A 50155-nucleotide genomic window follows, 5' to 3' on the forward strand; every position below is an offset into this window, starting at 1 on the left:
CCTTAACATGAAATGGATACTTGACCCCGCTATGCTTTCCAAGCGTAAGAATGTCCTGCTCATCGAGCAGAAACGGATCGAACGATTCCTCCACCCGGTGCTCCTGCCTTGTAAAAAGCCGTTCGTTATCAATTTCGTATATCTTGGACGGTACTGCTTCTGCCTTCCGGTCCCGGCGCAGATCCTCTTCAAGCGTAGGATACATGTCGTTTACGATATAATAGCCATTCGTGTTAAAGTCCTCTTTCGACCCGTAACCAAGCATGCGTGTTTTGTATTTACCGGCTTGTACCGTAGAAATGAACTGCTCTCTTGAAAATGGCTTTCCCTCAAGATCGTTGTTAAATAAATACTGGCGAAACTCCGGACCTGTTTTTTCAATCAAATAACGCATCCTCCCGAGAACCGGGAAGTTTTTTAAAATAGCATGCTGCCTCTGCCGGCGGTCCTTAACGTACATCCAAAGCACCAGGCCTGCCGGCACTAGAACGATAAAAGCAATTAACAGCCCCAAAAGAACAATAATAGCTGTTTCCATCTCCAAACGCCCTCCTTTCATTTCCTCTCACCTTTTTCAGGCAATCGTTCCACGTTCATTTGAAAACTGCAGGTATTCTTCATTATCTATGATTTTTTTCAGCGTTCCTACTGTCATCCGGACTTCTTCATACGTATTGTACAACGCTACCGGTGCAATCCGGATGTAGGACGGTGCCCGAAAATCAGGTACGATGCCCTCAGCTTTCAATGCCTTGCAGATGCCGGCGGCGTATTCATGTTTAAAAAGCACATGTCCGCCTCTCAAAGCGGGATCCCGTGGGCTTACCACCTTCAGGCCGCTGCCAATACCGGAGTCAACCAGATCGATCATATAACCGGTTAACTGCAGGGACTTTTCCCGGATTCGCTCGATTCCTGCTTCTCTAAACATTTCCAGAGAGCCGATCAGCGGGGCCATACTCAGCACATGCGGGGTACCAATTTCGTAGGCTCCGGCTGATTCTTCCGGCTCAAGGGTATGCTTCATATCAAACTGCACAGCTTTTTTTGAACTGAACCAGCCTGCAAGACCCGGCGACTCCCCAAAATGTTTTTCATGAACGTACAGTCCTGCAACAGCTCCCGGCCCTCCGTTCTAATGCTTATAATTGCACCAAACGGCAAAATTGACACCCCATGCGTGAAGCTCATGCGGTATTGACCCCACCGAGTGACAAAGATCAAGGCCGACCAGAATACCGCGGGCATGGGCTTCTTTAGTTAACCGCTCCATATCAAGCACCTGGCCGCTCCGGTACAATACGCCCGGAAGAAACAATAGAGCGGTATCGTCATTCATCCTATCAATAATCTCATCTTCATCAAGCATCCCGTCCCGGCTCGGCGCCTGAACCAGCGCTTCTTCCCCCAGACCGCGCAAATGGAGCTGGCTTTTTAATGCGTAAATATCGGTGGGAAAAGCCGCATCATCCGCGAGTATTTTGTACCGTTTGGCGGTAGGCTGGTAAAAGGTAGCAAGCATCTGATGAATATTTACGGTCGTCGAACCGGTAACAATCACCTCCGCCTCTTTTGCCCCGAGCAGCGGAGCCGAAGCTTGTGCCAGCTTTTCCGACAGGTAATACCAGGGATGGCTTCCGTTTGTCCATCCCTCAATGCCCAGGTGCTTCCACATGTCCATGATTTCCTGTACGCTTTTTCTGCCCGCTCCGACAGCAGTCCGAGCGAGTTTCCATCCAAATAAATCGTCTCACCCATATAGAATTCCCGGCGGTATTTCCGTAGTTCATCATTGTCGTCCAGTTTTTCCGCATAAGCCTTTGTATGTAAGCTTTCTATATTCATAGAACCCCTTCTTTTTGTATAAATATTATTTTTAGCTTCCATTTTATATATGATTCCCCCGGCAGGTGAAACATTAACTGCTCTTTGCACCATACTAACAGAAATATTTTGCATCTCTCTTTGGCACAGGCACTAGGTTGCTATTTTTACAGTTACAGCTTATAATCATTCTCGGACTATAAGTGTATACGCCGTCGCTGCCTTTCCGGCAGCGATGATTTTTATATGAAGACGTATCAACCGGGAAAGGAGGAACTGTATGACCTGGGATATGCTGACAGTGATAGGCACCATCGCGTTTTCCATCAGCGGAGCAGTTGTCGCTATGGAGGAGGACCTTGATATATTTGGGGTGTTGTTTTTAGGATTTATCACAGCGTTTGGAGGAGGAGCGATTCGAAACATTCTGATCGGGGTTCCCGTGTCGGAGCTTTGGAGCCAGGGGCTGTTTTTCCAGGTTTCCTTTTTTTCTATTCTGCTGTTTGTATTGTTTCCAAATATTTTAATGAAGCACTGGCACAGCTGGGGGGCGTTTTTTGATGCCATCGGCCTTGCTTCTTTTGCAATGCAGGGGGCCCTCTTTGCAGTGGAAATGGGGCATCCGCTCAGCGCTGTCATCGTGGCAGCGGTACTCACAGGCAGCGGCGGCGGACTGATCCGTGACGTGCTCGCCAACCGAAAACCGATGGTGCTTCACTCCGAGGTCTACGCCCTGTGGGCACTGGTCGGCGGCTTATTTATCGGTATGGGCTGGGTTACCGGCGGCTTCGGCCTGTTCCTTCTGTTCATTCTGCTCGTTTCCGGCCGTGTATGCTCCTACCGCTTTCAATGGAAGCTTCCCCACCGGACGATTCCCTCCATGTAAATTTCTCCCGCCAGTCTCCGGCGGGTTTTTTTATGTTCAACATACCGTAAAAATGAAGCCTTCGTAAAATTATAAAAAAAGACTGCTCTTCGATGAGCAGCCTTCAAAGCTTCGTCCTATACTGTTTTTCTACCTCTTTTCTTTCCGTAAATGCTTGTGGCAAGCTCAGGTGCTTTCTGGAACAAATATACTCCGACGAGAGCCGAAAGAAGAATAAAAATACTGCTGAAGGTCCGCAGCGTGCCTGTAGCAAGTGCCGCAATAATGATGGAGAATTCCCCGCGCTGGGTCAAAGATAAGCCTGCGCGCAGAGCTACCTTGGATGACAGGCCGTACAGCTTCCCACCTGCAAATCCGACAATTATTTTCGCAGCCACTGACCAGAAAAGCAGCACGAGAAGCATCGGGATCATCGGCACCCCTTCTCCGACCTCAATCGTAGTGCCGAAATAAACAAAAAACATTGGGAGCAGCAGATCCCGGAAGCGCACGACCAGGCCTTCGAGCACGTCGCTCCGTTTCACTTCAGCCAGAATAATTCCAGCCAGAAAAGCTCCCAGCACCTCGGATAAATTCAGGTACAAAGCAATACCGCCGTACGTAAGCGCAATACCAAAAACGAAGAGGAGAAAAAAATCCTCATCCATATAGCGGTCCACAAGTGAACGCAATTTTCGGAAAACAAATATTCCGAGCAGGACTGCTCCTGCGACCAATATAATAATTTGAACGAACGTCCATCCGAGCGTGCCTACAGTAACTCCACTGCCTACGGTCATGCTGACAAGCACCGCCACGAGGACCGGGGCAAATAAATCCTCAAAAATGAGGAGCCCGAGTATAAATTCAGACTCGGGGTTTGCCATCCGTTTAGAGTTTTCAAGCATTTTAGCTGTGATCGAAGAGCTTGTCGCGTAGGTGACCCCGCCTATGATTAAGGCCTCGAGCCATCCAAGCCCAAACGCCAGCGTAATACCTGCGGTAACCCCGAAGCTGAGTACAATATCCAACATCCCGGCCCGGAAAACCTTTGTTGCGACATGCATGAGCTGCCGGACCGGAAACTCCATCCCCAGCATAAAAAACAGCAGGACAATACCAATTTCACCCGCAAAATACAGCAGGTGAGAATCTGCCAGCCAGCTGCTGACGACAATTCCGATTAATAGATAGATGATGACATCGGGGAACCGCATTTTAAAAGACATCCAACCCCCAATAAAAAGTACGAGCAGCATCAATCCCGCAGCAAGCAGATCAGGCATTTCCGGCATAAGAATTATCCTTTCGCCTTACAAACTTCTTCAAAGCGCCCAATAATATCTTTTTTTCCGACAACGAGCAGAGTGTCCCCGGCCTGAATGATAAAATCATCCTCCGGCTTCGGAAGAATATCGTTATCCCTCATGATGCCGACAATAGAAACTCCTTCCGGTATTGATGTCTGGGCTTCTTCCACTGAACGCACATCCATCTTAGAGCCTTTTTTCACCTTGATCCAGTCGACAAGCATTTTCTTTCTTAACAGGCGAAAACGCTCAAAGCTTTCTTCGTCTACCGGTTCATCGTGAATCCCAAGCAGACGGGCACCCAGCTCCTTCGCTTCATCAGATGTGAATATGGTTGAAAAAAGCGCTTCGTCGTCTTCTTCGTCTTCCACAAAATAAATTTCTCTCTTGCCGCTATGGTGTACGATCATGACCGTGGTAATACCGTCGCGGTTTTCAAACGCTACCCGTTTTCCTACCCCCGGCAGGTCATGTTCTCTGATTCTCATTTGTCATTCCTCCTGTGAGTCTTTTCGTTACCCGTCAAAACGGTGCATCCAGCTATTAAACGCCTCCACGAACTTTTTTGCGTGCTGCGTGATTTTTTCATCCTCAAGCGTATCCAGCTCTTTATTCATTTTTCCTGTCACTCCCGCCACCAGCATTTTCGGCCCCGGCATTACATAGGCCTCAGCAGCTGTAAGCGTCTGCCGGACCTGATACTGGGATAAAGCTGTGCCGCCGCTCCCGGGAGTTGCTCCGGCAATCGCAAAAGCACGGTGGGTCAGAGCGGAGTGCGCAGGCGGACTGGACGCCCAGTCCAGGGCATTTTTTACAACACCGGGCATTCCGTTATTGTATTCGGGGGTTACGATAATGACCCCGTCCGCACGCATCATTGCGCGTTTTAATTCTACCACGGCTTCGGGGGTTCCTGCTTCTTCCACATCGGCATGATAAAGCGGAATGTGATGCAAAAATGCTTCTTCAACCTCCCAGTGCTCCGGAAACTCTGCTTTCATTAAATCCAGCAGCTTCCGGTTATAGGATTCCTTCCGCAGACTCCCACATATCACTGTTACATTCATCTGTTCCTCTGTCATAAGGTTCACCGCCTTTACCTTCATCCTCTAGCCTCATTATACATTTTTTCTGCTCTTTTACCCTAGCAATCACACTTTTTTCTAAAAGTATTGAATCGTGCTTTGACTTCTATATATATTTATATTAGCATATGCTTATATAATAAATTCAGCAATTGCCTGATTAAATTAGTAAGAAACGGATGCCGCATCGTTTTCGGCCCGGCCTGGAGGTATGTATGAACACCCTGCTCGCAGTTGTTATTTTTCTTATCACGCTCGTATTGGTTATTTGGCAGCCGAAAAACTTAAATATTGGCTGGTCTGCCTGCGGAGGCGCTATTATCGCTCTTATCGCAGGCGTTGTCAGTTTTGGAGACGTCGAAACCGTTATTGGAATTGTATGGAATGCCACACTCGCCTTTGTTGCTATTATCATTATCAGTCTGATTCTCGACAGAATTGGATTTTTTGAATGGGCTGCTCTGCACATGGCAAAAATCGCCGGAGGAAGCGGCCTTCGGATGTTTATTTACATAATTCTGCTCGGAGCCGTCGTTGCTGCGCTTTTTGCCAATGACGGTGCTGCCCTTATACTGACGCCTATCGTTCTTGCGATGGTGAGAGCGCTTGAATTTAAGGAACGTATGATTCTCCCATTCATTATGGCCAGTGGTTTTATCGCAGACACCGCTTCCCTGCCCCTGATTATCAGTAATCTAGTAAACATCGTTTCTGCCGACTTTTTCGGCATCGGCTTCGTTGAATACGCGACCCGGATGATAATTCCAAACTTTTTCTCTATCGGGGCGAGTCTTCTTGTCCTCTACCTTTTTTTCCGCAAGGATCTTCCCGGGCGGTATGACGTCACAAAAGTAAAAAATCCAAAGGACGCGATCCAGGACATAAAAATGTTCCAGCTTTCATGGGTGGTGCTTGCGGTGCTGCTCGTCGGGTACTTTGTCAGCGAATTCGTAGCAGTTCCCGTCTCCGTCATAGCCGGTATCGTGGCGTTATTCTTCCTGCTGATGGCCCGCCGCAGTCCAACTGTTGAAACAGGCAAAGTATTAAAGGGAGCGCCGTGGGATATCGTTTTCTTTTCAGTGGGAATGTATGTCGTCGTTTACGGCCTTCAGAACGCCGGGCTTACCGAACAGCTCGCAGTTGTGATACAGGCAGCTGCTGATGAGGGTTTATTTGTCGGAACACTTTCGATGGGCTTCATCGCCGCTCTCTTATCTTCTGTCATGAATAACATGCCAACAGTGATGATTGATGCTTTGGCTATTTCAGAAACAGCTACTTCGGGAGCTGTACGTGAAGGGCTTATTTACGCCAATGTGATCGGCAGCGATCTCGGGCCGAAAATCACACCGATCGGCTCACTCGCTACCCTGCTTTGGCTTCATGTGCTGCGTCAGTTCGGCTTTCATATTTCCTGGGCTTATTACTTTAAAGTCGGTATCATTCTGACCATTCCAACGCTGTTTATTACTCTTATCGGCCTGTATGTATGGCTGTTAATCATTGGCGGCTGACCGCCAGGCAACAGGCATTTCCCGGGAAATATAAAGCCTTCTGCGCCCGGAATCTGAATACCTGCCAGGCTTCCTGAATGAATTAGTTGAATAACAGCAATATTGTTGTTACCCTTGGCAGAGTTGCAAATGATAATTATCCAGCGCCCGGCTCCGGCAGTTTACACTTACGGAGAGCAGGGAATGTATTCAGCAGTTTGCAGTGATAGAAAGAAAGGTATAGATATATTCTATACAGGTTTAAAAATTAAGGAGGCTCACTCTTGGAAATTACAAACGGTGCTAAAGCAGTACTCGAACCGCTGATGGAAGAAAACAACATGGACCACCTTCGCGTGGCAGTCGAAGAAATGGAAGAATCCTCTCAAATCGGTCTTGTTCTTCAGGATCCACAGGAGAGCGATCAGGTGCTAGAAGCAAACGGCATTAAAGTAGCAGTGGACAACCGCGTTACAGACTTAATGCAGGACGTTACGCTCGACACCCAGGAAAATGAAGACGGCGAAACACAGCTTGTCATGGCTGGTCTTCCTGAAGCTGAATAACAAGCGCCCCAAAAACAGTTCTGCTTAAACAGCAGAGCTGTTTTTTTGTTTTCGGAGCCGTTTTTTGTCGCTTTGGGCCGAAATTTCGGCTGGCTTCATTAATTATTTATAACCTGGACCGCTTATATCAGTTATTGACTGCGCTTTCAATGTTGGCACACTCCTTGCATATACGTAGAGTGCATCCTGCAAAATTATAAGGAGGGTTCATTCATGAAAGCAGCAGTAGTTAATGAATTTCATCAAAAACTGGAGATTAAAGATATTCCGGTGCCCGAGCTTGATTACGGAGAAGTGCTTGTCAAAATCCATTCATGCGGTGTCTGTCATACCGATTTGCATGCAGCTCACGGCGACTGGCCGGTTAAACCAAAGCTGCCTCTCGTGCCGGGACACGAGGGTGTAGGTACAGTGGAAAAGGTTGCAGATGGCGTCAAATCCATCAAAATCGGCGATCGCGTCGGCATTCCGTGGCTCTACTCTGCCTGCGGTGAATGCGAATTCTGCCTTTCGGGAAGAGAAACACTCTGCCAGCAGCAACTGAATGCCGGTTATTCTGTTGACGGAGCCTACGCAGAATATTGTAAAGCCCCCGCCCACTATGTGACGAAAATTCCGGACAGCCTGGACTTTGACACAGTGGCTCCACTTTTCTGCGCTGGGGTTACAACGTACAAAGCGCTCAAGGTATCTGAAGCCAAACCGGGTGACTGGGTCGCTATCTTTGGCATCGGCGGACTCGGGCACGTAGCCGTACAGTACGCAAAAGCCATGGCCTTAAATGTTGTAGCTGTCGACATACGGGACGACAAGTTGGAGCTTGCGAAAGAAATGGGAGCAGACATGACAATCAACAGCATGAACGAGGACCCCGGCAAGGTTCTGATGGAGAAATTAAACGGCGTAGAAGCAGCCATCAGTGTGGCTGTCAGCCCGAAAGCGTTTGAACAGGCCTACTCCACTGTTAAACGGGGCGGAAATTTAGTTATTGTGGGGCTTCCTGTCGGCGAGCTTCCGATTCCAATCTTTGATACGGTGTTAAACGCGGTAAACGTAAAAGGCTCTATTGTCGGCACACGTAAAGACCTGCAGGAGTGTCTTGAGCTTGCAGCCAATGGAAAGATCCGCCCGATTATTGAAACAAAGGAATTGGATGATATTAACGACGTATTTGAATCGTTGGAAAAAGGCGATATCAACGGCAGGATTGTACTCAAAATTCAGGACTAGATTCCTGGCAGCTTTACAGAACGCTTACACAAAGCATAACCCGGACGGGCTCCTCTTCCCGCCGGGTTTTGTTTGTTTTTCTGCTGGAATTTATTCATTCAGCCAGTAGCGCAGCTTTCTCGTATTCACTCCGAGCATTTCTGCTGCCTCCCGGCGGTTTCCACGGGTTAGCATTAAAGCGTGGTCAATAATATCCTGAATACTTTTCTTTTCTTCACTCCGTATATCTTCAACGGTGCTTTCAAGCGACAAATATTTTGTCTCTTCGAGCTCCTGCTTTTTCTGTCTGAGCCAGTCCCCTGATACAATTCGGTTCCTGTCAGCAGTTTTTCGGCTTGAGGGCCGCATGTTTAAATGGCGGCGCTCAATCCTTCCGTCTGATTCTGCGGCTGCCCGGATCAGCACGTTTGTAAGCTCCCGGATATTGCCCGGCCAGTGGTGAGCCTGTAGCGCATCCAAAGCTTCCAGACTGATCACTGTGTTTGCCGGTGCTTCTTTGCGGAGAATCGACTGGGCCACCTCAGGAATATCTTCTTTTCGTTCCCTCAGAGGCGGAATAGTCAGCCGGACGACCTCGAGACGGTACAGCAGGTCTTCACGAAATTCCCCTGTCTCTGCAGCAAGATGCAGGTCCTGGTTTGTGGCAGCGATGATACGGGCTTTTGTTTTAATCGGGCGTTCACCGCCCACCCGGTAAAGCTCTCTCGTTTCAAGCACCCGCAACAGCTTCACCTGCGTTGAAAGGGAGGCTTCTCCAATTTCATCAAGCAAGAGCGTCCCTTCCGAGGCCAATTCGAAATACCCCTTCCGTGTTTTATTCGCCCCGGTAAAGGCTCCTGCTTCATGACCGAACAACTCACTTTCGAGCATCTGCTCCGGCAGTGCTCCACAGTTCACACCGAGAAATAAGCGCTTCCCCGGCCCGGCCAGCTCATGAATGAATCGGGCGGCTACTTCTTTTCCTGTACCCGTTTCCCCGTCTATTAAAATTGTTAAAGGCTTGGGCGCAAAGCGCCCAGCCAGTCGCACCACTTCTTTCATTGCTTCGCTTTCTCCGATTATCAAGCCGCTTCTTGCGGCTGCCTGTTCAATTTGTCCTGACGCTTCCGGGTCTGACTGCGGCTGCTTTATTTTCTCTTCAATAATGCTGATATCTTCAAACGGCTTTTCAATATAGTCCTCCGCCCCCAGCTTAACTGCTTCCACAGCTGTATCAATTGTGCTGTATCCTGTCATGACAATACAGCGGCAGGAAGGCTGCGCCTGCTTCAGATCCTCTAGCAGCCTCAACCCATTTGTATCAGGGAGCTTTAAATCAATAAAAGCCAGTTCATACAAATGATTCTGGCTGCGAAGTCGCTCATATTCCTTTCCATCATGGGCAAGATCAATATGATGGCCCTGTTCTACAAGCAGATAACGAAAAAACGTGCCGATATCATAGTCATCGTCAATGACTAATATTTTCATACTCATCTCCTCCTCTATGAACCGGCAGCTTCAATTGAAAGGCACTTCCTTTTCCCTCTTCGCTTAGAAACGTCAGCCGGCCCCCGTTTTTCTCTGCAAGATCTTTACTTACCGACAGACCAAGGCCGGTCCCGTTCTGTTTTCTTTTCGTGGTGAAAAAGGGTTCAAACACTGACGATTTCTGACTCTGGGCGATTCCGCATCCGTTGTCTTCCACCTCAAGCACAACGCTTGAATGCACAACACTGGTTTTAATTTGAATCTTTTTATCTCCCTCTCCGCTTTCCTTTAACGCGTCTTTTGCATTTAAGAGCAGGTTGATAACCACCTGACCGACCTGATGAGGTCCTGCCTGGACAAAAGGCAGTTCAGGCGTATAATGTTTTTCAATCAGGATATTCTCTTTTTCGATCTGAAAGCCAATCAGACTCAGTACATCTTCAACTGCTTCGTTAACGTTACATTCCGTACTTTCTTCTTTTTCCGGCCGGGAGAAAGAAAGCAGGTTTTGCACGATTGTCCGGCAGCGGCGGCCTCCTCTTTCAATTGCCACCGCAAGCTCCTTTGAGGGGCCTTCCTCTGTCAGACTCCGCTGCAGTATCTGGGTATTGCCGATTACCGCGGTCAGCGGACTATTTAATTCGTGCGCCACTCCGGCCGCCATTTCCCCTATCGCCGCGAGCTTCCCGGAATGCTGAAGCTGCGCTTCAGTTTTGATTCTCGCAGTTACATCCTTAATATAAATAAGCAGCCCCTTCATCTCCCCTTCCCCGTCCCGGACTGGATACGTCTGAATATCGCACACACGGCCGTTTTTCAACGTCATTTGGTAGTTTTTCATCGCTTCACCGTGATAGCTTTCTTCAATTGGACAGAACGCTTCCGTATCGTGAAACAACAGATTGTGACAGTGCCGCCCGACCACAGCCTCCGGAGGTTCATTAAAAAAACTGTAGGAGGCCTGGTTGCAGCGGACGATGCGGTGATCGTTATCGGTTAATATCAGAAGATCCGCCACAGCCTGAAAGGTCTCCTCCCATTCCTTTTTCCCCTGATACACCTCCTGATACAGTCTCGCATTCTCCATCATCACGGCAATATGATCCGAAAGCTGCCGGAAGAAGCTGATATCAGACTGGTCACACTCGATCCGTTCAGCCGCGGCAAAGGTAAGAACACCGATGGTAGAGGCTTTTATCCGAAGCGGTATGACACACGCGTAGTGAAAATTTAAATCCGAAAGCGTCTTCTCCTCTACAAATGCATACGTGTCAGCGGGCTCCCATTCGTGAAGAATAACCATATTCTGTTCGATTGCTTTCCAGTATAGTGACTCTTTTTTCGGAAGATGCATACCTACTGCAGAATCCTCAGCATAGAGAGGATAGACACTCTTCAGCGACATGGCTCCATGCTCGATTAACGACAGGCTTACCCGGTCGATCGGATACAGTTCGTAAATGGTTTCAAGAATATGCTGCAGTGCCGTCTCCATTGTCCCTGTAACCTGAAATCCCTTTGCTACTTCGCTCAGAATTTCAAGCTTGCGATTCTTTTTTTCAAGCTCCGCAATCGTTGCTTTCAAGTCTGTATAATAGCTTTTTTTTGAGGCACGGACCCCGGTTAATTTTTCAATCACCATCTCTTTTTCTGTAAACATATCGACGCTCCTTTATTCGTAAGCCTTTTTAAACAGCATTTCGATATCCTTTAAAGCTACGTCCCGCGGGTTGGTGATCATGCATGCGTCCTCAAGGGCAATGCGGGCCATGTTTTCAAAGTCAGGGTCTCTCAGACCTACAGAGCGCAGTGTCTTGGGAGCACCGATATCATCTGCAAGAGCCCGGACCGCCTGAATACCGTGTCTGGCACGGACCATTTCCCCGGCGTCAGCAGAAGCACCGAAAATATCACCAATATCAGCAAAGCGGGGAGGTGAAGCAATTAGATTAAATTCCATGACATGCGGAAGCAAAATACTGTTAATCTCTCCGTGAGGAAGAGCATAACGGCCGCCAATCGCATGGGACATTGCATGTACTGCTCCCAAAATCGCATTGGAAAACGCAAGTCCCGCCTGCATGCTTGCCATCGCCATTGCACGCTTGGCTTCCACATTTGTGTGTGATGCCACCGACGGCCGCAGAAACTCAGCCGCCAGCTTCATCGCATTAACCGCATGCACATCCGTCAGCGGCGTCGCTGCTGCACTTACATACGCTTCTATGCCATGGGTAATTGCATCAAGTCCGGTAGCTGCTGTAAGCAAGTGATCTTTTGTCATTAATACAAACGGATCGACAATCGCAATATCTGGTACGAGCGATTTAGAAACGATCGTCATCTTCTTTTTCCGCGCCGGATCAACAATAATCGAAAATTGCGAGACCTCGGATCCCGACCCTGCCGTTGTCGGCACCATAATGACCGGGGGGAGCGGACTATGGATATGGTCAACACCTTCGTAATCTTCGATTTTTCCACCGTTGCTCACAATGACAGCCACCGCTTTGGCCACATCGAGCGCACTTCCTCCTCCAATACCAAGTACAGCGTCACATCCGGCTTTTTGATAAGCCTCTACGCCTTCTACTACCTGGGTCGTGTCAGGATTGGTACTGATATTTGAAAACAGGTGATAATCAAGACCGGAAGTCTGTATACTTTCCATAGCCTGAACTGTCCAGCCGGCTTCTTTGACGCCGGGATCGCTTACTACCAGTACACGCTGCGCTCCCAGTCGTAAAAAGCTCTCACCCGTCTGTTGAATCGAATGATCTCCGAAAATGATTTCGGGAGCCATAAATTTTGAAATCATATCCTCACCACCATATTTAGTTGGAAGCTTTTGTGCGATTGAAAACGTTTACTTAATATGTATTTATTATCTCTCACCCTTGCTTAATGTGCAAAGGCTTCCTGCTCCTGTTTTGACGAAAAAACCGCGGACTTATAGGCCCGCGGAATAAGGATACATTAGTAATACAGCGGTCAGGAGGGCTTCGGGGATAAAAGCGCAAAAACTAAAGCCGTAGCTGGGAGAAGCATCATAAGCCACAGTATTGCCGTATAATTATTGAACCAGTCGTAAAAAATACCAAACGGCAGTGGTCCCAGAGCGGAGCCAATAACCATTACCGTCTGGGCAATGCTTTTAATACTTCCTAAATGCCTGGGACCGAAATAATTGGGCCACACAATGCTTAACACAATACGTTCAAAGCCGTGGGCTATGCCCCACAGCACTCCAAAAATGATAGCTCCTGTCCAGGAATTTATCGTTAAAAGCACCAAAAGTGAAACAATATGTACCCCAAACGTCATCGCAAGCACGTAATGCACAGCAATGCGATCCACCAAATACCCGACAGCAAACGTCACCGGAAAACCGACAAAGGCCATTAATGAAAGAATTAATGCTGCAAGCGAAATTGAAAGACCCTTTCCTTCTATGATAGATACTAAGTGAAAGGTAACACCTGTGTTTACAAGTGCCGGAACGCTGACACAAAAGAGAATAAGCCAGAACGCTCTAGTTCTGCGCGCTTCCTGAAGGGTCCAGCTTTTTTCCTGCATGGCTGTTCGCTGCGTCCGGGCCTCCCCATGGGCATCCGATCCTCTGCCATCGGGCTCCTGGCCGACATCCTGCGGCTGGTTCCGCACCACTAAGAAGGCCAGCGGCACAAACACAATAAGCAACAGCCCGGCCCATACCAGCCACGTGTCCCGCCAGCCGACCATATGGATCAGCCATGTGTTCAGCGGGGGCAGGGCAGCGGCCCCGACAAAACCGCCAATCGCCATGACACTTAAGGCCCGGCCGCGCTTCTGCACAAACCACTGCGGCACAAGCGTATTAGGAACCAGGGTCAGCGATCCCTGGCCAAATAATCGAATAGCAAAAAAGCCGATAAACATCATTACAGCACCTGTTAAAAAGGCATTCCAAATACAGGCCAGAGCCAAAAGAATTCCTGCGGCCCCCCATTACCAGGCGTTGGCCAAGACGATCGATTGCGCGGCCGACGAAAAAAAGGGTAATACCGGCAGCCAGAGTACCAACCGAATATATACCAGAAACAAAAGAACGCGAATACGAAAAATCCTGAATGTAATAATCAATAAAAATAGAAATCGAATACGTCTGGCCCGGTCCGGAAAAAAACATACTTAACGCGGATAAAGCCACAATCGCCCATCCATAAAAAATAGGACTCGACCCATTCTTCGGTTTATCAGCCCACATGTCGAAGCTCCTTTTCAGCATTTTCTCCAGAAGCTATAAATAAATTCAGTCTCCTGGTCCGTGTGCTTATCTATGCTACTTTATCACAAAAGGGTGCATCGATTTTATCCTTAATTCATTAAAAACGGCCTTCCAGATGAAAAAAGCTGAAGCAGAAAACTTTCTCTGCTTCAGCCGCCCCTTTTATCCTAAAGCTACATCCAGTATCATCATAACGCTGAAACCAATCATCAGGCTGAAGGTCGCGAGCCGTACGTTCCCCTTTTCCTGGGACCCGGGGATGACTTCCTTGGCAACGACGAATATCATCGCCCCTGCTGCAAAACTGAGAGCAAACGGAAGCAGCGGCTGGATAATGATAACTGCAGCAGCACCAATTACTGCAGCCACCGGCTCTACAAAACCGGACAGCTGACCGTAAAAGAAGCTTTTCTTTTTCGATACTCCGTCCCGGCGAAGCGGCATCGATACTGCCGTCCCCTCCGGAAAATTTTGAATGCCGATGCCAAGCGCAAGCGCTACTGCTCCGGCGAGCGTAGAGCTGCTGAATTCTGAAGCCAGTGCCCCGAACGCTACTCCTACAGCGAGCCCCTCTGGAATATTGTGCAGAGTAATCGAAAAAACCAGCATTGTGGTCCGGTGCTTGGCATACTTGTCTTTTATTTCCGTGAAATATGTGTCTTCATCCATCATGGGAATGACCCTGTCGAGCAGCAACAGAAAAGCACCCCCAAGTAAAAAACCAATAACAGCTGGAATATAAGGTATCTGCCCCTGCTCTTCTGCCATATCAATGCCGGGTGAAAGAAGCGACCAAAAGCTCGCAGCAATCATGACCCCGCCGGCAAATGCAAGCATACTATCCATCAGCTTCTGATTGTTTCTGTTCGTAAAAAACACAACCGCAGCGCCTGCTGCTGTCATACCCCAGGTAAACAAAGAGCCAATCAGCGCCTGCAGTGTAGGAGGCAGCTCCGCAAACCACTCCATAATATAATCTCCTTTTCACTCTATTAAAAAAAGTTTCCCCAAGGAAAGTCTAACGTTATTCTATTCCTTATTGTAAAAGTTTGTCAATCGACAAACGTAAAGCCGCCTCCGTCTGGAGAGCGGCTCTATTCTTCCACTGTTAAATAATCGTGTTGACCCCTTCAGTGTCTGTCACAATGAGAAGGATCTTTCCTTCATCGAGTTCATCCTCATACTCATGAGCTTCTTCCTGGGATAATCCAATTTCCTGCAGTTTGTTCCGGAGTTCGTCACCTTTTTTGCTGAACATGTTTCCTACTGCATTTTTTATTCCTTCTTCTTTCATGCCGACAGTGTTGGCGTTCGCATTCTCCGCGATACGGCCGGCGCGGTCGTTATCGTGGGTCATAACGTACACGTTGCTTTTATCAATGCCCTTTTCAGCCAGACGCTGAACATCCTGCTGCAGTGCTTCGTCATTGGTGTATTCTCTAACGAACGGTTTCATAAGAACCTCCCTTTATTAGCTATTGCTATTCTAGTAAACAATTCTTTCGTTATTTAAACCATCTTTCAGCAAGCTCCCTCTTTTTCACCTAGAGAGCATGGGGTTCCATATAGTCGAGAAACTTCGTTTCAAATAAATGCACATTATAGTTCACCAGGCCAACAACAGTTTTTGTAATAAAAGAATCTTCGTTTTCCTCTCCGGGCTCGTACGTGGATTTAACAATTCCGTATTCTTTGAATGTATCATTGTGAATTGTTTTTAAATCTTCTCTCGCCTTCTCCAGATCTTTCACGGTGTAAGGAACCTGTGACCCTGCCTCGCAGCAATCCGGAAACCGTCCGCGGAGTAATTCTGCCGAGCGTTCCATAATGTTTAAAATAATCGCTGATTTATGCTTTTGAGATTCCATCGTTTCAGGCTGAAGCTTTTCAATATCTTTCATATGATATTTCTCCTGAATGATAACATCATCCAAAAAAAGAATAATTGCATGGATCTTGTCTGAGATAAATACCACTTCACGGTCCTGTCCCTGCATTGTGAAGCCACCTTTATTAATTTTTAGTTTAACTTATGCCAATCGCCCTAAAGGCTATACCCTTTTTATCCGGGGATCATGCCGTAAATTCGGAAAACGGAACATTTCTTTTAAATTTTTGCTGGCACATATATTTTTTACTATGCGTACTAAAAATATATTAAGTGTATAAATGAGTTCGGTTGATTTGTATAGCATCAGGATATAACGTTAGCTATAAAATTATTTACCTGCTTTGGATATTTACCGGAGACGAATTATTAAATATATAAGAAAATGACAATAGTGCACACTAAATAATCCGCGCCCTTCACGGAAGAACGCGGATTTTAGTCATTAAACGATTTGAGCTGTTCTTTTTTTTCAGTACATGCTCAATAGCTTTCCTTACTTTCTTTTAAACTTCATTAACGCGGTTTATTATCTGCTTTTAACCAGCAGATTAACAGCTTCCTGGATCAGTTCTTCGCTGTCTTCCCCTTTATCTATCTGTTCACGCACACACTCCTCGAGATTCGTACTTACTACCAGACCAATCGCGCGATCAAGCGCTGTACGTGCAGCGTTCATTTGAGAAACAAGCTCTTTGCAGTCCTTTTCTTCTTCCATCATCCGAAGAATACCGCGGACCTGCCCTTCTACCCGTTTCACCCGGTTTTTCATTTGATCATTGTATTCCATGAAAGGCTCCTCCTTTCAAAAAGATTATTTATTTATCTTGCTTTCATCTCTTTATATTACCCTCATGGGTATATAAAAAATATAAACGATGCTTTTCTGTTTGTCAAACGCTTAACAGATCCGGCAGTCGCTGCCTCGCCGTGACACCCTTCAGCCTTGCAATTTCCTTGTTTTTTTCTATATGATGAGAAGACCAAACTATACAGATAGCGGTGACTATTCGTGTTAAAAGACACAGGAGAACGAATCATCCCTTCAAAAATGAAACCGACTAACGGTATGCTGCTTGAGCATCTGGCCCGCTATTATTTTGCTATGCCTTACGCAAGGGGCCGCGTGCTTGATATTGCCTGTGGAGTCGGCTACGGGGCTCAGATGACAGCTAAAGGGAAAAAACGGGAGGTAGACCATGTGTTCGGCGTCGACATTGACGCTGAAGCGATCGCCTTTGCCCAAAAGCACTATTATCATCCTAAGCTTTCCTTCCAGACAGGAGATGCGCTTGATGAGAATATCCCCGTGCAGGTAGGTACGTTCGATACGATTGTTTCCTTTGAAACCATTGAACACGTGCCTGATGACCGTATCTTTATGAAACGCATGTACGCCCTGCTCCGCCCTGGCGGTACGCTTATCGTCTCTACGCCCTTCGGCCGGGGGAGGCACAAGCCCAGCAATTCCCCTTTTCATTACCACCAATTAACCCCAGAGGAATGGGAAGAACTCTTATCAACTGAAGACTGGCCGTGGGAAAAGCTGGAGTTGTACTATCAGCAGGGAGTAGCTTTCGAACGTCCCGCCCGTACTGGGGTTCACTACCCTCTCGGCATTGCTGTATGTACTAAACCAGAGGTATGAACAAAATAAGATCCCGTGCCTATTGCGGACGGGATCTTTTTCTGAGTTCATTTCTTTCACGCAGTATTGCCAGCTCTGTCACAAGCTTTTTCTGGTTTTCATATGAGATATTTCCCTCAAGCATTGATTGAATTTCCTTAAATCGTTCTTTGTCCTCTTCATTCAAATGACGAAGCTCTTCTTCCATGGAGGCCGTCCTTTCATGTACAGGATAAAATATCATTCTGTGCCGGTATGGACAATCTGCTTAGCCTGGCTGATAACAGCAAGGGCCCGGAGCCAACGGATCACGGTAAAGGCTACTATTCCCGTGAACAATGAGAGCATAAAAAAGGCGAAATTCACCGCCACACCCGGCAGGTTCAGCTCAGTTACCACTAAAAGCAGAAATACTATAAACAAAACAGCACTTACTGCAGTTGTAACCCCCCACCTCCGGCACTTTTTGCGATACTCCTCCAAAAAATAAAGCGTCCAGTGGTCCTGAAAGGACAAAGCATCTTTCTCCCCTTCAAATACGTGGAGTATGGGAGAGGAACACAGAAGTGTCCATTCATTTTCAGAAGTTTTCCGCAATCCCTGGTAATCTTTCGACATGACAAACTGATATTCCTTTTCTTCTTCCCTGGCTTCCGACAAAGAATAGCCGAGAAGAGAGCAGTCCTGCACCTGCCATCCTTTTTGGCGCTGCTCCTTCAAGCGGCTTTTTTCTTTATCATAGGTGGTGAAAGGCATAAAAGAAAATAAAAATTTGGTTTCTCTTCGCAAGTAGCTATACACCTCCTATATATGGAATATACACAAACGGAAATTAATTAAGAATAACGATGAAGGGCAGTAAACGCCGGGGAAATAATAGAATTGTACGAAGTATATACCATTATGCTACCATGAGCTTTCTGCTGTCACAAATACTCTACCTGGGAGCCGCTTCAGCAGAAGAAACGGTCTTTTCCCGCCGTCCACGGCGCTCTCTTTTCGGTAAAGATACCCTTTTTCTTCGAGGAGTTTTATAGCGCGCGTAATTGTAGCTTTATCCATCACTATCTGCCCGGTGATGCACTCCTGGGGCACATTTTCCTGATCGTACAACGTTAAAAGTACCAGCATTTCTGTATTCCCCAAACCAAAATGATTGAATCGTTTCTCAATATATTGGTGAGTGTAACGCTGAATAACCGCCGCCCATTTACCAACGGAATAAACAGTCATACTATTTTGGACACTCGTTTCGTAAAACGGCTTGATATAAAAGTAAATGGGATAATGGGCAATGCGTGCAGGGTATTGATTAGTTTAATTGAAGTTTCGTTGGCGTCCGGAAAAGCTTCAGAAATAGAAACGAGCGCCAGGGAAACAGCAGCTTCTGCCATAACGGCAATCAACGAAATGGATAGAATGGCCAGCTTTTGAGACACTTTGGTTACTCCTTTGTCTATATCTACTCTATCCACCGTATAAATAATTAGTTGCTCGTGAACTAATGCGCCTGGCCGTGATCTTTCGTTAATAAAAAAGCAGGCGGCTGCCTGCTTTTACGTGCTCCCATTATAAAATAGAATGGAAGTAATCATAACCATATAACCAATCACAACTATAAGCGATGGCATCATGTAGGTGAAGGCATTTTTGGTCCGGTCCCTTTTTACAATAATCATCACGAGTCCCGTGAGCACAAATCCTGCCATGGCAATTATGATGGTCTGATCGCTTGTATCCATCCAAATACTGCCCCCGCGGTAAAATACGTCCCCGATTGCTGTTACAAGTACGTTGAAGATATTGCTTCCAAGAATCGTACCGATCGCCATATTAACGTTGGCCAGCCGAAGCGCTACAAACACGCTTACAGCGTCCGGCAGGGAGGTGGCGGTTGCGACCAGAATACTGCCGACTGCCGTAGCACTGATACCTGTAGTACTCGACATCACATCCCCGGATATAGACAGCGCACTTCCGGATACAAAGATAATCGCAGCAAATGTAATGAATTTAATTACGGTACGCCGGATATTCACATTCTCGTCCGGCGAAGCTTTTTTCCCCTCGTCGGCATTATTATTCTGCTTTTTAGATATATAAAACATTCCCCCGGTGTAAATAGCAGCCACCAGCATGCTGATAACACTTATGCCAAAAAAGGAGAGCGGATAGTGAAGCATTAGTCCGCCAGCAGTTACTATACAAAGCAGAAGCGCGATAACAGCTGTATAGAGATGATCGTCTGATACTTTAAGAAAAAGCCGTTTGTTTCGAAAGTAAATATCCAATAAAAACAAAAAGAAAATATTGAAAATAATACTTCCGAGTCCATTACCTACCGCGATATCGGCATTGCCGATCACACTTGCCGAAATAGTGGCGGTCAATTCAGGAAGAGAGGTAGCAACGGCAAGCAGAATAGTGCCCGCCAGCAGCCCGCCAATCTTCGTATTTCTGCTGATGATATCTGCATAACCTGACAATTTCACAGCTGAAAACACTGAAACTGCAGCAGAGAGTATAAATGCAATAATTGATAGAGTAGCGGTAATAAAGCATTGACTCCTTCCATCTGTTCACGACCGATAGCCTGGAATTTTAAAAATTTAATAACCCATTCCCGATTACCCTCTCGAGTATAACAATAATCTTCTTTTCCTCTTTTTAATGGAAGAGATTTCAATGTTCTAAATGTTTTAAGCGTCGGAACAATCAAAAAGTCTCCACCAGTGGCCGGAGACTAAAAGCACAGAATACTATAATCCAAACCGATGTTTCACATGAAACTGTCTCACATTTTCCCGGTAAAGTTTAACGCCAGCTTTCATACTGTCTATGCAGGTTCTCTTTTTCTATTAAATGCCTTTGCAGACTTGGCGCTGGACAAAGCTGATTGTACCGCCGGACTTTTTTATTGATTCTACTGATTTCTTTTTTGATACGGCGTTCAGAGATTGCTTCAATTGCCTGCTCTTCCAGCATCTGCCCGAGTTCCTGGCGGATTTCCCGCTGCAGCCGGACCCACGAAGGCACAAATCCGTTTCGCTTTAAAAGAGTGTCGAAGGTGTCGCTTTTCAGATACTCCTTAGAGAGCGGCCTGCCGCGTCCCGGCAGATTGTCAAAGCCACCCTTCCTTTCGTGCTCCCGGATCAATTCACCAACAGGGTCGCGGTACGTTAGTCCTTCTTTTTCCCCGGCGAGCCTCTCGTTATAATCCTTCGATAACGCCATTCGTTCTGCTCCTTTGCTTTTATGATATTTTCATTTTAACAAACAGAACATATGAGGTCTTTCTAAAGGCTTTCCCATGTTTCCTCCGCCTCTTCCATAAGACGCTTAATCATGGCCCCTGCCGGCTCCTGTACGCTCAGACGCGTGCCCTGGCCGCTCCAGAGAGACATAAATGCAGGCTCGTTTTGCCTGGCCGCTTCTTTTCGAATCGGCTGCGTAAGCATATTTTGAATCGGGTACGGCGGCCACTTGTGCTCAAGTTCCTCCATCCATATCATCATTTTGTTTGTGATTCCTCTGGCCGGCTTGCCGCTGAATATGGAAGTAACAGCGGTGTCTGTTTCTTTACTCCTCAATACCGCATGCTGATGGACCTGCGGGGCGCCGCTTTCCCTGCTTGTTAAAAAAGCAGTACCCATCTGAACCGCTTCTGCCCCCAGGGCATGAGCCGCCAAAATACCGCGTCCATCCATAATCCCCCCAGCTGCAATCACAGGAATGTCGACCTCGTCCACGACCTGGGGCACTAAAGCCATCGTTCCGATCATCGCTTTTTCAAAGGCTTCTGCAAAGGTTCCCCGGTGTCCGCCGGCTTCGCTTCCCTGAGCCACCACCGCATCCATACCTGCCTGCTCATTTTGAACGGCTTCTTCAACTGTGGTGGCAGTGCCGATCAAAAAGACGTCGTGGGCTTTCAGCCGCTCGATCTGTACAGCGGAAGGAATCCCAAAGGTAAAACTGCAAACCGCAATTTCCTCTTCTATAATAACTTCAAGCTGTTCCTCAAAGAAAGAAGGCAGCATTTCCGGCACCGGTGGAGCGGTCAATTTTAATTCTTTATGAATCAGGGAGAGCTTTTCATTGGCGGCCTGTACATCTTCAGAAACCATGTCCGGAGCTTCCGGCACGAAGACATTTACCGCAAACGGCCCCGGTGTCTGCTTTTTCACGAGTTGAACAGCAGAGCGAAGATTCTCTGCGGTCATATATCCGGCTCCTATAGTCCCGAGCCCGCCTGCTTTTGTAACTTCTGCTACTAATTCCGGCGTGGTTACCCCGCCGGCCATTCCGGCTTGAATAATAGGCTGTTCGATTCGAAGACGCATAAGTAATTCAGGACGTACCGCCATATATGCTCTCTCCTTTACTACAATGTTTAATACAATTAATTGGAATTATATTTATTATATCACGGCAAATAATTGCAGGTAGTTCTTTTAGACTGAATCTAAAGTTTTACATTCATTTACAAAAATAAAAAAGCAGGGATACTGTGATCCGCTGCTTTTTATAAAATATGCCGGAATTGCTTCGCCTTCTCTTCCAGGCCTCTCGCTGCTGTGCCAATGTGCTCAAACTCTTTTACTGCGTGCCTGATGTGTTCCTGGCTGTTTTCCATCCCATTCTGGGAACGAATTGTGCCCTCACTAATCTTACTCACTTCTCCAGTTATCCCCTCAACGTGACTGTTTACCTCCTGAATAGAGGAATGGGCCCTCGTCGCCAGTTTCCGCACTTCATCTGCCACTACTGTAAACCCCCGTCCGTGCTCCCCGGCTCTTGCAGCCTCAATCGCTGCGTTTAAAGCTAAAAGATTTGTTTGGTCGGCAATTTCACGGATCGTTTTTACGATCCCCCGGATAGAATCTGCCTGCTGCTCCAATGACTTCAGGATCAAAAGATTGTTATTTGCCTCTTCTACTACCTGACGGGAGTTTTCAGTAATCTCACGGCTTTTTGTCATACCGTCCTCCGCCCTCTTTAACAGCTCCTCAGACATGTTCTGCACTGAATCGGACACCCTGGTCTTCTCCTCCTCCCGGAGGGTAATATCTGTTGCTGCCTTCAACACCGCGTGTACATTCCCTGTATCATCGAGCACAGGCATGTACGTGGCTTCAAGCCTTACAAGCTTACCGCTTCGCGTCATCCGCTGTATTTTATCCTGAAAGGATTTTCCCGCGCGCAGATCCTGCCAGAATCTTTCATAATCCCGGCTTGAAGCAAAATCCGGAGTGCAGAACTGCCGATGATGCATCCCCGCCATATCTTCTTCATGATATTCCATCGCTGCAGCAAAATGATGATTTGCCCACAGTACTCTTCCATTGAGATCGAATTCAATGATGGCAAGCGATTGTTCCAACGCACGTAAAACCTGGGAAGCGTCTAAAACCTGCTTATTATTTGTTTTTTGCATAGTTTCTACCTCTCTAGTTCTTTTTTATTATATTATATTAATACTTTATACTCAATAGGCTATTTTAAAAACACTTTTTATAGTACATATGTATAAAAAAGACTCAATTATTTACAAACAATAAAAAAGACCTATTTTATAAGGTCTTTTTAGAATATACACATGTCTGGTTACGCCCCAGGTTTTTTGCCTGATACAAAGCATCATCTGCCTGCTTAAACAGCTCCCTTTCTTCTACAGCTGTTTCAGGAAATATAGCTGCCCCGGTCGACACAGTAATATATAATGTCTCTCCATCCGTGAGGAAAGGATATTTTTCAACACGCTCCCGTATCCGTTCAGCAATATCGAATGCTTTAGATGCGGGGCAGCTGGACAATATAACTGTAAATTCTTCTCCGCCTTTGCGGTACACAGAATCCTCCGGCCGGACCATTTCAAGCAGCACAGCTCCAAGCTGCCTTAAAATATCGTCTCCTGCTGCGTGTCCGTGACGGTCATTAATATCTTTAAAATGATCGATATCGATAATAAGCAACGAGACCGCCTGCTTCATTTTCGAAGCCTGTTCGAGATTTTTTGTTAATGAATAGGCGAAGCTTCTCGGATTATCAAGGCCTGTAAGCGGGTCCTTCAAGGACTCCGCCCGATACTTATGAAGCAGCTGATTGGAGTAAGTCAGCTGCTTTACCATATATACTGCTGCAAATGCTCCGGCAAATGACACAAACCAATAGCTGAGCACCACTTCCATGTAAAGATTCACGGTATTCAGCTGGTAGACCATGATAATGAGAAAGTAGATGTTGGAGCATAGAAGCATATAAAATGCTGCAAGCCAAGGGTTTCGTACCAGCCGTGCGATGATAATATACGCTGCCGTACTGAAAATAATCATGCTGATCGGATATAAAACGATCACTCCCCCACCGATGGCTAGACGGGAAAATGAAATAATAACCGCGGCCGTTACTGCCGGTACCCATCCGCCAAACAAAGCACTGAGCATAATTGGGATATGGCGCAGATCGATCAGGGTGTACTCGTTAACTCTGATGCCAAACCCGATTAACACCATCCCGAGCACTCCAAACAGTACACCGGTAAACAGCCTCATCGGTACAGAGGTTACACGTGAAAAGGAATGCTCCCGGAACACCTGGTAATAAAAAAAAAAGGAATGTCACTAAAATAGTTAAATTAACAAAAAGTTGACTAAACACCACGGCCCTCCTCCCACTATTCAGGCCCCGTCTGCGCATCTGCGCTCCGTGGTTCAATCTTTTTTTATGCAGTTCTTTATACCAGTTATAGATAAGCTGGCTTCTTCGCCTTTTGGCCATTTCTCTGGTACACTTTTTACTATACCGTCCAGACTGTTAACTGATAAAGGAGAAATAATAATGAGTAAACGAGTGGAAATTATGCATTCTGCCGCCCGCATCATCCGCAGGAACGGCTTTAACCGCCTTACCCTGCACGCTGTAGCAGACGAAGCGGAAGTGAGTAAGGGCGGTCTGCTTTATCATTTTCCAAATAAAGAACGGCTCGTCTATGAGATGAACGCTTATGCACTGGCCCGGTTTCATGAGTTAATCGAAGAAAAACGAAGTGATGCAGGCAGCTATATTAAAGCTTACGCGGAAGCAACCCTTGAAGAGCTTCGATCGGGAAGCAATTTTTTAATCAATGCAAGTCTGCTTGCTACCCTTGCCGATCACAAAGAGGTGCTCGATCTTTGGAAGGAATATAATGAACGCTGGCAGAACCTTTTTGCTTCCGATGCTTTTCATACTGATGAAGCCTCGATGATCCGCCTGCTGAGTGACGGTATTTGGTTTTCACATATCTTTGAAATTAATACGATGCCCCTTTCGCAGGCTGAACGTCTGCTTCAAAACCTTTTGAGACGCTTTGACGAAGGAGAAATATAATGGTTTATGTGCTCATTATTATCTCTGTCGTATGCGAAGTATTCGCTTCTTCCATGCTCAAGCTTTCGTATGGCTTTACCAGGCTGCTTCCGTCTATTGGCTTTGCAGCCGGCATGGGTATTGCTTTTTACCTGCTCGCTCTCGTTCTTCAAACCCTTCCGCTCGGTGTCGTTTATGCTACATGGAGTGGCCTTGGCACCATTTTGACTACCTGCATCGGCGTTTTTTATTTTAAAGAAAAAATGAATAAAATGAACACTCTAGGTATTGTCTGCCTGGTGATTGGTCTTCTTATGATGAATTTAGGATGAAAGGAAGGAACAATTTATGCGTGCTGTGCTTTTATTATTTGCTGCGATTTTATTTGAGGTTATTGCTTCTACGTCCTTGAAGCTTTCCGAAGGTTTCACCAACCTTATTCCCTCTCTGACCGTTTTTATAGCATTTATCGGGGCTTTTTTCTTCCTGAGCCTCGCCTTAAAATCGATCCCGTTATCTGTTGCTTATGCTGTATGGGCGGGTCTTGGCACTGCCTTAACAGCCGTTGCGGGCATTTTACTTTTTCAGGAATCATTTGGATGGATGAAGGCTGCCGGCTTATTTTTGGTGATTTCCGGGCTTATTCTTCTTCATGTAAAAAGCAGCCGCACGAAAAAAAGCAGATATTTCCTCCGTGCCCGGCGTGCTTAAGCTTCCGCAGTTTTTTCAAGCCTGAAGCCTCCATAAAATATGGCTGCATAGGCTTTTTTTCTCATATTTTTTCACAAATTTTTAAAAAATGCGTTTATTCCCGACATTTATAAGGTAAAATTACCATAGAATACCAGAAGCCAGTGGTTTACCACATAAGCTTTTGCCGAATACATGAAAGAAAAGAAAGGACGAATAATGATGAAAAAATGGATAACAGGAAGCAGTGCCGGTTTTTTAGCTCTCGGTGTAATCGCTGTACCCGCCCAGGCAGAAGAGATGAATGCAGGGGACGTTCTGCATCAGTCCAATGAAACTATGGCTGAGCTCGACAGCTATTCTGCCACCACTGAAATTTCACAGGAAATTACAAATGCCGCTGGCGAAGGGGAAACAATAACAAACAGCTCCACATCGGAACAGGATATTACGATGGATCCTTTCGCTCTTCACCAGACAACTAATATGGTCGATCCGGTCAGCGGTGAAGAAGTCTCCACAGAAATGTACTGGACAGAAGACGGCTACTATGTAGAAATGCCGGATGGCAGCTGGACGATGATGCCCGGCGACATGATGGGTGATATGGAAGAGATGACAACAAATCCAGGCATGCATATGGGAGCTTCAGAGTCCTTTGCTGACGAAATGGACGTAGAAGAGACCGAGAACTCCTACGTGCTCACATACGAAGGAAGCGGTGAAGAGATAGAAGAAGCAGCCAGTAAAATGATGCAGTCGGATATGGGCAGCGGCATGGCTGATGAGGAAATGATGGAAGAAACCTGGAGTATGATTAATATTCAGGACGTATCCATGAGCTTAACTGTAGATAAGGAAACGCATTACATGACAGCGAGCACCATTAATCTGGATGCTTCTTATGAGATGGAAGAAATCACAACAGACATGAACCTGACAGCTGATTCCACCTATTCCAACTTCAACAGTGTCGGTGATATTACTGTGCCGGAGGAAGTTATGAATGAAGCTGTACCGATGGATGAAATGGAAGGCATGGATGGAATGAACGGCATGGAAGAAATGCCTGAAGAAGGCATGTCCGAAGACGGCGCTTCAATGGAAGAAGGCGGAGAAATGCCTGAAACAGCAAGCGCCGCACCTGCCTATATGGCTGGTGGCCTGGCCCTTGCAGGTCTGGCCGGCGGAGCGCTGCTTTGGACAAGACGCCGCCAGCAGGCATAATAACCTCTCGATCACGCAGCCTTCACCTCTTTGGTGAAGGTTGTTTTTTTCTCCATGGACCGTGTATTATGGAAATAATAGTAATACCTATTTTGGTTTGTTACGTCCTTTTACTGGAGTGAGCCTATATGGAAAAAGTATTTATTGCGATGATTGTTATCGGGCTGAGTATTACCGGATATTTCGGATACCAGTGGTTTGATGCCAGAGCAGGCGTAGATAAAATTTCCACCAACGAAGAAGACGTTATCACTGATTCTGCGAATGAATCAACGGAAGCTCCGGACGATAATAACTCCGAAAAGCAGGGCGATTCTTCCAGCGTGGAAGCTGCTGGGGAACCAAAAGCCTATACGCTTCCTGAAGGAAGCAATACAGACACGCCTCCCGACGAAGCTTCCTCCGACAACAGCAGAGATTCGGCAGTGATGAGCGATGAAATAGATCAATGGGATAAGGGTGAGAATGTAGCCAAATTAAAAATTCCGGAGCTTGGCAACTCTTATTCCGTCTATTGGGGGACAGATGATGCATCGCTTGATCAGGGCGTTGGTATGTATGTCAGCGAATGGACAACCACTCCGGACGAGTCCCGCCACACGGTGCTCAGCGGCCACCGGGACACGGTCTTCACCGGGCTTGACGAACTTGAAGACGGAGACTCTCTTATCGTCGAGTATGAAAACACCCAGTACGTTTACCGGCTGCAGAAAACATGGGTGACGGACGCGGAGGACCGCTCTGTCATTGTAGACAAAGACGAGCCAACCCTTACGCTCACCACCTGCTATCCTTTTGACTATATCGGCAGTGCTCCGGATCGTTACATTGTAGAAGCAGAGCTTGAACAGACGAACAGTCTCTAAGCACCTAAAACGGCTCCGACAGCCAGCCAGCGGAGCCGTTTTTTCATTTTTCCGGCCAGGTTTCAAATTTGTATGCCCCTCTTGCTATAATAAAAATTAATTGTTATTATTTCGATATCGGGTTTCGATATCGAAATCCGAAAGGATGATCGATCATGGAAGATAAAACGCTTCGCAAGCTTTTTTTAGGCTTCATTCACATTCACATTCTCCACCATGCCTCCGAGCATCCCGTATACGGGCAATGGATGCTTGAGGAACTGCAGGAGCACGGCTATTCAATGAGTGCGGGCACTCTTTACCCCATTTTGCATGCTATGGAAAATGACGGCCTTTTACACAAAGAAAATAAAAACGTAAACGGAAAAATTCGTAAATATTATACTACCACAGATAAAGGGGCCGACATTTTGCAGGAAGCCCGCGCAAAAGCTTATGAATTATTTAAAGAAATCAATTAAAGACTGGAGAGAACGCCATGGGGAAAACATTGGGCCAAAAATGGCTGGAAATATTTTTAATTTCCACACGGCTGGGACTGACCTCTTTCGGCGGTCCTATCGCCCATTTAGGCTATTTTCATGAAGAATACGTACGGCGCAGAAAGTGGCTCGACGAACAGAGCTATGCGGACCTGGTCGCCTTATGTCAGTTCCTGCCCGGCCCCGCCAGCAGTCAGGTCGGCATAGGAATAGGCATTGTGCGTGGCGGTCTCGTTGGAGGTTTTATTTCCTTTCTGGGATTCACACTTCCTTCCGTTATTGCTTTAGTGATCTTCGCCCTCGCACTTGAGGGCCTCGACGTCAGCGATGCCGGCTGGCTCCAGGGACTGAAAATTGTCGCTGTCGCAGTTGTTGCCCATGCGATATGGGGCATGGCCCAGAAGCTTACGCCTGATCTTCAGCGGCGCACCATCGCCCTGCTCGCCATGAGCGGAACCCTTTTATGGCAGACCTCACTTGCACAGGTACTCGTCATACTAGCAGCAGGCGGAGCCGGCTGGGTGCTGTATCGCTCGGTCCAGGAGGCAGATAATACGGAGGTCATCGAAACCGTTTCGCGCAAAACAGGTGCTTTCTGCCTGACACTCTTTTTTGTTCTGCTCGCTCTACTTCCGCTTATACGGGAATGGACCGGCTCTACCTTTGTAGCCATGTTTGACAGCTTCTACCGGGCCGGGTCACTTGTATTCGGCGGCGGGCACGTTGTTCTTCCTCTGCTGGAACGGGAGTTTGTTCCGACCGGATGGATGAGTGAAGAAACGTTTCTCGCAGGCTACGGGGCAGCCCAGGCTGTACCAGGACCTTTATTCACCTTTGCTTCCTACCTGGGCACTGTCCTGTCTGGCTGGCAGGGAGCACTGGTCGCCTCTGCAGGCATTTTTTTACCGGCTTTCCTTTTAATTATCGGAGCGCTGCCGTTTTGGTCCCTGCTCCGTAAAAACACTCATATGAAAGGCGTATTGACCGGTGTAAATGCTGCTGTTGTAGGTATCCTTTTGGCTGCCTTTTATAATCCAATCTGGACATCATCCATTACATCTTCACTGGATTTTATACTAGCTGCTTTTCTATTCACAATGCTTGCCTTCTGGAAGCTTCCGCCGTGGGTAATCGTTGTCAGCGGTGCAGCCGCAGGCGCTGTTCTTTTATAGAACAGCGTTTTTTTTCACTGTTCTATGCCGCCTCATCTCCCCTGGAGGCCGTACGAAACCGCCAGAAAATGGGATACTGGTACCAGAAAAATTGAAATCATCAGGAACCAGAAAGGAAAGATGTGGATGGCCAATCAGTTCGCCGGGACGCTGCGCAGTGTATGGATGCTTGTTCGTGCCATTGCTGTTATATCCTCAAGCATCGCTACGATTGTCTCTACTAGAGTGACCCCATAATATGAGACAGGAAAAAACACCCCCAACGTCGTATGTCGTATTAAACGATGATCTGGAGGTGTTTTTTTAATGGGAACCAATCGTTTTTATCCGGAAGACGTGAAGCGCGAGGTTATTCGATTGAAATTAGAGGGAGAAACCTCCAACCAGGAACTCATGAAGCAGTTTGGGATTAAAAATAAATCGCAGATTAAAACGTGGGTCCAGTGGTATAAACAGGGAGCCTTCCACCGCCTGGCTCAGCCGCCGGGAAAACAGTATACCTTCGGTAAAGGACCCGAAGAAGAAACCGAAATCGAGCAGCTGCGAAAGAAAGTCGCCTATTACGAAATGAAAGAGGATCTGATGGGAAAGGCGAAGACCATCGAAAGGGGGTGGTCCCGGAAGTCATCGTCGAAGTGATGGAGACGAATAAACATCTCTATGCCGTGCAGGCGATGTGTGATGCCTTCGGCATTTCCCGGGCCACCTATTACCGGTGGAAACAACGTTCCAACGAGATCCCCGCCCTGCACCGGACGATCATGGATATTTGCCGCCGGCATCGCTATTGGCTGGGCCACCGCAAGGTGGCGGCTCTTCTGCGCAAAGACCACGGGATCAGGATCAATCGAAAAACCGCCCAGCGCGTGATGCAGAAGTATCAGCTCCAATGTCAGGCCAAGCCCAAGAAACGGAGCCAGCCGACGGGAGAAACCCATCAGACGGTGCCGAACCTCCTTCAACAGGAATTCACGGCGGACCGTCCCAACCAAAAATGGGTGACCGACATTACGTATCTGCCGTATGGAGAAAAGATGTGGTATTTATCCACGATCATGGATGTATACAATAATGAATTAGTGGCGTATGAGCTACGGGATACGCAGGAAACGAGTCTGGTGCTGGATACGCTGGAAGCGGCCTGTCAGGGACGGGAGACCTTCGGTCTCCTTCTGCACAGTGACCAGGGCTCCCAGTATACGTCGCATGCGTTTCAGCAGGCGGCCAAAGAAAAAGGCATTATCACAAGCATGTCCCGGAAAGGAAACTGCTTGGATAATGCCATGATCGAATCCTTCCATTCCTCGCTAAAGTCGGAAGAATTCAGCATCCGCGAACGGATGCCCCTTACGTCTTCTATTATAGTCGAAAAAGTCGATTCGTACATGTATTATTACAATTACATACGACCATTTACCAAATTAAACGACCACAGCCCGGTGGAATTCCGGACGGTGGCCTCATAGGTGTTTTTTCTTGTCTCATTTCGCTGGGTCAGTTCACTACCATGCTGCCGCTTTTTTTGTATTCGTCTCTCTCTGCTCCTTATTTAACAGCCGTTTTTATTCTTCTGGCCATTGGCGCTTTCCTTATTCACGGACTTCTCACTCACGCATTTAATGATTATGCTGACTATCTTTCAGGCACGGATGAACACAGCCCTGCTATTCTTTCCGGAGGCAGCCGCGTTCTGCAGACTAATGCCATGTCGTTAAAATCGTTATGGCTGGTTGGAAAATGGCTCGCTATCGCATTGATGGGCATCGCTGTACTTTGTTTTCTCTTTGGCTATATTAAAGTAGGCCTGCTTCTTCTTATCGGCGTCTGGGCAGCGGCTTCTTATTCCCTTCCCCCACTCAGCCTCAGCTATAAGCCATTTCTCGGAGAATGGCTGAGCCTGTTCACGTCCATATTTTCGCTCGGTCTCGGCGGAGCATGGCTGGCGCTTGGAAATATTCCGGAATGGGCCTGGCAGAACGCATTTATAAATGCCATGATATGTCTGGCCTGGGTGATGGTCCACCATATTCCCGACCGGGAAGCGGATATGCAGACCTCTCCCGAAAAGCGCACCACTGTAGTCTGGTTCACCCGTAAATTTGGCTCATCCTACGCTCATATGCCCGCTGTATGTTATTTAGTGATTTCTGGGCTCACCATTTTTTGGCTCGGCAGTGACCGCCTGTGGGCGGCAGCAGGACTCGCCGTACTTATGGCCGTATCTCTTATCCTTGTCAGCCGAATGGATAACTCGAACCCCGAGCATGTATCAGCTGTAGAAAAGAGCCTTTTGCTGGTTGCCATGTTAAGTGCCGTATGGCTCGGCATTTTTATTTAAACTGGTGATGCAGCGATTCAGAAAAGAGAATTTATTGTTTTCTCTTTTTGGTTGTCTGCTATAATAAAGCATCACCTTTGAAAGGAAGGACATGTTATGGACGGCACAAAGCGTAAAGATGTTACCCCGGGAGCAGAAGTGGATATTGTATTAAAAAAAGATCAGCGGAGCGGCGCGCTGACCCGGGGGATCGTTAAGGATTTGCTGACTAATTCCCCGAGCCATCCGCACGGTATTAAAGTCCGGCTCGAAGACGGCCAGGTAGGACGCGTCAAACATATTCATTAATTACACAGCTTCCTTAAGCTCCTCTCTTTGCTCAAAGAGACGGGGCTTTTTCATTTGAAAACATGTTTAAAAGCTAAGCTTTATATTATATTAATATATTAAAAACAGGAGGTGTATGATGAACACTTCGCAAAAAAACAGGAGGACAGAGCGTTTGATTCTACGCCCCCTGCAGCCAAGTGATTTTGATAACTACCAGCAGGCCCTCTCGGAAAGAAAAGCCTCCCAGCATGTATATGACCCCGGGCGTCCAGCAATCAACCGTTTTACCAAAACACAGTTTAATGCCATGATTCAAAAACGAACAGAAATGGCCGCGCAGGACTACACCTATGTATACGATATTTTTCACAAAGACGGAAATCATCTGGGACATGCTGATATTACTACGTTAATACGTGAAGAGTTTCAATGGGGCATACTTGGCTATATGATTCATAACCAGCACTGGAATCGGGGGTTTGGCAAAGAAGCCGTCCGGGAGGTTCTACGCGCTTCTTTTGATGAGCTGCACTTTCACCGGATAGAAGCTCACATTAATGTCGATAACTACCTCTCTATCTCTCTTGCAGAAAAAGCGGGAATGGAATACGAATGCCTGCGCCGGAGATTCATTTACGAAAACGACGCATGGACCGATAACCTGGTCTATTATAAAAATGCTTAATACCATGTTTCACGTGGAACATTTTATTTTAATCTCTCTATTTTTAACATAATAAATGCGGACCCCTTAATCTTATACAGGGTCCGCATTTATTATATTAGAATTATTTTATGGCTTCAGAATCACTTTAATATTACCGTCTTCTTTTTCATCAAAGATGCGGTAGCCTTCAGCTGCATCCTCTAAAGGAATTGGGTGCGTAATAATATCCGTCGGATCGAATAGTTTGTTTTCAATCATCCGGTAAAGGCTTGGCATCATATGAATAACCGGCGCCTGCCCCATCGTAAGCGCGACGTTTCTGGTAAAGAAATCACCAATTGGGAAGCTGTTGGCTTCGGTGCCGTAAACACCAGTCAGCTGCACGACTCCGTTTTTCTTCACAGACTGGGAAGCTGTTACAATCGGGCTGATAGTGCCAAACTGATTGTCGCTTTCAGAACCGAATGTTGTATCCGGTGGCACGGTGCCGTCCATGCCTACACAATCAACGACTACATCCGCGCCGCCTTTTGTGTCTTCATGAAGCAGTTTGCCTATTTCCTTTGTATCGCTGAAGTTATACGTTTCCACGTTGTTTGTTCTTCTTGCATGCTCGAGACGGTGCGGCACCTGATCCACGGCAATGACACGGGACGCCCCTTTCATCCATGCAAATTTCTGGGCCATTAATCCAATAGGACCGCAGCCTAAAATAATGATTGTATCCCCGTAAGTCGCTCCGCTGTTTTCAATGCTCCAGAATGCAGTCGGCACGACGTCCGAAAGGAACAATACGCTTTCGTCCTTCAGTTCACTGTCTTCCGGCACTTTAAAGGAAGTAAAGTCAGCATACGGTACACGCAGGTACTCCGCCTGACCGCCCGGGAAGTTCCCGAAATCCTCAGAGAAGCCGAACAGCCCGCCCATTTCGGCATGCGGGTTGGAATTGTCGCACTGGCTTTCCATTTGATGGGTGCAGTAATAGCATTCCCCGCATCCAATGTTAAATGGAATAACAACGCGGTCTCCTTTTTTCAGCGTTTTTACATCGGGACCGACTTCTTCTACGATTCCCATCGGCTCATGACCGACAACGTAATCCTCCGGCGCCGGAATACCGCCTTTATATAAATGCAAGTCCGATCCACAAATACCACTGGCTGTAATGCGTACAATCATGTCATCGCTGCGTTCAATTTTCGGGTCGGCAACTTCTTTGACTTCCATGTGTTCTTTGCCCTGAATCGTTACTGCTTTCATTATTTTAGACCAGCCTTTCTATATTTTAATCTGTGTCTGGAGTTACTGGTTTTAAATACTCTTCCCGATTATGATGATTTGTAAACACCTGGTTAATCATAGCCCAAATAACGCAGCGCCGGTTTTACCGTTTCTTCAAGCGCATTTCTTTTCTCTTTGGGGAGCTCCGTCCACGTATCCGGCTTGGATTTGAGGTGTCGGGCGCTTTTTTTTATCCATTGTTCATTTGCTTCTTTTGAGGCAGACGGCGGATTTATAAAAGCAATTAGACGCTCGAGCTCTCTTTCCGGTGTTTTTAGCAGGTCTTCATATCGAAGCCAGTGCTGCTGAGTTACCGGCAGACCTTCAATCACACGGCCTGCGTGCAGCAGTGACTTTGATATCCAGGACCCAAGTTCCGTGTATGGCATCTCTATCTGGTGCAGCTTTTCAAGTTCAAAATAATCCGGATGCAGCCACCGGTAGGAGCCAAGCTTTTCAGCCTCTGTTGATGGATCCGAGGGATCAACGCCTGTGTCTTCCATCGCCTTTAAAATAGCTTTTCCCATCTTCATCGTTTGAAAGCGGTTAAATGCCACCGCAATTTCCCGGGGGTCCCGGTATAAAAAAACATATTTGGCCTCCGGGAACATGTCTATTAAGTATTCGACTGCGTCTGTAGAAAACCCGGAACGCTCCACACACGTGTCGCCATCAAATCGCTGCTGCATCCACTCAAACAGTCGGCTGTATTGTTCCGGCAGCGAGCCTTCCGGAAACGCCGGCACGATTTCTTCAAGCTCCTGATACAGCTTATCCGGTTTATTGGTCAGATGAGGAAGGGTGATAGACGCAATAGCCGGAAGCCCCGTTTTTTCGTTAAATAAAGTATTTTCCGTTCTCTTATAGAGTACTTCCTTATTGTATAAGCCCTTCTTTTCATACGGAGCCAGTCGTATTGGTTCCTTTTGGGCGAGGAGCTCCCAGAATTCACTTCCTGTCCATGTTTGTTTTTCGAATCCCTTCCATTCTTCACCACTGATCCCGAAATTATAATGAACAGAAAGAATCATTTCAGACAGGCTCACAAGTTTAGAATGGAGATGAATGCAGTCGGACAGAGCTGTTGAGCCGCTCCTCCCGGTAGAAATAATAAATACTGGTTCCGTCATTGAATACACTCCTTTTTTAGCATGATATATTCACTTCTCTCTACCCTCTTTCACCGTAATCATGTCGTGTGGTTTTTCTTTTGGATTATTTTGGTACAATAGTAGAAAATTAACCGGCCGCTTTGCCCTGGTTCTTCAGAGGCACCTTCTCTTATCACCTGCCGTCATGCTCTTTACTCAGCCCGGATATTACCTCCTGCTTTTGAAGAGACTGTCGGCCCAAACGGGGTGAAGCTCATTTGTGCCAGCACGAGCATCTGAAACTGCCCCCCTCAGGTTTGGCGGGACGCAGAAAAGGAAATAGCCTGCTTAAATACATCCTAAAGGAGCTTTTTTTATGTCCAGGGAACAACAAAAGCAAGATGCAGCAGCAAAGGCTGTCGAGTATATTTCAGATAATTCCATTGTCGGACTGGGCTCTGGATCCACGATGTACTGGGTCATGCAGAAGCTTGGAGAACTTGTCCAGCAGGGGATGCACTTCCAGGGCATTCCTTCCTCCCCTGCTACAGAGCAGTGGGCAAAGGAATTTAACGTGCCACTCGTATACTTCTCGAGCGACATGACGAAAGCAGATGTGGCCATCGACGGGGCAGACGAGGTCGACCCTGACTTTCATATGATTAAGGGAGGAGGCGGTTCCCTATTAAGAGAAAAAATTATTGCCGATGCAGCAGATAAGCTGATTATTGCTGTGGACCAAAACAAAATTGTGCAACAGCTCGGCTCCTTTCCACTGCCGGTGGAAATCACGCCCTTTGGGTGGCAGAAAACTGCACGCGATATTCAGTCGCTGGGCTGTGACCCTGTCCTTCGCCGCGATCGCGGTGAACCATTTGAAACAGATAACGGCAACTACGTGATCGATTGCGATTTCCAGCTGATCGAACGGCCGGATGAGCTGCATCACCAGCTGATTCAGCTGGTCGGCGTCGTGGAAACAGGTTTATTTGCTGATATGGCAGATATCATTATTGCAGGCACAGACGGAGGAGCTGAAACGTTCGAAAATAAACGGTAGAACAACCCTTATAATTCTATTAAAAAACCCGGGAGGCAGAACGCCTTCCGGGTTTTTCCTACGTTCGCAGCAGCTGCGCGTTGACAGCTACTACTACCGTACTGATACTCATCAACAGCGCTCCGACAGCCGGACTCAGCAGAATGCCGACCGGTGCCAGCACACCGGCTGCAAGCGGTATAGCAGCAAGGTTATAGCCGGCAGCCCACCAGAGATTCTGAACCATTTTCCGGTACGTTTTCCCGGAAAGGTCAATAACAGAAAGCACATCGAGCGGGTTGCTCTGCACAAGGACAATGTCGGCGGTTTCCATTGCAACATCCGTGCCGCTGCCAATCGCAATACCAACATCCGCTGTCGCAAGCGCCGGAGCATCATTGATACCGTCGCCCGTCATCGCAACCTTTCTGCCGAACTGCTGTACTTTTTTTACCTGCTCTGCTTTATGATCCGGCAGCACTTCCGCGTAAACTTCTTCAATGCCAAGCTGGGCAGCTACCCAATCTGCCACGCGCTGATTATCCCCTGTGAGCATAATCGGTTTAATTCCTTGTTCGTTTAAGCGCTCCACCGCTTCTTTGGCAGACTCTCTCACCATATCAGCGAGCGCCACCATTCCGATCAGTTCTCCATCAACCAGTACAAACACGACCGTTTTTCCTTCTTCTGCTTTCTCTCCGAAGGTTTTCTCATCGTACGCCAGCTGATGGTCTTTCATATAGCCGGGGCTGACAATTTTCACCGCAGACCCTTTCACCGATCCTTCGAGCCCCTGGCCAGTCATTGTTTGGAAATCTTCTACCGCATGCAGCCTGATTTTGCGCGCCTTAGCTTCATTAACAATTCCTTCCGCCAGCGGATGCTCCGATTCCTGCTCCACGGAGCCGGCAAATTCAAGCACCTGCTCTTCGGAATAACTGTTGCTTGCAACAATATCGGTTACGCCGAAGCTTCCCTGGGTCAGAGTTCCTGTTTTGTCAAAAATGACTGCATCGAGCTTCCGGGCACTTTCAAACGGCGGCCGGTTACGAATTAGCAGCCCCTGTTTTGCGGATAAGGCCGTAGAGACGGACACGACGAGAGGCGCTGCAAGCCCGAGAGCATGTGGACAGCTGATCACCATTACCGTCACAGCCCGTTCTACTGCACTGTCTGTCGAACCGCTTACCAGCCGCCAGATAATAAACGTCACGATGCCCGAGCCGAGCGCAGCATAAAACAGCCATTTGGCTGCCCGGTTTGCCAGGTCCTGAGCCCGGGACTTGGATTCCTGAGCTTCCTGGACAAGCGTAACGACCTGCGAAAGATATGTCTGATCGCCGGTTTTTGTTACTTCAATCGTTAAACTTCCATCCTGGTTGACTGCTCCTCCAATGGCTTCATCCTGCTCGTTCTTTTCCACCGGGAGGGACTCCCCGGTAAGCATGGATTCATCCACCGAGGATTTTCCTTTGACAATCGTTCCGTCCACCGGCACTTTTTCTCCCGGTTTAATAAGAACATGATCTCCCTGCTGAAGGTCATCCACGCTAACTTCTTCTGTATCTCCATCTGCTTTTACCCGGCGGGCTTGATGAGGCATGAGCTTAATCAGCTCCTGCAGAGCATTTGACGCCCCCATAATCGAGCGCATTTCAATCCAGTGCCCGAGGAGCATGATGTCGATCAACGTAGCGAGCTCCCAGAAAAACTGAGTGCCTTCCCAGCCAAACACCACCATAGTGCTGTACCCGTACGCTACGACAACAGCAAGCCCGATGAGTGTCATCATTCCCGGACTTTTTTGCTTGAGTTCGTCTACTGCTCCGGTTAAAAACGGCCAACCGCCGTAAAAGAATACGACCGTTGCGAGTCCGAAAAGCCCCCACTGATCATAGGAAAAAGCCCAGTCCAGGCCGAGGAAGTCCTGGATCACCGGAGTCAAAAGCAAAATAGGAATGGTTAAAATAAGGGAGACGAAAAACCTTCGTTTAAAGTCAGCAATCATAGCGCTGTGATGCTCATGATGATCATGTCCCCCGCCATGGTCTTCATGCTCTTCGTGATGACCCTGCCCGCGGCCTCTTTGCTGGTTTGCCATTAACCCGCCTCCTTTAATACTATTCTTCAAATACCCTACCCCTGTATAAAAAATAATAAACAAAAGACTTTCCGCATAAAAGAGCAAGGATAAGGGAAAAGGCTTTACAAATAACATGATGTTGGAGGCGAAATCGTTTATGCAGACAGAATACCAGGGCATCACCATCGAATCTGTCAAAGGTGATATTACAAAGCAGGACGACCTCAAAGCTGTAGTTAATGCCGCCAATGCCCAGCTTTTAACCGGCGGAGGTGTTGCCGGTGCTATTCACCGGGCTGCTGGTCCGGAGCTCGAAGAAGCCTGCAGACTGCTGGCCCCTATTTCACCCGGGGAAGCAGTGATTACAAAGGGCTTTCAAATGCCAAACGATTACATTATTCACTGTCTCGGACCTGTTTACGGGGTCGATAAGCCTTCAGACGAACTTCTTCGTGACTGCTACCTTAACGCCCTGCAGCTGGCCGAAGACAAAGACATTACAAGTATTGGATTTCCTGCCCTGTCCACCGGGGCCTTTGGCTACCCACTTGATCAGGCGCTTGAAGACTTTATGCCTGTCTTTTTGGAGCAGCTTGCCCAGGCTGCTTCTGTTCAGCATATCCGGTTTGTACTGTTTAGTGATAAAGATGCTGCTTCTTACGAAAAATACCTTCAGACGGCTGTTTCCACTTAAGCCGGTCAAGATCCGGATACCAAAGCATTGGCTACTTCTTCTGCCGGGCTTATGATTCACGACTATTTAACTGCACAGGCACGGATCCAACTTTTGGTTTGAATTTGCTGCTGTTGGTTACATTTCATTTCTAAGAGGGAATGCAGAAGCATAGCTTCAATTGAAAGGAGATCATCTAATGAAAAAATTCTTTACCGTCATCGGACTCGCAGCTTTATTTGTTACAGGATCAGCAGTCCCTGCACAGGCTTCTGAAACCCCAACGACTGTTCAGCAGGAACAGAAGCAGGAATTCACTCCTTATGAAGCACTCCAGACAGTACGCGATCAGGAAGGCACAGACGCAGAACTAAAAATCGATCAATATCCTTCGATCAGCGAAAGCGGCCAGGCTTATTACCAGGTGCAGGCACTCGACCTTTCCCTTATTGAACAGGGCGACAACGGACTGCTCCAAACGTACCGTGTGTATGAAGACGGACGCGTTCTTGTCTTATAAACGTCAACCCCGTGCAGCAGAAGCCGCACGGGGTTTCTCTATTGGATGGTTGGAGGCTTTTTCATCAAAAGCGGACGGTAAAAGTATTCCCGGTCCTTCCATCCGAGTTCTTCATGCAGTAAAGCAAACGTTGTATGAAAAAACCTTTGTATGGCCTTTCCGTCAAATTCCTCTGTAAGAGGCAGAAAGTATTCGCTTGCGTTTTGATCATAATAAGCGCCTGCAGGCTCAAGCGCTGAACTGTTTAAATCCTTTTGCTGAAAAGGGTATGGCAGAACGAAAAAAGCAGGTATCGCTGTATTGTCATCACCGGGCCAAAATCCAAATTCGATAAACTGTTCGTCAAAAGCAGCTTTTTCGATCGTTTTGTCTTCCGGAAAGGGCTCCGGAATATTTTTCACAATAAGTGTCGAAACGTCGAAGGTGCCCCAGAATAAACCCGGTTTGATTTTGCGGCAGCGCAGCGGTGCGATAAAAGCCAGTTCCTCCTGATATGCCGCCTGCATCATTTTGAGCCCCTTCACGGCTGCCTCTGCATCGTACCGTTTATGCACCTGGTCTTCCGGAAACCATACCGTCACCGGCATTTCCTGGGGTTTGGGATGAATACGAACGTGAACTCCTGCCTGGTAAAGACAGCTGAAAATCCATTCGTAATACGTTTGAATGGAGGTGCCGTCTTCAAGCCTTTTGGTTTCCACAGTATCTTCCACTGCTACCAGAAGCCGGCTGTTCCGGATGTCTATTTCGAGCTCAAATGCTTTACGCTCCTTAACCAGCACACCTGTAGAGAAGCCATCGCGCGTAACTTCAAGCATCACATGCTCCCACTGCGGCTCCTGCGGCGCTGCTTCAAGCCGTATCTTCCCGAGAATCTGGGAGAGAAGCTGAAGGGTCAGTTTTGTTTCCTTCCATTTCTGAAAAGGCATAATTTCCATTAAATACTGCTCCTTTCTTCCAGAGGAAGCTGTTGTTGTTAATGATGCCTCACTGCTACACTGCGTTTTCATCCATATACATTACTTCCCAGAGATGACCATCAATATCCTGAAAGCTCCACCCGTACATAAAGCCTCCATCCATCGGTTCATTAGACGGACGCCCTCCTGCATCCAGCGCCTTTTGGACAATCTCATTGACTGCTTCTTTGCTGTCAGCAGAAATGGCCAGAATCGCTTCTGCCTCCCTGCTGGTATCCACGACATTTTTGTTGGTAAATGTTTGAAAAAATGCTTCCTGGAGCAGCATGACGTATATACCGCTTCCAAGTATCATGCACGCCGCATTTTCATCCGTGAAGCGCTGGTCAAATGAAAAGCCGATCGTTTGAAAAAACTCCATCGAAGCCTCAAGGTTTTTAACCGGAATATTTACAAATATTTGCTTTGTCTGCAGATCCATAGTATCCGCCCCTCCTTCTTTGTCACTTTTCCTCCCCGTAAGCAACCACATGCCACAGCACACCAAACTGGTCCTTCAACTGTCCGTAAGCCGGACTGAAAAACGTTTCTGCCATAGGCATGATCACTTCTCCGCCGGTGCCAAGAGCATGAAATGTTTTTGCCGCCGAGGAAGCGTCACTCATGCTAAGTGCGATCGACACCAGGCTTCCCGGCGCCTCCAGATCGGAGCTGTCAGGAAATGTATCTGAGAGCATCAGCTCCATCTCACCGACTTTTAAATAAGCATGCATAATGAGTTCTTCAGCTCCCGGTGGTATTTCCATGCCTCCAACCTCTGCATAGGTCTGGCTTTCGATAATTCTTGCCTCCAGGACTTTTTCGTAAAAAGCGGCAGCCTCCCGTGCTTTTCCATTAAAAGTAAGGTACGGATTCATCCCGGTAATCATCGTAGACGTCCTCCTCTATTTCATGATTACCTTCACTATAGCACGGGCGTCTCCACCTTATTTCTTTTCGATTGCGGTCCCAACCTGGCGCTTCAGAAAATTATTCATCAACAGCGACAGTGAAACGAGGATGGGAGGGTCATCAAGACGCGGTGGGTACAAATGGACGTCTCTCTTTTCTTCCGCAAAGTCTCCATTCACATGGAACGGCTCTTTTGAGCGTGTGCGAAGCGTGTGATGAGGGATAAGGATATCGGTCGCGTTCATTTTCCAGGCGACCGATGTTGCCATCACATAATACACTCCCGGCTTCACCCCTGGAATCCAGTATTCTTCCGACGCCTCGCACAGCGTGCCGTACAACGGCACTCCCTCCGGCATGGGACGGGGGAACAGTCCAATCAATACAAACCCTTCAAAAGACATTTCACTATAGACCCGGCCTTTAATACACGGTTCCGTTGAAGGAAAAACCGGCTCTGCCCAGTGCCGGGCCTTTTTTAACGAGGATAAAGATTCCTCTGTGGAGGCAGCTGAGGCACGAAAAACTCCCGGGGTCATTCCTACTCTCGACGCAAAGCTCGTTGTGAACGTTCCTACGCTCTGCTGGCCGATTTCCATCCCGATATCCCGTATAGGAAGAGCTGTTTCGAGCAGCAGCTCCTTTGCCCTCTGAAGCCGGAGAGCAGACAGGTAGTACAATGGCGGCACCCCGACACTCTTTTTAAAAAGACGCGAAAAATGATAAGGACTGTAGGCAGCCTGCGCAGCCAGCCCAGCAAGATCCAACGGTTCGTGAAGATGTTCCTGCATATACGTAATGGCGTCATGAACAACCGGTGTAGGTGATTGTTCCATTACCTTACCTCCTGCCCTTCGGCCCGTTATTAAATACATTCCTATTGAACCGAAAGCTTCCTAATATTAATTATATCAGAAAGCGCTTTCATAAAAGGTTGAAAATTGAAATCCTTCCATAAAAATGCCCCGCCTAAAGGCAGGGGCAGGTCTGTATTTTATAACGGATACTCCGCAGCTTTTACATGCTTTTTCAGAGTGGTAATGAGCAGCTGGAGATCTTTATCTTCGATGTTCAGCGGCGGGGAAAGGGTTAAAATATTATTATGGCTCCTGGCAATATCGGAGGTTTTGCCGACAATAACTCCGTCTTTTTTGCAGCTTGCAAAAATTTGCTTTACGAACTTTTCCGGCGCCGCTTTTTTGGTCGTTTTGTCTTCGACAAATTCAACGCCGGCCAGAAGCCCGCGGCCCCGTACCTCACCTACGTAGGGAAGCTCTTCCAGCTCCTTTAATGCCTCCAGGAGCTCCCTGCCTTTTTTCTCGGATCGTTCCACCAGCTTCTCCCGCTCCATTACTTCCAGGTTTTTCACAGCGGCTGCGCAGGCCGCTGGATGGCCCCCGAAGGTATTTACGTGGCGGAAATGGTCATATGCTTCACTGCCGGTAAACGCCTGATACATGTCCTTTCGAACGGCGGTTACAGACAGCGGCATATATCCACTTGTTATTCCCTTCGCCATTGTCACAATATCCGGCTTCACGTCTGCATGCATAAATCCAAAGCGCCTGCCGGTCCGTCCAAAACCACAAATAACTTCATCGCTGATTAAAAGAACGCCGTAGCGGTCACAGATGTCCCGGACCCGTCTCATATAGGAGGCTTCGGGAATCAGCACTCCGCCCCCGGTAATGATTGGCTCCATAATAACGGCCGCTACCGATTCTTCTGCCTCCCATAAAATCGCCTGTTCAATTTCATCCGCACAAGCCAGGCTGTACTCCTCCTCGCTCTGGCCTTCCGGCTTCCGGTATGGGTCCGGCGGCGTTACATGCACAAATCCCGGCGGCAGAGGCTCGTACCGGTATTTCCGCTGCGTCTGGCCGCCTGCTGCCATTGTAGCGAGTGTACTCCCGTGGTAGGTGCGGTAGCGGGAAATGGTTTTATACCGGCTGCCTTCACCAATTTGTTGAAAATATTGACGTACCAGCTTCAAGGCAGTTTCATTTGCTTCCGATCCACTATTGGAAAAAAAGTACATGTAGCCGTCGCCGAGCCATTCATCAAGCTTTGCTGTCAATTGAACGGCCGGAGTATGGCTTTGCGTTAAAGGATAGAATGGAAGCTTCAGCATCTGTTCATAGGCAGCGTCGGCAATTTCTTTTCGCCCGTATCCGACATTTACACACCAGAGACCGGCCATGCCATCAAGGTACTCCCTGCCGTCCACGTCTGTCACCCACGAACCGTCCGCTTTCTCTATAACCATGCCTCCTCCCGGGCTGTAAGGCCTCATAGCATGCCAAATGCTTTCCTCATCTCTTTTTTTCATCTCTTCCGGCTCCCAGGCCATCACGGTCACCCTTTCTACTAAAATGTCAGCGTATACAAAATGCTGTCTACCGTGATCTTCTCACGTCCGGCCTGAAAAGAAAAGACTCAGTGGGAAGGAGTTTATAGTCAGAGTGCCTGGTTTTCATGTTTTTAGCTTCATATACCCACTCATTTTTTCAATCGGTGCAGACGGACTGTCAGCGAAGGGATATCCACGCGGAGCAGTGTCCACCGGAACAGTTTTACCTTTAGCTCTCCGGCCACGGTCACTGCTTCCACCGGATTCCCATTTTCAATTTTTCGTTTCACCTCTACCGAAGCTCCGCTTTGCACAGGAAATGTATTTCTGGGCACCGGATGGCTTTCACCAAACAAATGACGGGGTTCTGACAGCCTGTATGTCTTAGCGGCTGAGTTCTTTTCCTTGTTTTTCATTTGGCACCGTCCTTTCTGAACAGCTCTGTTTCTTTTTCCTTTCCCTTTTCCCTGAAAATCTTTCACTGCTTTCACCTTCTCTCCCCTTCGATATTTTTATTGGTCAAAAATGTTTAGACTTTCGCAAAAACGTTAATACATTCTCTACCGTTTTTCACAGTTGTTGTTCAAGCATATTTCTTGAATTTCTCTTCCCCATTTCCTACTATGGTGGTGTAAATCAATTGGTCAGAGAAAATCAAATTCATCTCTTGCATTATACGGGAATCGGGTATATAATACTGTTACAAGGTCAAAGATAGTCAAAGTCAACGAAATAATTTTGACCTTACAAAGATGAAAAATGAACGATGCACACGTCAATAATACTACTTTAAAATAAGGAGGTTCGGTTCAGTATGATGAGATGTGAACATTGCGAACAGCGTCCAGCACGCATTGAACTGAACATGAATGTTAATGGAAGTCATCAAAAAATGCACCTGTGTGAACGGTGCTATAGAGAAATCCGCCAAAGCATGAATCAGCCATCCGGCCAGGGCAGCTTCGGCGGTTCCCAGTCCCCGTTTGACCAATTCTTTAACAATATGATGGGCAGCGGAGCAGAACAAGGATCCGGCCAGGGACAGGAACAGGCCCAGTCTGGCGGTGGCCAGGGCGGCGGCCTTCTTGACGATTTAGGTAAAAACCTGTCTGACGTTGCACGCGCCGGACTCATTGACCCAGTCATCGGCCGCGATAAAGAAGTCGAACAAGTCATTGAAACGTTGAACCGCCGCAATAAAAACAATCCGGTTCTTATCGGTGAACCGGGTGTCGGTAAGACAGCCATTGCCGAAGGCCTGGCCCTCCGCATTTCAGAAGGCGATGTACCAAACAAACTGAAAAATAAAAGTATCTACCTGCTCGACGTCACTTCCCTCGTAGCAAATACCGGGGTGCGCGGACAGTTTGAAGAACGCATGAAACAGCTGCTAAAAGAGCTGCAGGAACGCCAGGATGTCATCGTCTTTATTGATGAGGTTCACCAAATCGTTGGCGCAGGTTCGGCAGAAGGTTCTTCAGACGCCGGCAATATTATGAAACCGGCACTGGCCCGCGGAGAAATTCAATTGATCGGTGCAACTACGCTTGCGGAATACCGTAAAATTGAAAAAGACGCAGCACTCGAACGCCGTTTTCAGCCGGTTATGGTTAACGAACCAAATCTCGAAGACAGCGTAGCGATCCTAAAAGGGCTGCAGGCAAACTATGAAAAATTCCATCATGTGGCTTTTACTGATGAAGCACTTGAAGCCTGCGTTAATTTATCCAACCGCTACGTACAGGACCGGTTCCTGCCGGACAAAGCAATCGATTTAATGGATGAAGCAGGCTCCAAAATAAACCTTGCTCACAGCGATGATGACAGCGAATCTCTGCAAAGCCGTCTCGAACAGATTGCTGCGGAAAAAGAGCGTGCTACCCAGCAGGAAGATTATGAACGCGCAGCTAAGCTTCGTGATGAAGAGGCCAAGCTGCAGGAGCAGGTTAAAGAAGCCGAACAAAACGGCAATATTCAAAAAGAAACGCCAACCGTTGATGTAGAAACGATCCAGATGATCGTGGAAAATAAAACCGGCATTCCGGTTCGCCGCCTCCAGCGCGATGAACAAAAGAAAATGCGCGATCTGCCTGAACGTCTGAATGCCAATGTGATTGGACAGGAAGAAGCAGTAAGTAAAGTCGCGCGCTCGATTCGCAGAAATCGTGCCGGCCTTCGCCGCGGCAGCCGTCCGATTGGATCCTTCCTATTTGTCGGTCCAACCGGCGTCGGGAAAACAGAGCTTTCCAAAACACTCGCTTCTGAAATGTTTGGCGATCCTGAAGCAATGATCCGCCTCGACATGAGTGAATATATGGAAAAACATTCTGTGTCCAAGCTTATCGGTTCGCCACCAGGATATGTCGGACACGATGAAGCAGGACAGCTGACAGAAAAAGTGCGCCGGAAGCCGTACAGCATCATTCTGCTGGACGAAATTGAAAAAGCGCACCCTGATGTGCAGCATATGTTCCTGCAGATCATGGAAGACGGCCGCCTGACTGACAGTCAGGGACGCACGGTCAGCTTTAAGGATACAGTCATCATTATGACTTCAAACGCCGGTTCGCAAATGAAACGCGTTACGGTAGGCTTTGGAGACAAAGACCAGGTAGAACCAAAAATCATGGAATCCCTCAGCGATTATTTCCGTCCGGAATTCCTGAACCGTTTCGACAGCATTGTAAGCTTCAAAGAACTGGCTCGCGAAGACCTTGTTACCATCGTAGATCTCATGCTCAAAGACATCTTAGAAGCAGCCAGTGAGCAGGGACTGAATGTTACCGTGTCTGAAGATGCAAAACGTATGCTGGCCGATCAGGGCTATGATCCTTCGTTCGGTGCCCGCCCTCTCCGCCGCGTAATCGAAGAAAAAGTAGAAGACGGCATTGCTGATCTCATGCTTGAAGAGGAAGATGTGCAAAGCATTATGATCACGGTGAACGACAATGATATCCAGGTAGCCAATGCCCAAACTTCTGCCTCTGCTGAAGAATAACTCTTATATTACCGAAAAGCCCTGCAGCAGCCGCTGCAGGGCTTTTTTATGCTTAAAAACATCTGTTATGCACCGCTTACTTATTTTATGTTTTTCCTTTCTCAAACCGCGTATCACAAAAAAAGAAGCATTTTTCTGCAACACCGCTTTTATAGCCCTCGGAATCCGTATCGGAGAATGGTGCCTTTTTAATTAATTTTCTTAATAGTTTTATTGAACGCAGCGGTGGATACGCATTATAATCTCTCCCCCGAAATCCTAAATGTTCCACGTGGAACATTTTATGTTTGTGAAGCTATTTTCCATCTTCCTTTTACTTTTTTACAAAAAGAGCGTACAATGTAATTGATAACGATTATCACTAAAGGAGCTGGACACCTTGTCTGACTTTCACATACACGATGTTACCATTATCGGCGGCGGGCCTGCTGGTTTATACACTGCTTTCTACTGCGGAATGCGGGCGCTCGACACCCATATCATCGAAGCGCAGCCTGATCTGGGCGGGAAAATTCACGCCTACCCTGAAAAAATTGTCTGGGATGTCGGCGGACTGCCTCCTTCCTCCGGGAAACAGCTGATGGATCAGCTGGTGGCACAGGCAGAAACGTTCCACCCGGCCATTACTACAAATGAAAAAATTATTCACGTGGAAAAGGATGAGGCCGGGCTTTTCCGTCTAGAGGCAGAAACAGGAGGCATCTATTATTCCCGTGCGGTTATCATTGCTGTCGGTCACGGCATTCTTCATGCCCAAAAGCTCGACATCGAAGGCGCAGAAAAGTTTGAGCTTTCGAATCTGCACTATACCGTGCAGCAGCTTGAGCGCTTCCGTGACCAGAAGGTAGTCATTTCCGGAGGCGGCAACTCTGCCGTCGATTGGGCGAACGCTCTCTGCCCGATCGCAAGCGAAGTCACCGTCGTGCACCGGCGCGATGAGTTCGGCGGTCATGAACGGCACGTTCAGGAAATGAAGGATTCCGAAGTAAATGTCCAGACGCCTTTTGCTCTTTCGGGGCTTCACAGCAACGACGAGGGCACTGCTATCGAAAGGGTGCTCTGCACAAACCTTGAGACGAACGAAAGTATGGAGAAAGAAGTGGATGCTGTGATCGTGAATCACGGTTTCCAGATGGAGTTCGAGCTTCTCGAAAACCTGCAGCTGCAGACAGAAGAAAATAAAATCCTCGTAAACGAGCAGATGAGAACAAATATTGAAGGTTTATTTGCTGCCGGTGATATTACCAATCACCAGGGAAAAGTCCATTTGATTGCCGGCGCGTTTGTGGAAGGCGCTTCAGCTGCGAACAGCGTCAAGCAGTTTCTTGAGCCCGGTGCCGGAGCAAAGGCTATGGTATCCTCCCATAACGAGCGGTTTGCGGAAAAAAATCAGGAAATTCAAAAGAATATCCTTTCCAAACAGCTGTAAACAGCCGTTTGAATGCTTTATGGAAACACTGGCGGCCATCAATTAATCAAAGAGGTGAAAGCGTTGCGACTACCCCGCTCCACAGAACGTCTTTCATTTCGTTCCATGCAGCATAAAGACCACCGGCTGCTGAAAAACATTTTCCAGGATAAAGACGTTATGCGCTATTACTCCGCGTTAAAGTCCGAAAAAGAGATCGACGAATGGATCCATTGGAATAAAAGTCACTATCTATCGTACGGGGTCGGAATGTGGATCGTGGAAGACCGGCAAAACAAAAGCTTTATCGGCCAGTGCGGACTTGTCCCCGAAAAAATAGAGGGCAGTGTTTCTATTGAACTTGGATACCTGTTCACACCGGAGAACTGGGGATACGGGTACGCGTCCGAATCCGCTGCTATGGTCCGGGATTTCGCGTTTTATTCACTCGATATTTCAACGCTTATATCAATCATCGATCCTGAAAACACGCCTTCTATTAAAGTTGCTGAAAATATTGGGATGACCTATCAGCGTCCCGTCAAACGGTGGAACCGTTCCTTCAGCTTATATGCTGCGGTCCGCCCCTGATTCAACTGTCACAATTCGTCCATTGTACCGGGCCTTCCCCTGTGCTATGTTAACGATATATTCTTATCGTGATTTTGACATTAGAAAGGAAGGCCGTGCATGAATTCTCTCCAATCGCTTAGATGGGCCGGTATCATTGAAGGAATCTCATTTCTGCTTCTGCTCTTTATTGCTATGCCTTTAAAATACGGGGCGGGCTTTGACATGGCTGTGACCGTCGTTGGCGCTGCCCACGGGGGATTGTTCGTCCTGTATGTAGCTATTGCTTTGTTTGTCTGGGTACAGAAGCGCTGGCCATTTCTGCGTATGCTTATTGCCGTTATTGTATCCGTCATCCCGTTTGGCCCGTTTGTATTTGAACGCAGCCTGCGGCGTGAAGAAAATGAAGAGCTTGAGCCCGGCGCCGTCTTTTAAACCGAACCTTTCGTTCGGTTTTTTTCATGGCCCGATGGCGGCTTATAGTAATTTATCTCAAAACATGATATAAAGAATTGATGCTGTGAAAAATTTGCAGTTTTTACATAAACCAATTTTGATGAACGAGGAGTCTCGATGTACATGATTGAATGGAAAAATATTTTACGTGGCATGGCCATGGGAGCAAGTGACGTTATTCCGGGCGTAAGCGGCGGCACACTGGCGTTAATCCTTGGTATTTACTACCGGCTGCTGTCTGCCATCAGCATGCTTTTTTCACGCCAGTGGAAGCAGCAGCTCGGCTTTTTAATTCCTCTCGGTGTAGGGATGGGGACAGCTATTCTGTCACTTGCCCATCTGCTTGAATGGCTGCTTGCCGAACACCCGCAGCCGACGTTTTTTTTCTTTTTTGGACTGATTCTCGGAACGATTCCATTTATTTTGTACAAAGTGAATTACAAAACGAATTTTAAAAAGCATCATTACGTCATTTTGCTGATCGCTGCTGTGATTGTCCTGCTCTCGGGTCTTTTCCAGGGAGATGAGGAGGCAGCCGTCATTGCCACCGGCAGTGCTGGAAGCTTTGCCACCTTGTTTTTCTCAGGATGGCTTGCGAGTACAGCGATGATTCTTCCCGGCATCAGCGGTTCGTTTGTGCTCGTAATAATCGGGGTTTATCAGACTGTGATCAACGCCTTAACAGAGCTGAACCTGCCGGTGCTTTTCACCTTCGGCATCGGCGTGCTCGTCGGGATCGCCATTATGAGTAAGCTCCTTCGTTACCTGCTGCGCGCTCATACTGTCGGAACGTACGCGGTGATTACCGGCCTTCTTCTTGGGTCGCTTTACGTTATATTCCCCGGCTTAAATGACGGCGTGATCGCTTTTATCATCAGTCTGGCGATGTTTGCTGCTGGCCTGGCTCTGGCACTTTTCCTCGGCCGGATTGACCGTACCAGAGCAGTGTAATTCCTATAAGTAAAAGAGAAGGGGCTGTCCCAAAAATGAACTGATCCCCGTCAAGTAGACAATGAAAATAAGTAAAACTCTTAAGCGGCTTGATTCCGGTATTCTATCGGGGTCAAGCCGTTTAAATGTTCCTGGTATCGTTGGTGGTTGTAAAACCGAATGTAGCGACGAATCGCTTTC

The 50155-nt window shown here is 47.5% G+C and carries 54 protein-coding genes and 4 pseudogenes (1 of these 58 only partly in view); 25 read left to right on the forward strand and 33 right to left on the reverse strand.

The annotated features are described in order from the left end of the window. Both ACTTK7_RS03615 and kynU read right to left on the reverse strand, forming a co-directional pair. Positions 1 to 538: pseudogene (locus ACTTK7_RS03615) on the reverse strand (glutamate synthase-related protein); it reaches 1066 nt to the left of the window's first position. Positions 539 to 574: 36 nt separating this feature from the next. Next, positions 575 to 1845, reverse strand: a pseudogene (kynU, locus tag ACTTK7_RS03620) (kynureninase). Between the two features lie 259 nt (positions 1846 to 2104). On the opposite strand from kynU, the gene ACTTK7_RS03625 reads away from it, so the two are divergent. Further along, positions 2105 to 2710 (forward strand): trimeric intracellular cation channel family protein, encoded by a 606-nt coding sequence (locus ACTTK7_RS03625; RefSeq protein ID WP_462865860.1) that lies wholly within the window; start codon positions 2105 to 2107, stop codon positions 2708 to 2710. 116 nt (positions 2711 to 2826) lie between these two features. Here ACTTK7_RS03625 and ACTTK7_RS03630 read toward each other — a convergent pair whose 3' ends face one another. From ACTTK7_RS03630 to ACTTK7_RS03640, 3 genes are read right to left on the reverse strand one after another with little or no spacing between them, the layout of a single operon-like run. Beyond that, entirely contained in the window at positions 2827 to 3984 is a 1158-nt protein-coding gene (locus ACTTK7_RS03630) for a cation:proton antiporter (protein WP_462865862.1), read from the reverse strand. A 5-nt stretch (positions 3985 to 3989) separates the two neighbouring features. Continuing rightward, positions 3990 to 4487 carry a cation:proton antiporter regulatory subunit gene (locus tag ACTTK7_RS03635; protein ID WP_462865864.1) on the reverse strand — a complete coding sequence of 166 codons (498 nt, stop codon included), beginning with the start codon at positions 4485 to 4487 and terminating at the stop codon, positions 3990 to 3992. A 27-nt stretch (positions 4488 to 4514) separates the two neighbouring features. After that, positions 4515 to 5105 (reverse strand): NADPH-dependent FMN reductase, encoded by a 591-nt coding sequence (locus ACTTK7_RS03640; RefSeq protein WP_462865866.1) that lies wholly within the window; start codon positions 5103 to 5105, stop codon positions 4515 to 4517. Between the two features lie 194 nt (positions 5106 to 5299). Between ACTTK7_RS03640 and ACTTK7_RS03645 the strand changes: the two genes are divergently transcribed. From ACTTK7_RS03645 to adhP, 3 genes are all read left to right on the forward strand, one after another. Then, positions 5300 to 6598, forward strand: a complete 1299-nt coding sequence (locus ACTTK7_RS03645) for an arsenic transporter (RefSeq protein ID WP_462865868.1) — start codon at positions 5300 to 5302, stop codon at positions 6596 to 6598. Positions 6599 to 6861: 263 nt separating this feature from the next. Next, positions 6862 to 7143, forward strand: coding sequence for an adhesin (locus ACTTK7_RS03650; RefSeq protein WP_322525430.1), 282 nt, complete (start codon positions 6862 to 6864; stop codon positions 7141 to 7143). A 213-nt stretch (positions 7144 to 7356) separates the two neighbouring features. Next, positions 7357 to 8373 (forward strand): alcohol dehydrogenase AdhP, encoded by a 1017-nt coding sequence (gene adhP, locus ACTTK7_RS03655; RefSeq protein ID WP_462865870.1) that lies wholly within the window; start codon positions 7357 to 7359, stop codon positions 8371 to 8373. Between the two features lie 90 nt (positions 8374 to 8463). On the opposite strand, the gene ACTTK7_RS03660 is transcribed toward adhP, so the two are convergent. The 8 genes from ACTTK7_RS03660 to ACTTK7_RS03695 form a co-directional block, all read right to left on the reverse strand. Next, complete coding sequence (locus ACTTK7_RS03660) at positions 8464 to 9843, reverse strand: sigma-54-dependent transcriptional regulator (RefSeq protein WP_462865872.1); 1380 nt, start codon at positions 9841 to 9843, stop codon at positions 8464 to 8466. Next, positions 9824 to 11503 (reverse strand): ATP-binding protein, encoded by a 1680-nt coding sequence (locus ACTTK7_RS03665; RefSeq protein WP_462865874.1) that lies wholly within the window; start codon positions 11501 to 11503, stop codon positions 9824 to 9826. The genes ACTTK7_RS03660 and ACTTK7_RS03665 overlap by 20 nt, the downstream gene beginning before the upstream one ends. Before the next feature lie 12 nt (positions 11504 to 11515). Beyond that, positions 11516 to 12661, reverse strand: a complete 1146-nt coding sequence (locus ACTTK7_RS03670) for an iron-containing alcohol dehydrogenase (RefSeq protein ID WP_462865877.1) — start codon at positions 12659 to 12661, stop codon at positions 11516 to 11518. Between the two features lie 173 nt (positions 12662 to 12834). Then, complete coding sequence (locus ACTTK7_RS03675; protein ID WP_462865878.1) at positions 12835 to 13761, reverse strand: MFS transporter; 927 nt, start codon at positions 13759 to 13761, stop codon at positions 12835 to 12837. A gap of 511 nt (positions 13762 to 14272) precedes the next feature. Next, complete coding sequence (locus ACTTK7_RS03680) at positions 14273 to 15079, reverse strand: ZIP family metal transporter (protein ID WP_462865880.1); 807 nt, start codon at positions 15077 to 15079, stop codon at positions 14273 to 14275. 139 nt (positions 15080 to 15218) lie between these two features. Continuing rightward, positions 15219 to 15566, reverse strand: coding sequence for a YflT domain-containing protein (locus tag ACTTK7_RS03685; RefSeq protein ID WP_462865882.1), 348 nt, complete (start codon positions 15564 to 15566; stop codon positions 15219 to 15221). An 88-nt stretch (positions 15567 to 15654) separates the two neighbouring features. Continuing rightward, positions 15655 to 16107, reverse strand: a complete 453-nt coding sequence (locus tag ACTTK7_RS03690) for a hypothetical protein (protein WP_462865884.1) — start codon at positions 16105 to 16107, stop codon at positions 15655 to 15657. 420 nt (positions 16108 to 16527) lie between these two features. Then, complete coding sequence (locus tag ACTTK7_RS03695) at positions 16528 to 16788, reverse strand: metal-sensitive transcriptional regulator (protein ID WP_462865886.1); 261 nt, start codon at positions 16786 to 16788, stop codon at positions 16528 to 16530. 222 nt (positions 16789 to 17010) lie between these two features. Between ACTTK7_RS03695 and ACTTK7_RS03700 the strand changes: the two genes are divergently transcribed. Beyond that, complete coding sequence (locus ACTTK7_RS03700; RefSeq protein WP_462865888.1) at positions 17011 to 17646, forward strand: class I SAM-dependent methyltransferase; 636 nt, start codon at positions 17011 to 17013, stop codon at positions 17644 to 17646. Between the two features lie 19 nt (positions 17647 to 17665). On the opposite strand, the gene ACTTK7_RS03705 is transcribed toward ACTTK7_RS03700, so the two are convergent. From ACTTK7_RS03705 to ACTTK7_RS03750, 10 genes and pseudogenes are all read right to left on the reverse strand, one after another. After that, positions 17666 to 17833, reverse strand: a complete 168-nt coding sequence (locus tag ACTTK7_RS03705; protein ID WP_462865890.1) for a hypothetical protein — start codon at positions 17831 to 17833, stop codon at positions 17666 to 17668. Between the two features lie 32 nt (positions 17834 to 17865). Continuing rightward, a complete protein-coding gene (locus tag ACTTK7_RS03710; RefSeq protein ID WP_462865891.1) occupies positions 17866 to 18414 on the reverse strand; it encodes a DUF2812 domain-containing protein in 549 nt (182 codons plus the stop codon). Positions 18415 to 18531: 117 nt separating this feature from the next. Continuing rightward, positions 18532 to 18858, reverse strand: a complete 327-nt coding sequence (locus ACTTK7_RS03715) for a MarR family winged helix-turn-helix transcriptional regulator (RefSeq protein WP_462865893.1) — start codon at positions 18856 to 18858, stop codon at positions 18532 to 18534. Beyond that, positions 18855 to 19064 (reverse strand): hypothetical protein, encoded by a 210-nt coding sequence (locus tag ACTTK7_RS03720; RefSeq protein WP_462865895.1) that lies wholly within the window; start codon positions 19062 to 19064, stop codon positions 18855 to 18857. Before ACTTK7_RS03720 ends, ACTTK7_RS03715 begins: the two co-directional genes overlap by 4 nt. A 117-nt stretch (positions 19065 to 19181) precedes the next feature. Beyond that, entirely contained in the window at positions 19182 to 20180 is a 999-nt protein-coding gene (locus ACTTK7_RS03725) for a sodium:calcium antiporter (protein WP_462865952.1), read from the reverse strand. Between the two features lie 259 nt (positions 20181 to 20439). Beyond that, positions 20440 to 20859, reverse strand: coding sequence for a DnaJ family domain-containing protein (locus tag ACTTK7_RS03730; protein ID WP_462865897.1), 420 nt, complete (start codon positions 20857 to 20859; stop codon positions 20440 to 20442). A gap of 62 nt (positions 20860 to 20921) precedes the next feature. Then, the gene (locus tag ACTTK7_RS03735) at positions 20922 to 21989 is read right to left on the reverse strand and encodes an NAD(P)H-dependent flavin oxidoreductase (protein WP_462865899.1); all 1068 of its coding nucleotides are present in this window, start codon (positions 21987 to 21989) and stop codon (positions 20922 to 20924) included. A gap of 158 nt (positions 21990 to 22147) precedes the next feature. Next, positions 22148 to 22639 (reverse strand): methyl-accepting chemotaxis protein, encoded by a 492-nt coding sequence (locus ACTTK7_RS03740; protein ID WP_462865954.1) that lies wholly within the window; start codon positions 22637 to 22639, stop codon positions 22148 to 22150. A gap of 39 nt (positions 22640 to 22678) precedes the next feature. Then, a pseudogene (locus ACTTK7_RS03745) lies at positions 22679 to 23059 on the reverse strand (PAS domain-containing protein); the annotation flags it as partial. 136 nt (positions 23060 to 23195) lie between these two features. Further along, positions 23196 to 24218, reverse strand: coding sequence for a GGDEF domain-containing protein (locus ACTTK7_RS03750; RefSeq protein ID WP_462865900.1), 1023 nt, complete (start codon positions 24216 to 24218; stop codon positions 23196 to 23198). 244 nt (positions 24219 to 24462) lie between these two features. Here ACTTK7_RS03750 and ACTTK7_RS03755 point away from each other — a divergent pair, with 244 nt between their 5' ends. The 12 genes and pseudogenes from ACTTK7_RS03755 to ACTTK7_RS03810 all read left to right on the forward strand — a co-directional run bounded on the left by ACTTK7_RS03755 (position 24463) and on the right by ACTTK7_RS03810 (position 32702). After that, the gene (locus ACTTK7_RS03755; protein ID WP_462865902.1) at positions 24463 to 24993 is read left to right on the forward strand and encodes a TetR/AcrR family transcriptional regulator; all 531 of its coding nucleotides are present in this window, start codon (positions 24463 to 24465) and stop codon (positions 24991 to 24993) included. Next, entirely contained in the window at positions 24993 to 25304 is a 312-nt protein-coding gene (locus ACTTK7_RS03760; protein ID WP_462865904.1) for a DMT family transporter, read from the forward strand. The genes ACTTK7_RS03755 and ACTTK7_RS03760 overlap by 1 nt, the downstream gene beginning before the upstream one ends. Before the next feature lie 16 nt (positions 25305 to 25320). Continuing rightward, positions 25321 to 25683 (forward strand): DMT family transporter, encoded by a 363-nt coding sequence (locus ACTTK7_RS03765; protein ID WP_462865906.1) that lies wholly within the window; start codon positions 25321 to 25323, stop codon positions 25681 to 25683. Positions 25684 to 25884: 201 nt separating this feature from the next. Then, on the forward strand, positions 25885 to 26889 hold the full coding sequence (locus tag ACTTK7_RS03770) for a DUF6612 family protein (protein WP_462865907.1): 1005 nt from the start codon (positions 25885 to 25887) through the stop codon (positions 26887 to 26889). Positions 26890 to 27017: 128 nt separating this feature from the next. Then, positions 27018 to 27755 (forward strand): class D sortase, encoded by a 738-nt coding sequence (locus ACTTK7_RS03775; protein WP_462865909.1) that lies wholly within the window; start codon positions 27018 to 27020, stop codon positions 27753 to 27755. A gap of 155 nt (positions 27756 to 27910) precedes the next feature. Beyond that, positions 27911 to 28216: a PadR family transcriptional regulator gene (locus ACTTK7_RS03780; RefSeq protein ID WP_462865910.1), complete on the forward strand. Its 306-nt coding sequence runs from the start codon at positions 27911 to 27913 to the stop codon at positions 28214 to 28216. A gap of 17 nt (positions 28217 to 28233) precedes the next feature. Next, a complete protein-coding gene (gene chrA / locus ACTTK7_RS03785) occupies positions 28234 to 29409 on the forward strand; it encodes a chromate efflux transporter (RefSeq protein WP_462865912.1) in 1176 nt (391 codons plus the stop codon). A 393-nt stretch (positions 29410 to 29802) separates the two neighbouring features. Continuing rightward, positions 29803 to 30048, forward strand: coding sequence for a hypothetical protein (locus tag ACTTK7_RS03790; protein ID WP_462865956.1), 246 nt, complete (start codon positions 29803 to 29805; stop codon positions 30046 to 30048). After that, positions 29994 to 30875: pseudogene (locus ACTTK7_RS03795) on the forward strand (IS3 family transposase); the annotation flags it as partial. The gene ACTTK7_RS03790 and the pseudogene ACTTK7_RS03795, both read left to right, overlap by 55 nt. Positions 30876 to 30916: 41 nt before the next feature. Beyond that, on the forward strand, positions 30917 to 31747 hold the full coding sequence (locus tag ACTTK7_RS03800; protein WP_462865914.1) for a prenyltransferase: 831 nt from the start codon (positions 30917 to 30919) through the stop codon (positions 31745 to 31747). Between the two features lie 96 nt (positions 31748 to 31843). Then, entirely contained in the window at positions 31844 to 32035 is a 192-nt protein-coding gene (locus ACTTK7_RS03805; RefSeq protein ID WP_462865915.1) for a YwbE family protein, read from the forward strand. 118 nt (positions 32036 to 32153) lie between these two features. After that, the gene (locus ACTTK7_RS03810; RefSeq protein WP_462865917.1) at positions 32154 to 32702 is read left to right on the forward strand and encodes a GNAT family N-acetyltransferase; all 549 of its coding nucleotides are present in this window, start codon (positions 32154 to 32156) and stop codon (positions 32700 to 32702) included. 108 nt (positions 32703 to 32810) lie between these two features. Here ACTTK7_RS03810 and ACTTK7_RS03815 read toward each other — a convergent pair whose 3' ends face one another. Beyond that, entirely contained in the window at positions 32811 to 33944 is a 1134-nt protein-coding gene (locus ACTTK7_RS03815) for an alcohol dehydrogenase catalytic domain-containing protein (protein ID WP_462865918.1), read from the reverse strand. 92 nt (positions 33945 to 34036) lie between these two features. Next, positions 34037 to 35095: a sulfotransferase gene (locus ACTTK7_RS03820; protein WP_462865920.1), complete on the reverse strand. Its 1059-nt coding sequence runs from the start codon at positions 35093 to 35095 to the stop codon at positions 34037 to 34039. A gap of 337 nt (positions 35096 to 35432) precedes the next feature. On the opposite strand from ACTTK7_RS03820, the gene rpiA reads away from it, so the two are divergent. Next, positions 35433 to 36116: a ribose-5-phosphate isomerase RpiA gene (rpiA, locus tag ACTTK7_RS03825; RefSeq protein ID WP_462865922.1), complete on the forward strand. Its 684-nt coding sequence runs from the start codon at positions 35433 to 35435 to the stop codon at positions 36114 to 36116. A 58-nt stretch (positions 36117 to 36174) separates the two neighbouring features. Here rpiA and ACTTK7_RS03830 read toward each other — a convergent pair whose 3' ends face one another. Continuing rightward, positions 36175 to 38196, reverse strand: coding sequence for a copper-translocating P-type ATPase (locus ACTTK7_RS03830; RefSeq protein ID WP_462865924.1), 2022 nt, complete (start codon positions 38194 to 38196; stop codon positions 36175 to 36177). A gap of 139 nt (positions 38197 to 38335) precedes the next feature. Between ACTTK7_RS03830 and ACTTK7_RS03835 the strand changes: the two genes are divergently transcribed. Together ACTTK7_RS03835 and ACTTK7_RS03840 are read left to right on the forward strand one after the other, a co-directional pair. Further along, complete coding sequence (locus ACTTK7_RS03835; RefSeq protein WP_462865926.1) at positions 38336 to 38872, forward strand: macro domain-containing protein; 537 nt, start codon at positions 38336 to 38338, stop codon at positions 38870 to 38872. 178 nt (positions 38873 to 39050) lie between these two features. After that, positions 39051 to 39371 (forward strand): hypothetical protein, encoded by a 321-nt coding sequence (locus ACTTK7_RS03840; protein ID WP_298786704.1) that lies wholly within the window; start codon positions 39051 to 39053, stop codon positions 39369 to 39371. A 38-nt stretch (positions 39372 to 39409) separates the two neighbouring features. On the opposite strand, the gene ACTTK7_RS03845 is transcribed toward ACTTK7_RS03840, so the two are convergent. From ACTTK7_RS03845 to ACTTK7_RS03870, 6 genes are all read right to left on the reverse strand, one after another. Beyond that, positions 39410 to 40309 (reverse strand): DUF5996 family protein, encoded by a 900-nt coding sequence (locus ACTTK7_RS03845; RefSeq protein ID WP_462865928.1) that lies wholly within the window; start codon positions 40307 to 40309, stop codon positions 39410 to 39412. A 55-nt stretch (positions 40310 to 40364) separates the two neighbouring features. Further along, on the reverse strand, positions 40365 to 40772 hold the full coding sequence (locus ACTTK7_RS03850; RefSeq protein WP_462865930.1) for a VOC family protein: 408 nt from the start codon (positions 40770 to 40772) through the stop codon (positions 40365 to 40367). Positions 40773 to 40794: 22 nt separating this feature from the next. Next, on the reverse strand, positions 40795 to 41220 hold the full coding sequence (locus ACTTK7_RS03855) for a VOC family protein (protein WP_462865932.1): 426 nt from the start codon (positions 41218 to 41220) through the stop codon (positions 40795 to 40797). Between the two features lie 57 nt (positions 41221 to 41277). Then, positions 41278 to 42078: a helix-turn-helix domain-containing protein gene (locus ACTTK7_RS03860; RefSeq protein ID WP_462865934.1), complete on the reverse strand. Its 801-nt coding sequence runs from the start codon at positions 42076 to 42078 to the stop codon at positions 41278 to 41280. A gap of 158 nt (positions 42079 to 42236) precedes the next feature. After that, positions 42237 to 43571 (reverse strand): aminotransferase, encoded by a 1335-nt coding sequence (locus ACTTK7_RS03865; protein WP_462865936.1) that lies wholly within the window; start codon positions 43569 to 43571, stop codon positions 42237 to 42239. A gap of 170 nt (positions 43572 to 43741) precedes the next feature. Beyond that, a complete protein-coding gene (locus tag ACTTK7_RS03870; RefSeq protein ID WP_462865938.1) occupies positions 43742 to 44008 on the reverse strand; it encodes a hypothetical protein in 267 nt (88 codons plus the stop codon). Positions 44009 to 44409: 401 nt separating this feature from the next. Between ACTTK7_RS03870 and ACTTK7_RS03875 the strand changes: the two genes are divergently transcribed. The 5 genes from ACTTK7_RS03875 to ACTTK7_RS03895 all read left to right on the forward strand — a co-directional run bounded on the left by ACTTK7_RS03875 (position 44410) and on the right by ACTTK7_RS03895 (position 49975). Further along, positions 44410 to 46590, forward strand: a complete 2181-nt coding sequence (locus ACTTK7_RS03875; protein ID WP_462865958.1) for an ATP-dependent Clp protease ATP-binding subunit — start codon at positions 44410 to 44412, stop codon at positions 46588 to 46590. Positions 46591 to 46969: 379 nt separating this feature from the next. Next, positions 46970 to 48019, forward strand: a complete 1050-nt coding sequence (locus ACTTK7_RS03880; RefSeq protein WP_462865940.1) for an NAD(P)/FAD-dependent oxidoreductase — start codon at positions 46970 to 46972, stop codon at positions 48017 to 48019. Between the two features lie 12 nt (positions 48020 to 48031). Further along, entirely contained in the window at positions 48032 to 48589 is a 558-nt protein-coding gene (locus ACTTK7_RS03885; RefSeq protein WP_462865942.1) for a GNAT family N-acetyltransferase, read from the forward strand. 99 nt (positions 48590 to 48688) lie between these two features. Continuing rightward, positions 48689 to 49003 (forward strand): DUF3817 domain-containing protein, encoded by a 315-nt coding sequence (locus ACTTK7_RS03890; RefSeq protein ID WP_462865944.1) that lies wholly within the window; start codon positions 48689 to 48691, stop codon positions 49001 to 49003. A gap of 144 nt (positions 49004 to 49147) precedes the next feature. Beyond that, positions 49148 to 49975 (forward strand): DUF368 domain-containing protein, encoded by an 828-nt coding sequence (locus tag ACTTK7_RS03895; protein ID WP_462865946.1) that lies wholly within the window; start codon positions 49148 to 49150, stop codon positions 49973 to 49975. Between the two features lie 80 nt (positions 49976 to 50055). Here the strand turns inward: ACTTK7_RS03895 and ACTTK7_RS03900 are convergent. Continuing rightward, the coding region (locus tag ACTTK7_RS03900) for an IS3 family transposase (RefSeq protein ID WP_462865960.1) at positions 50056 to 50155 on the reverse strand (100 nt) is incomplete at its 5' end.

The organism is Marinococcus tarijensis, from assembly GCF_054971385.1.

Coding starts and splice junctions, on each gene's coding strand:
- ACTTK7_RS03625 (WP_462865860.1), top strand. CDS start 2,105: ATGACCTGGGATATGCTGACAGTGATAGGCACCATCGCGTTTTCCATC.
- ACTTK7_RS03630 (WP_462865862.1), bottom strand. CDS start 3,984: ATGCCGGAAATGCCTGATCTGCTTGCTGCGGGATTGATGCTGCTCGTA.
- ACTTK7_RS03635 (WP_462865864.1), bottom strand. CDS start 4,487: ATGAGAATCAGAGAACATGACCTGCCGGGGGTAGGAAAACGGGTAGCG.
- ACTTK7_RS03640 (WP_462865866.1), bottom strand. CDS start 5,105: ATGAAGGTAAAGGCGGTGAACCTTATGACAGAGGAACAGATGAATGTA.
- ACTTK7_RS03645 (WP_462865868.1), top strand. CDS start 5,300: ATGAACACCCTGCTCGCAGTTGTTATTTTTCTTATCACGCTCGTATTG.
- adhP (WP_462865870.1), top strand. CDS start 7,357: ATGAAAGCAGCAGTAGTTAATGAATTTCATCAAAAACTGGAGATTAAA.
- ACTTK7_RS03660 (WP_462865872.1), bottom strand. CDS start 9,843: ATGAAAATATTAGTCATTGACGATGACTATGATATCGGCACGTTTTTT.
- ACTTK7_RS03665 (WP_462865874.1), bottom strand. CDS start 11,503: ATGTTTACAGAAAAAGAGATGGTGATTGAAAAATTAACCGGGGTCCGT.
- ACTTK7_RS03670 (WP_462865877.1), bottom strand. CDS start 12,661: ATGATTTCAAAATTTATGGCTCCCGAAATCATTTTCGGAGATCATTCG.
- ACTTK7_RS03675 (WP_462865878.1), bottom strand. CDS start 13,761: ATGTTTATCGGCTTTTTTGCTATTCGATTATTTGGCCAGGGATCGCTG.
- ACTTK7_RS03680 (WP_462865880.1), bottom strand. CDS start 15,079: ATGGAGTGGTTTGCGGAGCTGCCTCCTACACTGCAGGCGCTGATTGGC.
- ACTTK7_RS03685 (WP_462865882.1), bottom strand. CDS start 15,566: ATGAAACCGTTCGTTAGAGAATACACCAATGACGAAGCACTGCAGCAG.
- ACTTK7_RS03690 (WP_462865884.1), bottom strand. CDS start 16,107: ATGCAGGGACAGGACCGTGAAGTGGTATTTATCTCAGACAAGATCCAT.
- ACTTK7_RS03695 (WP_462865886.1), bottom strand. CDS start 16,788: ATGGAATACAATGATCAAATGAAAAACCGGGTGAAACGGGTAGAAGGG.
- ACTTK7_RS03705 (WP_462865890.1), bottom strand. CDS start 17,833: ATGGAAGAAGAGCTTCGTCATTTGAATGAAGAGGACAAAGAACGATTT.
- ACTTK7_RS03715 (WP_462865893.1), bottom strand. CDS start 18,858: ATGACTGTTTATTCCGTTGGTAAATGGGCGGCGGTTATTCAGCGTTAC.
- ACTTK7_RS03730 (WP_462865897.1), bottom strand. CDS start 20,859: ATGGCGTTATCGAAGGATTATAACGAGAGGCTCGCCGGGGAAAAAGAA.
- ACTTK7_RS03735 (WP_462865899.1), bottom strand. CDS start 21,989: ATGGCGGTACGTCCTGAATTACTTATGCGTCTTCGAATCGAACAGCCT.
- ACTTK7_RS03740 (WP_462865954.1), bottom strand. CDS start 22,639: ATGTCTGAGGAGCTGTTAAAGAGGGCGGAGGACGGTATGACAAAAAGC.
- ACTTK7_RS03755 (WP_462865902.1), top strand. CDS start 24,463: ATGAGTAAACGAGTGGAAATTATGCATTCTGCCGCCCGCATCATCCGC.
- ACTTK7_RS03760 (WP_462865904.1), top strand. CDS start 24,993: ATGGTTTATGTGCTCATTATTATCTCTGTCGTATGCGAAGTATTCGCT.
- ACTTK7_RS03765 (WP_462865906.1), top strand. CDS start 25,321: ATGCGTGCTGTGCTTTTATTATTTGCTGCGATTTTATTTGAGGTTATT.
- ACTTK7_RS03770 (WP_462865907.1), top strand. CDS start 25,885: ATGAAAAAATGGATAACAGGAAGCAGTGCCGGTTTTTTAGCTCTCGGT.
- ACTTK7_RS03775 (WP_462865909.1), top strand. CDS start 27,018: ATGGAAAAAGTATTTATTGCGATGATTGTTATCGGGCTGAGTATTACC.
- ACTTK7_RS03780 (WP_462865910.1), top strand. CDS start 27,911: ATGGAAGATAAAACGCTTCGCAAGCTTTTTTTAGGCTTCATTCACATT.
- chrA (WP_462865912.1), top strand. CDS start 28,234: ATGGGGAAAACATTGGGCCAAAAATGGCTGGAAATATTTTTAATTTCC.
- ACTTK7_RS03790 (WP_462865956.1), top strand. CDS start 29,803: ATGAAGCAGTTTGGGATTAAAAATAAATCGCAGATTAAAACGTGGGTC.
- ACTTK7_RS03800 (WP_462865914.1), top strand. CDS start 30,917: ATGCTGCCGCTTTTTTTGTATTCGTCTCTCTCTGCTCCTTATTTAACA.
- ACTTK7_RS03805 (WP_462865915.1), top strand. CDS start 31,844: ATGGACGGCACAAAGCGTAAAGATGTTACCCCGGGAGCAGAAGTGGAT.
- ACTTK7_RS03810 (WP_462865917.1), top strand. CDS start 32,154: ATGAACACTTCGCAAAAAAACAGGAGGACAGAGCGTTTGATTCTACGC.
- ACTTK7_RS03815 (WP_462865918.1), bottom strand. CDS start 33,944: ATGAAAGCAGTAACGATTCAGGGCAAAGAACACATGGAAGTCAAAGAA.
- ACTTK7_RS03820 (WP_462865920.1), bottom strand. CDS start 35,095: ATGACGGAACCAGTATTTATTATTTCTACCGGGAGGAGCGGCTCAACA.
- rpiA (WP_462865922.1), top strand. CDS start 35,433: ATGTCCAGGGAACAACAAAAGCAAGATGCAGCAGCAAAGGCTGTCGAG.
- ACTTK7_RS03830 (WP_462865924.1), bottom strand. CDS start 38,196: ATGGCAAACCAGCAAAGAGGCCGCGGGCAGGGTCATCACGAAGAGCAT.
- ACTTK7_RS03835 (WP_462865926.1), top strand. CDS start 38,336: ATGCAGACAGAATACCAGGGCATCACCATCGAATCTGTCAAAGGTGAT.
- ACTTK7_RS03840 (WP_298786704.1), top strand. CDS start 39,051: ATGAAAAAATTCTTTACCGTCATCGGACTCGCAGCTTTATTTGTTACA.
- ACTTK7_RS03845 (WP_462865928.1), bottom strand. CDS start 40,309: ATGGAAATTATGCCTTTTCAGAAATGGAAGGAAACAAAACTGACCCTT.
- ACTTK7_RS03850 (WP_462865930.1), bottom strand. CDS start 40,772: ATGGATCTGCAGACAAAGCAAATATTTGTAAATATTCCGGTTAAAAAC.
- ACTTK7_RS03855 (WP_462865932.1), bottom strand. CDS start 41,220: ATGATTACCGGGATGAATCCGTACCTTACTTTTAATGGAAAAGCACGG.
- ACTTK7_RS03860 (WP_462865934.1), bottom strand. CDS start 42,078: ATGGAACAATCACCTACACCGGTTGTTCATGACGCCATTACGTATATG.
- ACTTK7_RS03865 (WP_462865936.1), bottom strand. CDS start 43,571: ATGAAAAAAAGAGATGAGGAAAGCATTTGGCATGCTATGAGGCCTTAC.
- ACTTK7_RS03870 (WP_462865938.1), bottom strand. CDS start 44,008: ATGAAAAACAAGGAAAAGAACTCAGCCGCTAAGACATACAGGCTGTCA.
- ACTTK7_RS03875 (WP_462865958.1), top strand. CDS start 44,410: ATGAGATGTGAACATTGCGAACAGCGTCCAGCACGCATTGAACTGAAC.
- ACTTK7_RS03885 (WP_462865942.1), top strand. CDS start 48,032: ATGCTTTATGGAAACACTGGCGGCCATCAATTAATCAAAGAGGTGAAA.
- ACTTK7_RS03890 (WP_462865944.1), top strand. CDS start 48,689: ATGAATTCTCTCCAATCGCTTAGATGGGCCGGTATCATTGAAGGAATC.
- ACTTK7_RS03895 (WP_462865946.1), top strand. CDS start 49,148: ATGATTGAATGGAAAAATATTTTACGTGGCATGGCCATGGGAGCAAGT.